We start from the raw sequence: 57219 nt of genomic DNA on the forward strand, positions 1-57219 counted from the left end.
TGGAAGAACGTACCGTTGGCCCTAGCATGGGTAAAGAAAATATCGAAAAGGGCTTTAACTCCAATCTGTGGGGGTTTGCAGCAGTGGTGTTATTCATGGTGGTTTACTACCGTGTTTTTGGCGTTATTTCCAGCGTGGCGTTGGCTATTAACGGCTTTTTCCTGTTTGCACTGCTTTCCATGATTCAGGCAACCCTGACATTACCAGGGTTGGCGGGTATCGCTTTGACACTCGGTATGGCGATTGATGCCAACGTATTGATTAACGAACGTATCCGTGAGGAATTACGTGCGGGTGCTTCGCCACAAGTCGCTATCAATATCGGCTATGAGCGTGCTTGGGGTACGATTATTGACTCTAACTTGACGACGTTGATTGCCGGTATTGCGCTATTTTTATTGGGTTCCGGCCCGATTAAAGGCTTTGCCGTGGTGCTGTGTTTGGGGATTCTGACCTCCATGTTCAGTGCGGTAACCGTGTCACGGGCGATGGTTAACCTCGTCTACGGTTACAAACCACGTCTGCAAAAATTGGCGATTTAAGGGGCTACACCATGATTGAGTTATTTCCATTTAAAAAAGCCATTCCGTTTATGCGGTACGGCAAAACCACGACGGCTATTTCACTGGCAACGTTTGTGTTCTCGGTATTCGCACTGTTTTTCTACGGTCTGAATCTGGGGGTCGACTTCACTGGCGGTACGGTGATGGAGGTGCGCTACGCACAGGCTGCGCCTATCGACACCATTCGTGAAGCCATCAAAGCCACCGGCTATCATGAGGTAGCGGTGCAAAACTTTGGCTCGACACAGGATGTGTTGATCCGTTTGCCATTGAAAGAAGGCGTTTCCAGTGCTCAAGTCAGTGAGCAAATCATGAGCGTGCTGAAAACCGGAACACCCGATGTCACGCTCAGTAAGGTCGATTTCGTCGGTGGGCAAGTCGGGCAGGAACTGTATGAAAACGGTGGTTTAGCCCTGATTTTAGTCGCGGCTGGCATTATTATTTACTTGGCATTTCGCTTTGAATGGCGCTTTGCAGTTTCCGCTGCGATTGCCAACCTGCATGACGTGGTAATCATTCTTGGCTTATTTGCGTTCTTCCAATGGCAGTTTGACTTGACGGTTCTGGCGGGTATTTTGGCGGTACTGGGCTATTCAGTGAACGAATCGGTGGTGGTATTTGACCGAATTCGGGAAAACATCCGCACCATGCGCGATGAAACCATCCCGGACATTATCGACAGTGCGATTACCAGTACTATGTCACGTACCATTATTACGCACGTATCGACCCAGATCATGGTGTTGGCGATGCTGTGGTTTGGCGGCGAAGCCTTGCATAACTTTGCGCTGGCATTGACTATCGGGATTATGTTTGGGATTTACTCATCAGTATTGGTGGCCTCCCCGCTACTGCTACTATTCGGCCTCAAACGCGAACACATGATCCCACCAGAGAAAGAAAAAATCGAAGGCATGAACGCGGATGGCTCCGTGGTCTAACCTTTGCCTTTATCCTTGGGGGATAACTCAGTAGAGTTGCCCCCAAGTTCCTAAACGAAGGTCATCTATAAATCAGACAAATAAACTGTCCCAGACTGTACGTTCATGACGGTAATGCATTAACGCATGAATAATCTGCTGCTTACGCCCCTTTCGGTGTGTCAGCGATTGTATTTGCTGCCAAGCAATGGCTTCATCCCCGAAATTGTGCTCGATATTGTACAGAAACTGTTCGATATGACGTAAAGCGGGCATTTCTTCCCAATAATGCTGCTCCTTGAGCCAAGCAACAAGCGCATGGCAACGCTGGTTCACTGCTACGTGTTTTGTTTGGTACAAAGCTAATAGCTCAGCCTCTACTTTATCAACGACTGTTTGCAAGCATTCTTTATTGCTTAATTGTTCCAAGTCATACTGCTTCAGCCATTCCACGACCGAAAATAACATTAAGTCACCAAAAAACTGACGCTCAAATTCATTAGAAATGTCAATCAGTGCATCGTGCTGCTGTTCCACACCGGGGCGAAAATCATCCTGTAAATCCGTCTCAGAAGTACGCCTGTGTAACATAGGCAGATTGGCTGAAACAAAACGCGCACCAATTTCAGCCTGAATCAAACGCCCCGCCGTTGGTCCCGACATCCGTAAACGTAAGTGCCCGAAAGGAATGATGTATTTCAACCCATCGAAATTCACAATGTAATTACCCGGATAAATCGTGCGTGCCGGGACTAGTGCAAGCGGTTCTTCAGTCAGTTGGAAAGCAGTTTTACGTGTCAGGTGCTCACCAAAGAAAAATGCCTGCAAACGCGCCGCAAACGTATCAAGACACGCATGATGGTCATGCTCCCCTGCAAGCGGGCAACGGTACTCGAAAACAGTCGCCTGCTGCTCAAGCCCGAACAGTTTCGCCAAATCGTGGTAAGCAGCATCCCCAGGTAACGGCGTATCGCGATGAAACCGGCACGCCTCGCGTATTTCATAGGTAGCAATTTCATGCAAAAATGCGGTGACATCCTCCAAAAAATTCGCCGCCATGACCGCTGGTGATACCGGTGGATCACCCACCAGCTTACCCGTCAGCATCAGGGTATCCGTGGTTCGGAAAATACGGTCGATAGCATGAAAATAATCAATTTCTGGCAGAAATGACTGGTCGCTATCCACCAAATAATACAAAGTACGGGCTTTATCCTGCGTCATCGACAGCATTTTCAGATAACTGAGGTTGCGGTTGGCAGCTTGCCCTTTCAGGTAAAAACGTTCGGCAGGCTGGGTAGTCAGCAAATGTCCCAAGTGTTGGCGTTGCGCATCGGGAATCGCTTGCAGCATTTGATACTGTTCGGCTTGGTCGAAATGGATGACCGTTAACCCTTTCTCCGCATACGCTGCCACCAATGCCTTATGCTGTGCAATATGATGGGGTTCACGGCTGTCCTCAGCCACCACAATGCTAATACTGCCAGCATAGCCATAGCGGGCAATTTGCTGGTAAATACTCTCTAAACAGTTGCGTAAATGTGCAGGGCGACCCGCCACCGGGATACTGAGAACAAAGGCATGATTTGCCGACATGACAACCTCAACGGCGCGAAGAATAATTGGGGTAAGCATCCTGATCGATGAATAACTCGATCAGGTTAATACCGCGATGGAAATCGACTTGCGCAAAAACACTCTCACAATCTACTGATGTTTTAACACTGAAGTGATTGATACCAAAAGATTTTGCCAATAAGGAATAATCCGGGTTCTGAAAGTCACAATCCAGAAAACGCTGTGCATATTGCTGGTGCTGATTTTTACGGATCAACCCCAAAGTCTGATTATTGAACAGAATAATAGTGAGAGGGATGTGGTAGTTCACGGCAGTCATGATTTCCATGCAACACATTTGGAAGCCACCATCTCCCAAAATCGCAAAAATGGGTTTATTCAAGGTAAAACGTGCCCCAATCGCAGCAGGAATGGCATGACCCAATGACGATACGCCCGTATTCGGTACAAATAAATCACACGCTTTTACCCGATAAAAATTTTGCGCGAATATAATATTGTCATCGACCAATACAATACCTTCATCGAACTGCTGTTCTAGCCGTGCAAACAGTGCTTTAACCAAGGCGAATTTATGACCGAATATAACCGTACCTTCTGCTTCATTTTTAGCGTCAATACGGCGTTTGAAAGCAGCAATATCAGGGCAGGGTTTTGGCTCAAGCCCCTGTGGCACGCAATAGGCATTCAGTGCCGCCAGAAAATCCCCCAGATCAGACTGAATCGCTAAATCGGCCTTAAAGACTTTTTCAAGTTGTGCCACGTTACGGTCAACCTGAATAATTTTGCTGGGATTTAATACACCCTGCTTCCAGACATAACTGGTGCGTTCGTTGAAACTAGCCCCTAACAGGATAATCAAATCAGCTTCCTGCATGAAGTAATGCATGGCATGACCGCTAGAGGTGACACCCAGACTGCCTAGTGACAGCGCAGAACGTTCATCCATAGCGCCCTTGCCTTTCAAGCTGGTGGCGACGGGAATATTGAGATGCTCACTGAATTTATGTAACTCAGCACGGGCTTGAGCAGATTGCAAACAACCATAACCAGCAAGAATCACCGGGCATCGGGCTTGACGGATCATCTCAGCACATTGTTCCAGCACAGAAGGGATTATGTGCAGCTTAGGGAGCGGTTTAAGTGTCGGTAATTGTTCCAGAATCGTAGCATCCACCCATTCTTTTTGCACATTGACGGGGATGCTTAGCACCACAGGGCCAGGTACATCAGAAACCAGTTGCCTTGCGGCTTGATTCAATACATTGGTGAGGTAGTCGGTGCGCTCGATTAACTTATGGTAACGGGTTACACCAGAAAACAAGGCAGTTTGGTCAATACTGCCCCCCTCCCCTGAACTTTCCTGCAAACCGCCACGCCCGAAAATATGGGTAGGCGCTTCGCCGGTAATCACAATCATCGGCAATTTATCAGCGTAGGCATTGGCAATACCGGTAATCAAATTACTGGCTCCGGGGCCTGCGGTCGTGATGCAAGCACCAATACGCCCGCTCACCCGCGCATAACCGCCCGCCATAAAAGCAGCACCTTGCTCATGCTTGACCAGCACCGTCTGAATACCGGAGCCATAAAGATCATCGTATACGGGAAGGATGTGTGCACCGGGCATCCCGAAAATCGTTTCCACACCTAACTGTTGCAGGAACTTAACGATAAGTTGACTAACCTGAATTTGCATGAAAACTACCTGTGCCGATGGATATAGAACAAAACATCATCATTGTCGAATATGCCCATCCCCCAACACCACATACTTCTGCGACGTTAAGCCCTCCAAACCCACCGGCCCCCGCGCATGAATCTTATCGGTGCTAATCCCAATCTCCGCCCCCAGCCCATATTCAAAGCCATCGGCAAAACGTGTTGACGCATTCACCATCACCGAACTCGAATCCACCTGCCGCAAAAACGCCCGCGCCCGCGTGTAATTCTCAGTAATAATCGCGTCGGTATGTTGCGACCCATAAGTATTAATGTGCGTAATCGCCTCAGCCATACCCGCCACCACCTTGATGGACAAAATTGGTGCTAAGTATTCCGCCCCCCAATCTTCTTCGGTCGCCGCCACACACGCAGGCAACAGCGCCCGCGTCTGCTCACAACCGCGCAATTCCACGCCCTTCGCCGCGTATTCTTCCGCCAAGATTGGCAACACTTGCGCCGCCACACCCTCTGCTACCAGCAAGGTTTCCATCGCATTGCACACGCCGTAACGGTGCGTCTTCGCATTCACTGCCACCTTCACCGCTTTCTCAAGATCGGCCTGATCATCAATGTACACATGGCAAATCCCGTCCAAGTGCTTGATTACCGGAATGCGCGATTCGGCACTCACCCGCTCAATCAAGCCCTTGCCACCACGCGGCACAATCACATCGACGTATTGCGCCATGCGTAGCAATTCGCCCACCGCAGCCCGATCCGTGGTTTCCACCACTTGCACACAGGCGGATGGCAAACCGACCGCTTCCAAGCCTGCCCGCACACACGCTGCAATCGCCTGATTTGAATGAATCGCCTCCGACCCACCGCGCAAAATCGTGGCATTACCGGATTTCAGGCACAGAGCCGCCGCATCCACCGTCACATTCGGGCGCGATTCGTAAATAATGCCCACCACACCCAACGGCACACGCATTTTGCCCACCTGAATCCCCGACGGGCGGTAGCTCATATCGGTAATCGTGCCAATCGGATCAGCCAGCGTCGCCACTTGGCGCACACCTTCCGCCATGCCTGCAATCGTTTTATCGGTCAGCGTCAAGCGATCCAGCATCGCCGCATCCAAGCCTTTGTCGCGCCCTGCCGCCAAATCTTTGGCATTTTCAGCCTTCAGCCAGTCCGCACGTTCCAACATCACTTCAGCAATACGCAGCAATGCATTGTTTTTAGTGCTAATCTCAGTATTCGCAAGGATCTGAGCAGCCTGCTTTGCTTGCTGACCAACGCCTTGCATGTAAGTGGTAATCGTCGTGTTAGTATCCAAATCCAAATCCTCACGGTATGCAATCTAGCGATATTATCACGAAAATAGCGCTACGATCTTTCTGACAATTATCATGGGCAGCCGCTTTGCTGTAGGTTATAACTCGCCAATATGGCAAAATACGCCGCTCAGTTATTCACTGGAAACCATTCCCAAAGCCTGAATTTATGACAGATTACTTACTTATTATTGTTGGTACGGTGTGGGTCAATAACTTTGTCCTGTCACACTTCTTGGGATTATGCCCGTTCATGGGCGTTTCCAGAAAGCTGGAAACCGCGATGGGCATGGGTTTGGCAACCACGTTTGTGCTGACGCTTTCATCAGTTGCCAGTTATTTGGTGAACAATTACCTGCTCGAACCGTTTCACTTGGAATATTTGCGCACCATCAGCTTTATTCTGGTGATTGCCGCGATTGTGGGCTTTACCGAAATGGTGATTCGCAAAAGCAGCCCGGTGTTGTACAACGTATTGGGTATCTATTTGCCGTTGATTACCACCAATTGCGCCGTGTTGGGGGTGGCATTGTTGAATGTGCAGGAAACCCACGACTTCATTGAATCCGCGCTGTACGGCATGGGTGCGGCACTGGGTTTCACCTTGGTCTTGGTCTTGTTTGCGGGTATTCGTGAACGCCTTGCGGTGGCGGATGTGCCGGAAACCTTCCAAGGCAACGCAATTGGCTTGATTACGGCTGGGCTAATGGCGCTGGCATTCATGGGCTTTTCTGGATTGGTGAAACACTGATGTTGGCAGCCATACTTATCATTAGCGGGCTGGCAGCCATCTTCGGGTTGCTGCTGGGTTACGCCGCGATTCGTTACAAAGTCGAAGGCGACCCGATTGCAGACAAAGTGGATGCGATTCTGCCGCAAACCCAATGCGGGCAATGCGGTTTCCCCGGTTGCCGCCCTTACGCCGAAGCCATCGCCAAAGGTGAAGCCGACATCAACCATTGCCCGCCCGGTGGTGAAGCCACAATTAAAGCCCTCGCCGAATTGCTGGGCGTGGAAGCCAAACCGCTCAACGATGAAAACGGCGAACATTCCAGCGTGCCATTGGTCGCGGTGATCGACGAAAATACCTGCATCGGCTGCACCTTGTGCATTCAAGCCTGCCCCGTCGATGCGATTGTCGGCGCGGCAAAACACATGCACACCATTATTGAAAGCGAATGCACCGGCTGCAAACTGTGCCTGCCGCCGTGTCCGGTGGATTGCATCGCGATGGTTCCCGTTAAGGTCGAGCCTGCTAATTGGAAATGGCCGTATCCGGTTTACACGCTGATGCAACAATCCTCGCCTTCCAATGATGCCAACGCGCAAGCACCAAAGGTGGCCTCATGATACAAACCTTGCATAAACTCTGGCGTAATCACGGCGGTCTGCATCTGGATTACCACAAGGAAGATTCCAACGCTGCCCCAGTGCGGCATTTGCCAATGGCGGAGGAATTAATCATTCCCCTCCAGCAACACAGCGGTTACAAGCCCACGCTCACGGTCAAAGCGGGTGATTACGTTTACAAGGGGCAAGAAATTGCCTCGCACACCGGCTTTATGAAAGTGCCGTTACACGCCAGCACTTCCGGTACAATTACCGCGATTGAAGAACGCCCGATTGCCCACCCCTCCGGTCTCAGTGATTTGTGTGTCATCCTCAAACCCGACGGCAAAGACGATTGGGGCAATGCCCGAATGCCCACCTACCCCGACCCCAACCAAGTGGATGGCGAAATCTTACGCCAACGCATTTGTGCAGCGGGAATTGTTGGCATGGGCGGCGCGGTATTCCCTGCCGCGATTAAACTCAATGTGCATGACAATATTCCCATCGAAGCTCTGGTAATCAACGGCGCAGAATGCGAACCGTACATCACCTGCGACGACCGCCTGATGCGTGAAAAGCCGCTGGAAATCTTACGCGGGGTGCAAATCATGATGCACATTATCGCCACCCAACGCTGCTTGATCGGCATTGAAGACAATAAGCCCGAAGCGATTGCTGCCATGCAAGCCGCGCGTGAGGAACTCGGTGATCAACGCATTGCGATTATCCCCATCCCCACGCTTTACCCCAGCGGCAGCGAAAAGCAGCTCATTAAAATCCTCACCGGCAAGGAAGTCCCCAGCGGCGGCAGACCATCCACGATTGGCATTGTTTGCCACAACCCCGCAACTGCCCGTGCCATTTACCGTGCCGTGGTCTTGGGTGAACCGCTGATTGACCGTTACCTCACCATCACCGGCAAAGGTGTAGCGCAACCTTGCAATGTCGAAGTCCCGTTAGGTACACCGATTCAACACCTGATTGCACACAGCGGTGGCTACACGCCAGCAGCAAAGCGTTTGGCAATGGGCGGCCCGATGATGGGTATTTCCTTGCACAGCGACCAAATCCCTGTCGTCAAAGCGACCAACTGCATTTTGGTCAGCGATATTCCTGAGAACGAACAGCAGCCCGCCCTGCCCTGTATCCGCTGCGGACGTTGTGCCGAAGCCTGCCCCGCCAATTTACTGCCACAACAGCTTTACTGGCACAGCCGCGCCCGCGATTTCGACAAAGCCGAACAATACCACTTGTTTGACTGCATCGAATGCGGCTGCTGTGCCTACGTCTGCCCCAGCCACATTCGTTTGGTGGATTATTACCGCTTTGCCAAGGCGGAAATTCGCACCCAACGCGACGCCAAAACCAAGGCAAACATTGCCCGCGAACGTCACGATTTCCATCAGGAACGCCTCGAACGCGCCAAACGTGAAAAAGCCGAAAAGCTAGCCAAACACAAAGAACAGGCGCAAGCCACTACCGATGACGGCAAAAAAGCCGCTATTCAAGCCGCACTGGAACGCGCTAAAGCCAAAAAAGCAGAAGCTGCCGCCCAAGCCACTACTGGGGAAACCACGGAATGATTTTCAGCAAACGCACGTCCCCTTACGTGAGCGGCAAACAAGATGTCAGCAGCATTATGCGCCAAGTGCTGTACGCCCTGATTCCCGGCACAGCCGTACTGATCTGGTACTTTGGTTGGGGGATACTCAGTAATTTAGTGCTGGCTATTGTCTTGGCGGAGTTGCTGGAATGGGGCATGTTGAAATTGCGCCAACGCCCGGTACGCCCGTTTCTGAGCGATTACAGTGCGGTGGTCACGGCGTGGTTGTTAGCGGTGGCAATGCCTGCGTTTTCGCCTTGGTGGTTGATTGCGATTGCGATGATTTTTGCGATTGTGATTGCTAAGCATTTGTATGGTGGCTTGGGTTACAACCCGTTCAACCCCGCGATGATTGGTTATGCCGCCGTGTTAGTGTCTTATCCGGTGCAAATGACGATTTGGCCTGCACCAGTGGATTTCAGCTTTGTGCATATTGGTTTGGGGCAAACCTTGCAACACGTATTTGCCGGGAGCATCCAAGGCTGGGATGCACTGAGCGCGGCTACCCCGCTCGATGCGGTCAAAATCAGCTTGAGTTTGCATAAACCTTTAAGCGAAATTTACGCCACGGGGCAATTCGGCCTGTTGGCGGGGCAAGCGTGGGAGTGGGTAAGTCTGGCATGGCTCCTCGGCGGCTTGTGGTTGCTGTGGCAACGCATTATCGGCTGGCAGATTCCGGTCGCATTGCTGGGAACATTGGCGCTGATAGCCAGTGTGTTTTGGCTGATTGACTCGCAAGCGTATGCGTCGCCGCTGTTTCATTTGTTTAGCGGGGCTGCGATGTTGGGGGCATTTTTCATTGCTACTGACCCCGTATCTGCAAGCACTACCCCCACCGGTAAATTGTTTTACGCGGCGGGCATTGGGCTGTTCACCTACATTATTCGCACGTGGGGCGGATACCCAGATGCGATTGCGTTTTCCGTCATCATTATGAATATGGCCGTGCCATTGCTGGATTATTACACCCAGCCGCGTGTGTACGGCACTAAACAGGGATTACAGGGATGACTGAGCCGCTAATCAAACAAATTATCAAACCGGGCGCATTCCTTGCCGGATTTGCATTACTTGGCACTTTAGCCCTGGCCTCGGTGTACGACCTGACACTGCCCACGGTTGAAGCCAACGAACGCGCCGCCACCCTGAAGCAACTGAATGTGCTGGTGGATAAACAAACCTACGATAACGATTTACTCGCCAGCAAACAGACATTACCCGCTGCGGATTTCGGTAGCGCTGAAGACGTAACCGTGTACCGTGCCAGCAAACAAGGTGCGCCCGTTGCCGCGCTTTTCATCGTCAGTGCGCCGGATGGCTACAGCGGCAAAATTCGCCTTGCCGTCGGTATCCGTGCGAATCAAACGCTGGCAGGTGTGCGGGTATTGGCTCACAAAGAAACACCGGGCTTAGGCGACAAAATCGACGCGGACAAACACCCGTGGATTTTGAGCTTTGCCGATAAATCCTTGCAAAACCCAACTGCCGCAGGCTGGGCAGTGCGCAAAGACGGCGGCGAATTTGACCAGTTTACTGGCGCAACCATTACGCCACGAGCGGTTGTCGGCGCAATCAAACGCACCTTGGAATGGTCACAACACCATTTTGCCAATTTGTTTCCCCTCAAAGCGCCTGCACAAGGAACACAGCCATGAATGCAACTTACCGTGAACTGACCGTCGCAGGCTTGTGGCACAATAACCCCGGCTTGGTGCAACTGTTGGGTTTATGCCCTCTGATGGCGGTCACAACCAACTTTGTCAACGGCTTGGGGTTGGGATTAGCCACGTTACTGGCACTGGTGGCATCGAATCTCGCCATTTCCACCGTGAGGGATTACATTCGCCCCGAAATCCGCATCCCTGCTTTCGTCTTGATCATTGCGGGCAATGTCACCCTGATTGAAATGCTGATGCAGGCGTATTTCCACGACCTTTACAATATTCTCGGCATTTTCATTCCGCTGATTGTGACCAACTGCATTGTGATCGGGCGTTCGGAAGCCTATGCCTCCAAAAACCCGCCGCTACACGCGGGCTATGACAGCCTGATGATGGGCATCGGCTTCATGCTGGTACTGATGGTATTGGGCGGAATGCGTGAACTGGTCGGCAATGGAACATTATTTGCACAAGCTCACCTCATGTTTGGTGAAGCCGCACGAGGCTTGACTCTGACCCTAGGGGATGATTTCAAAGGTTTATTACTGGCTGCCCTGCCCCCCGGTGCATTTATTGGTTTGGGTTTTTTAGTAGCACTAAAAAATTACATCGACAAACGCATGGCGCAAACGGCTAAATCTGCTAAAACCATGCCCATTAATAATCTCGGTGAAACCGCATGAATAAAGCCAAGCGGGAGGAAATCTTCCGCCGCCTGCGCGATGCGAATCCCAACCCTACCACTGAATTGGTTTATAACAGCACCTTTGAATTGCTGATTGCGGTTATTCTTTCGGCGCAAGCCACCGATAAAGGGGTAAACAAAGCCACTGCGCATTTATTCCCCGCTGCCAATACCCCAGAAGCGATTTACGCGCTCGGCGTGGACGGCTTAAAGGATTACATTAAAACCATTGGTTTATTTAATAGCAAAGCCGCCAATATTATCGAAACCTGCCGTATTCTTATCGAAAAACATAACTCACAAGTGCCGCAAGATCGCGCCGCTTTAGAAGCCTTACCCGGTGTTGGGCGTAAAACCGCGAATGTGATTTTGAATACTGCGTTTCATCAACCGACCATGGCAGTGGATACGCATATTTTCCGCGTCGCCAACCGTACCGGCATTGCCCCCGGCAAAAATGTGTTAGAAGTTGAAAAAGGCTTGCTCAAACACATTCCCAAGGAATATTTGCTGGATGCGCACCACTGGCTGATTTTGCACGGGCGTTATACCTGCGTGGCACGCAGCCCCAAATGCGGGCAATGCCTGATTGCCGACCTGTGTGATTTCAAGGAGAAAACCGTCTAATGTTTGGCAATGACCGCGATGCCATGCGCCGCTATTACGCGCAATGCTGGCAGAAGTTTCAACAAAAACAACCGCTGGATGCGTTAGAAACCCAAATCACCAGCGTAATTGCGGAACACCCCGAATACCATCACGTCTTTGCCGCCCCCGATGGCGCGATACAACGCGACTACCTGCCCGACAATGGCGAAACCAACCCGTTTTTGCACATGGGCTTGCACCTTGGGATTCGCGAACAGGTTGCCACTGACCGCCCGACCGGAATTCGCGAACTTTACCGGCAATTGGTGATCAAATACGGCAATAACGCGGCGGAACACCGCATGATGGATTGTTTGGCAGAAAGCATCTGGCTGGCACAACGCCACCAAACCATCCCGGATGAAGCCGCTTATCTTGAGTGCTTAAAGAAACAATGAGGTAAAACACATGAAATTGGGCGTTTATGCAGGCATCTTACTGCTACCGTTGGCATTAGGAGCTTGCTCTATCATGCCATCCAGTAATACTTATACCACTGCCCAAGCAGGTACGCTGCAAGAGGTGAAATTTGGCACGATTATCGGTTTACGCAATGTCATGATCCGTGAAGACAATGCTGAAACGGGCAAAGTTGCCGGTGGCGTGATTGGTGGCGTGGCAGGCAATGATATAGGCCAAGGAAAAGGCCAAATAATTGGCAGCGTTGCAGGCGCAGTCATCGGCGGCACTGTGGGAATTGCACTTGACCGGAGCATTCAATCAAAACCGGGTATCGAAATTACCATGCGCTTAGAAGATGGTCGCACTATTGCGATAGCTCAATTAGCAGATGAGCGTTTTATGATGGGTGAGCAAGTTAAAATATTAACCAGCCAAGATGGAAAAGCACGTGTAACACATTAAAAATAAGTGGGCGTATTGATCACAATGCGCCCACTTAATAACCATTATTCATGTTCAGTCCATCGCGACAATAACATTACTACTACTAACATTACTCAAATCGAAAATACGTGAACGGCTAACACTTCCATCATCAAGTGTTACATCAGCCCGATAAAAACCAGGTTCCAGTTCAATATTAGCGGAATGGCGATTAATTGATCTATTATAAATCTCTTTACCATTCTCTAAACGGTAAACTGTCCATGTTACCGGTTGCATGGCTGGCCCATTATTTAACGTAGCCATTAATAATACTTTTGATTTAGGTATATCACCTACCACACCATAAATAGGAGCACTTTGAACTTGAGCTGCTGTTGCTGACAAAAAAACTAGCGAAGCTGTTGCTAATTGATGACAAACTTTTTTAATTACCATTTTACACACCTTCTTGCTTGCTTTAGTTATGATTAAATAATCTTAAACATTTACACATCTAAGATTAATTCACTTAAGTGAAAATACAATTCGATTTTTTTTCTGACGCAAATAAAAAAACTGTTGGAACTTTCTTTCCTGCTAGTAACACGGTGCAGAAACACGCCTGCTTGTGCTATCCTGACGCCCCGTAATATCCCCTGTACCGGAGTTTGCTGATGCACCCAATGCTCAGAAAAGCAATAGAAGCCGCACGCGAAGCAGGCGAAGGCATTCGCCACTACGCCAACAAAGTGCATAAGCTGGATGTCGAAAACAAGGCACACAATGATTTTGTCAGTCAGGTTGACCGCCAAGCCGAACAAGGTATCGTGCGCTTGCTACAACGTGCCTACCCTGACCACGCCTTCCTAGGTGAAGAAAGCGGTAAACAAGGTGCTGACAGCGATTATGAGTGGATCATTGACCCATTGGATGGCACAACCAACTTCCTTTACGGCATCCCTCATTATTCGGTTTCAGTTGCCTTAAAACACAAAGGGCGTTTAATGGTTGGCGTGGTGTATGACCCGCTACGAGATGAAACCTTTGCCGCAGCGCGTGGTGAAGGCGCTACCTTGAATGGGCGGCGTATCCGTGTATCCGAACGCAGCACCCTGCAAAGTGCGTTGTTAGGTACCGGCATTCCCTTCCGTGCCAATCAGAATCTCGATCTGTACCTGCAAACCATGAAAGCCTTGTTGCCGGATACCGCTGGTGTGCGCCGCCCCGGTTCGGCGGCGCTTGATCTGGCCTATGTTGCCAGTGGGCGATTTGATGGTTTTTGGGAATTTGGCCTGAATGAATGGGACATCGCGGCGGGTGTATTGCTGGTGCAAGAAGCCGGTGGCCTAATCGGTGACATGAAAGGCGACAACACTTTCCTGAAAACCGGTGATGTTGTCGCCGCTAACCCAAAAGTCTTCAAAGAAATGATCAAACGCCTGCATCCGGTCATGGCGAGATGAACTAAAATCAGGGGATGAAACAAGCTAACTTCATCCCCTCTGCTTACTGCCTGCTATTACTCTCGCTGCTGCCATTAAGTGGCTGCGAACAACGTGATTCCGCCCCACCGCCAGCGCCCCCGGTCGAAGCAATCGCAGAACCCGTCATTATCCCCGACGCTGACAAGTTGCAACCCGATAATTCCACTGCCATTGTTACATCGGAGCCGGAAACCATGCCAACGCCTCCTGAAAAATCCAATACCTTGAAAATTCCCAAGCTTGCTCAACAAACGCTGCCGAACAACGAGTTCTCGCTACGCTTCCGCGCCACAGGTGAAAGTTTCTACACCGAAATAAACTTGGAAAATGGCATCCTCAATTACACCTATTTTGAAGATACCGATGGACGTTGTGCTCAATGGGTAAAAAGCACCCCTTGCTGGCAAGAGGAGGATCTCAAAACCATCAGCCTCGCCTTACGCCCCGAAGATCTCGACAATCTGTATGCCGTCATCAAAGAGAGTGGCGCACTCGCCCTCAAACGCGATACCTTTGGGGGCGCAAAAGCCGGTCAACGCCATTACACCCAAATCCTTGAAATCATGCTTGACGGTAAGGAAAAGACATTGGTCTACCAAAGTTTTCCGGGGGCTAGTCCAAAACCTGAAGCCTTCGCTCGCTTAGAAACGGCATTGCTCGAATACGCCCGCGACTTGCCTCATTGATTAATAGCCCATTAATTGATCCAACGCATCAATCAACTCTAATGCCGGTTTGTGGAAAAATACACCTGATCCTGCCTGTTCTGGTGTCATGCCGCGCAAAAATAAATACAGCGCCCCCCCAACATGCTGTTCCCATTCGTACCCCCGCAAACGTTGTTGCAAATAGCGATGCAACGCTAAACAATAGATCAGGTATTGCAGGTAATAATGGTGTTCCGCCATCGCTTCTTGCATGGCTAACGGGGTGTAATCAGCCAAAGTTCCACCCAGTTCATTTGACTTGTAATCCACCACAAAATATTGCCCCTCCGCCACAAACACCAGATCAATAAAGCCCTTCATATAACCCGTAAGCTCATTAAATTTTAGCTTGTCGATAGCATGGTGAATGACCTCCCATTCAAGGGGAAGGTGTTGGTGCAGCAAAGCTTGTAATGGTTTCAGACGTAACCGTTCTACCGGAAAATAGAATTCGAGTTCATCAAGGCGTTGAGATTTCGGCAGGTCGCAAAGACGCTGCTGGGTAAACGACAAGGGGGTATGTAAGGTGTTTTCGAGTAGCTGTGCACCTGCTGCCAACCAGCGTTCTGGCAAACCATGCCGTTTTAGTGCAGGACGCAATACAGTGTCATGCTGTGCTGAAAGCGGTTGGGTAAAATCCAGTTCTTCCAGCATTTTATGCAAACAGCTTCCAGCTTTTGCACCACGTGGAAATACATCGCCACGACCCCGGTCGCTGAGCGCAGTCGAAGCGAATACCAGCGTGTCATAGTCCGGGCGCTCATCTTCTTTGCCTGCCGCTAAACCGCTGAAACTACCGACTTTGGGTATCGGTGCATAACGTTGCTGGTAACGGCGGATACTGGGTTGCCATTGCCGATTGTCTGGCTGATAACGTAGCGGCGTTTCATTCACCGGCAATGTCTCATGGCTGATACGGCCTGCGGACTGCTCCACGAGATGCGCTAATTGGGTATGCATCAAACGCTGACGTTCATCAGGTTGCATTCCTTCTTTACGCAATTTACCGAGAATTTCCTTACTCTGCGGCAATGTGCCGAACAGCAGCCAACCCAATGCTGAATAGTAGTCGAAATGGTTAAGGCGTCCGCTCACCAAAGTGACGGTGCAATGGTATTTGGCACGGGTCAGCGCCACATACAATAAGCGCAGGCTTTCAGCCTGTTCAGCCTCCCGGAAACAGCGCCGCGCAGCATCACCCGCTAGAGCATCGGCTTGCAGACGCGAAACGCCTCCGGCTGAACCCGCATCATACCAACTGAACCAAGTGCTGGCTTTGGCATCACGTTCCACCCACAAATAAGGGCAATACACAATACCGTACTCTAGCCCTTTACTTTTGTGGATGGTGGTAATTTGCACCAAATCCTCATCACTTTCTAAGCGCAACTCATGGGCTTCGTCTTTCTCACCTGCCTCCGCTTTTTGCTGCAACCAGCGAACCAAGGCGTGCATTCCATGACCTTGCAAACGACTCTCGGTATGGATGAGTTCTGCTAAATGCAATAAATTGGTAAGGCGGCGTTCACCATCCGCTAACGCTAATAAGTGTGTATAGCGCTGGCGTTGCAACATCCACTGTCGAAACATCGGCATAAAGCCTTGAGTGTGCCATGTTTTATGCCAACGGTGGAAGGCTTCGAGTTCGGCTTCCAGTGACGCAGGATTATCGTCCAACACCAACAAGTCTTGTGCAGTAAAACCACACAGTTCAGTCACCAGTGCTTGTTTAAGCGCCGTTTCATTACCCGGCTCGGCAATGGCACGTAATATCGCCCGGAAATCAGCCGCTTCACGGGTGCAAAAAATACTGTCACGTGATTTTTGTACACTGGCAATGCCACGTGCCAACAACGCCTGCTTAATCTGCTCACCCTGCTGGTTTTCTCGCACCAATACCGCAATATCGCTGCTTTCCACCGGGCGGTCGCCAATCTTAGCTGCCCCCATACGGGCAGCATTCAACAAACGGGCAATGTCATCAGCAACCGCTTCAGCCATTGCAGCCTGTACGCTGGTGCTATTAAAATCCTCCTCCAGCGAATCCCAATCCCACAAACGGATAGGCGACAATGGCGGCTCTACCCGCAAACTGTCTTGAGCTTTACCTGCACTAACCATTTCATAAGCAATATCACTGCGGAATGGATTGGCAGATTGATCAAATAGGTGGTTCAACCCTTGCAACAAATCGGGGTGCGAACGAAAATTATGTTGCAGCGTGTAGTGGTGCTGAGTGCTGTTGGCGGCTTTCAGGTAGGTATAAATATCCGCCCCCCGAAAACCGTAAATCGCTTGTTTGGGGTCACCTACGTAAAATACCGGTTGTTCCGGCTTATCGCGGTAGATGCGCTCGAAAATCTCGTACTGAATCGGGTCAGTATCTTGAAACTCATCAATTAATGCCGCTTGGTATTTCAGCGCCAAACGCGGTGCAAAATCGGGATGTTGTTCCAAGGCATCGCGCAAATGCAGCAGTAAATCATCAAAAGTAAGAATCCCTAATTGCTGTTTCCGCAGTGGCAATTCAGCACGCAGGTGGTGCAGTAATTGCCAACGCAAGTGTTCCAACGCGGCTTGTTCACCTTCCTGCTGGGCGTAATCTGCCGCGATTAATGCCTCTACTTGCGCAAAAAACGTATGCTCTGGGGTGGCTTTACCGTCTTTGGTTTTGTCTGTCAGCACGTTTGGCGTGAAACGCTCAAGCACCTCATGGGGCAACGCCAACGGTTGCGCAAAATAGGTATCCAGCTTGCCCGCCCAGTTCGGCACATGGCGTTTATTGTAAGTGCTGCCATTGAGCGCCCCGCCTAGCAATAAGCTGACAATAGCGTCACGTTCACTTACCCACGTCTGCTGACAGGTTTGCAAGGCTTGGGCAAATGCCGTCTGTAACTGCGCAAATGACTCATTCGTCACCTGCGGCATATCGGTGCGCAAATACGGCTTGCCAATAAAGTTACGCACATCGGCAAGCAAACTGTCCGGGGTCAGGCTGCGTTTTTGCAATAACCGCAAATGCAGCGCATCGGGTTTCAGGAAATGTTGATACCAAAACTTGTCAGTGAGTTCAGTCAATAAGCTGTCTTCATTAGTCACCAATTCGGTTTCAAACGGCATTCGTGCTTCAAAAGCATTTTCGGATAATACCCGCTTACAAAAACCATGAATGGTAAATACCGCCGCTTCGTCGAAACTTACCAATGCCAATTGCAAGCGCTGAATGCAGTCATGCAACGGAGTTTCTGTCAGCAATACTTCATACGTTTCCTCATGTGGGCGCTCTTCCAGAAAGGCCAAGGCATCTGCCAAACGCTTACGGATACGGTCACGTAACTCAGCGGTTGCCGCTTCGGTATAAGTCACTACCAAAACCTTGTCGACGGTTAGGCCATAGACAGCAATGAGGCGCAGGTAGAGCCAGGAAATTGTCCAGGTTTTACCGGTTCCGGCGCTGGCTTCGATCAGGTTGGTTCCCACTAAGGATACTGTTTGGGCATTCAGTGTTTGCATGGCAGTGTTCAACAATATTTCATTTAAGTGTCAACCGAATCTGAGCTTAATCGTTATTCATATTGAACAAAGCCCATAGAGTCCCCTAAATAGTTCATTATAAAAATTTCAATAGCCCTTAATACCTTAACCCCTCCTGCGCCGGAGGGTTTTTATTTTAATGCCGTTTCATCAAGCGTTCTTTTTCACGACCCCAGTCACGTTCTTTTTCGGAATCGCGCTTGTCGTGTTGTTGTTTACCTTTTGCCAAACCGATTTCAACTTTGACACGGTTATTTTTCCAATACATCGCCAAGGGTACAACGGTATAACCCTTGCGATCGACCGCGTTATTGAGCTTGACGATTTCGGTATCGTGCAGTAACAGTTTGCGGGTGCGCAAGGAATCAGGAATGATGTGGGTGGAGGCGGATAATAAGGCGCTGATGTGTGCGCCAAACAAAAACACTTCGCCTTTTTCGAGAATCACATAACTTTCTTTGAGCTGGATGCGCCCTGCCCTAAGGCTTTTCACTTCCCAGCCTTGCAGCACCAAACCCGCCTCGAAGGTTTGCTCGATGTAATAGTCGTGGCGTGCCTGCCTGTTCACGGCAATGCTTTTGCTGCCGGGAGCACTTTTCTTCTTGGTCGTCGCTTTTGCCATGAGGGTAATAATCGCCATGCAAGTTAAGGAAACATGAAATGATACGCGGGTTTGCCGTATCATCAAGCGCTTTGTGACAATACTACAGGATTCCCCATGCGCCCAGCTTCACTCAGTTCCATTCTCGACAAAGAGTTTCTCGGCACGTTAGAAGGTCATCATACCCCCGTAATGTTGTGGGGGCCGCCGGGTGTAGGCAAGTCGCAAATTGTGGCGCAAGTCGGGGTTCGCCACACAGTTCCCGTGATTGACGTGCGTTTATCGCAAATGGAACCCAGCGATTTACGCGGCATTCCTTTCCGTGATAAGGAATTGGTGGAATGGGCGATTCCCTCCATGTTGCCGGATGAAGAGCGCCACGGGGCAATGGGTATTTTGTTTCTGGATGAAATCACCTCCGCCGTGCCAAGCGTATCTGCCGCTGCGTATCAGTTGATTCTGGATCGACGCTTGGGTGATTACCGCGTACCGGATGGCTGGGCAATCTTTGCTGCGGGCAACCGCCAAGGCGATCGGGGCGTGACTTACACCATGCCCGCCCCTTTAGCCAACCGCTTTTCACACTTTGAAGTGGATTTGAATTTGGATGACTGGGTAGCGTGGGCATACAAGCACCATATCGACGAACGCATTATCGGCTTTTTGCGCTTCCGCCCTGAACAATTGTTTAACTTTGATCCGGCACACAATCCGGTCGCCTTCCCTACCCCGCGTTCGTGGGAATTTGCGCACCGCGCCTTGCAGAAATTTGGCAATTCCCCCAATTTATTGCTGGGAACTTTGCAAGCCTGTGTCGGGCCAGCGGCGGGTATTGAGCTGAAAGCGTTTGTGGATAGCCTCGATCAAATGCCAGACTTGGATGCGATTTTGCGCGGTGAAGATGTCAAATCGCCCAAAGAAGTGGATTTGCAATACGCGGTGGCTTCGTCACTGGTAGGGCGGGCAATTCGTGCAAAGGGTACGCCAGAAGCAGCGGAAACTTACGGGCATATTCTCAATTACGCCAAGGCATTTCCGCTGAAAGAAATGGGCGTGATGTTGGTGTCGGACATGCTCCGCGCGGTGGGAGATGAGATTTTTGGAATTCCGGCGTTTGCGCAGTGGGCGCAGTCGATTGGCGATATTATGTTGTACGATTAAACCCTAGCGGAGGGAGACTTAATCACATGACCCAATACTCCAACATCGTCATCCTCACCGGCGCTGGCATCTCCGCCGAATCCGGCATTCAGACATTCCGTGCCAGTGACGGCTTGTGGCACAACCACCGCATCGAAGACGTTGCCACCCCGCAAGGTTTCGCCAACAACCCCGCGCTGGTACACGAGTTTTACAATACGCGCCGTCAGCAATTACGCGACCCCGCTGTGCAACCCAACGCTGCCCACCTCGCCCTCGCACAACTGGAACGTGAACATTCCGGCAACATGCTACTCATCACCCAAAACGTCGATGATCTGCACGAACGCGCTGGCAGCGAAAACTTGCTGCACATGCACGGCGAATTGAACAAAATTCGCTGCAACCATTGCGGCATGGGTTACGGTTGCATGGAAGACATCGGCACACACACACACTGCAAAAGCTGTGGCAAAACCGGCGGAATGCGACCACATATCGTCTGGTTTGGTGAAATGCCTTTTCACATGCGCAATATAGAACAGGCATTGAACGACTGCGATTTATTCATCTCTATTGGCACATCAGGGCAAGTTTACCCCGCTGCGGGTTTTGTTGAGTTCGCCCGTCAACAAGGCGCTCACACGGTAGAACTAAACCTCGACCCCAGCAGCAATAGCGAAATGTTTCACCAGTCCATCAATGGCTTAGCCAGCCAAATTGTACCAACGTTTGTCGAAACACTATTGGCTTCACGGCTTAGCCTATTCCCAACTGTAATGAGATGTTTTTAACCAAAATTGCACGTAGGCATAAAAAAACCCGCTGAGATGCGGGTTTCAGGATGTTTTAGAACGTCACCGTTCTTTAATATGGCGGAGAGCGAGGGATTCGAACCCCCGGAGGTTTAACCCTCAACGGTTTTCAAGACCGCCGCCTTCGACCACTCGACCAGCTCTCCGAAGGATGCGTATACTACTTAAAATGCGGCTGGATTTCTAGTACTTTTTCTAGGAAAGGTTTGGTTTTCTGTCTGTCAGCCATGGGGTGGCTATGTTAGAATCCACCTTTTATGACTGCCCTAATCGAGACAGGCTTAATGGATTCAAGCAAACCCTCTCTAACTTACCGTGATGCTGGCGTTGATATTGATGCAGGCAATAATCTGGTAGAACGTATTAAACCCCTCGCACAACGCACTAAACGTCCTGAAATGTTGGGAGGCTTAGGTGGTTTTGGCGCACTAATGTCGATTCCCTCCCACTACAAGCACCCCGTACTGGTTTCCGGCACAGATGGTGTGGGCACAAAACTTAGATTGGCGATAGACACTGGCATTTACGATACCATCGGCATCGACTTAGTGGCCATGTGTGTCAACGATATTATTGTTAGTGGCGCAGAACCGCTGTTTTTCCTCGACTACTATGCCACTGGCAAGCTTGATGTGGATGTCGCGGAAAAAGTCATTGGCGGCATTGCAGAAGGTTGCTCTCAAGCAGGTGCTGCACTTGCAGGTGGCGAAACCGCCGAAATGCCGGGCATGTATCACGGCGATGATTTCGACCTTGCTGGCTTCTGCGTCGGCGTCGTCGAGCGTGACAATATTCTGGATAACTCCCGCGTCCACCGTAACGACGTCTTGATTGGCCTTGCATCCAGCGGCCCACACTCCAACGGCTATTCCCTCATCCGTAAAATTCTCGAAGTCAGTGGTGCATCGCTGGATGACCCCTTTGGTGACAGCACGTTAGGACGTACTTTATTAGAGCCGACGCGCATTTACGTCAAAGCTATCCTCGGTTTGATGCGGCGTTATGACCTGCACGCAGTTGCGCACATCACCGGCGGTGGCTTGACTGAAAACTTGCCGCGTGTTCTGCCTGCCCGCACCAAAGCCAAAATCAGCTTAAGCAGTTGGCAACGGCCGGAGATTTTTAACTGGTTGCAAGCACAAGGCGGTGTTTCTGAGGAAGAAATGCTGCGTACCTTCAATTGTGGCATTGGTATGATTCTAGTCATTCCAGCCGACAAATCCGAAGAAATCATCAGTACCTGCCGCCTCGAAAACATCAAGGCATGGCAAATTGGTGCAATGGATACCTCAGACAGCGATACCCCCTTTGTTGAATATGTCGCTTAATAACACAACAGCACTACCGAATCTGGTCGTGCTGATTTCTGGCAGCGGCAGTAATCTGCAAGCACTCATCAAGGCGATCCACACGGGTCGCTTGGCAGCGCGGATTACGGCTGTCATCAGCAACCGTGCGGATGCTTATGGATTACAACGGGCAGCAGAGGCTGATATTCCGACGGCAGTATTAAGTCATCAAGACTTTGCCAGTCGCGAAGCATTTGACCAAGCCTTACAACAGCGCATTGACGCTTACCAACCTGATTTGGTGGTATTGGCAGGTTTTATGCGCATTCTCACGCCCGGTTTTGTACGCCACTATGAAGGACGGATGCTCAACATCCACCCCTCTCTCTTGCCCTTGTACAAAGGCATCCACACCCATCGGCGCGTACTGGAAGATGGCGGTCATGAACACGGTGTGAGTGTGCATTTTGTCACCCCAGAATTGGATGGCGGCCCTGTGATTATGCAGGCCAAAGTTCCGGTATTACCAAGCGATACAGAAGCAAGTCTGGCGCAACGCATTCAAACGCAAGAACACGTTATTTACCCACAAGTGGTGAAATGGTTCGTGGAAGGCAGGCTTAAACTAGCAGACAATCAGGCAACATTGGATGGAAACGCGCTAACACGTCCCATCCAACATCTCAGCGTTTAATCAACCAAAATGGCATACGTAGTGCAGGTCTTCTAAAGTTTCAATATCGAACGATGAGTTCGCACCCACCTCGAACGATTGACCACCTGCATACGCTGTCCATGTTTCAGTGCCAGCCAAACGGACGTTACAACGACCTTGCAGCAACTCCATGATTTCCGGCGCACCGGTATTGAAGGTCAGCGTAGATGGTAAAATAACGCCAACGCTTTTACGCGTACCATCCGCCAACGTTACCGTGTGGCTGACACACTTACCATCAAAATACACATTAGCGGTTTTGTTAACGCTGACATTCTCAAACTGACTCATAAACTTCCTTTGTAGATGAAGGGGTAAATTACTGACCTGCAATGGTCATCTTATCAATCAAAATCGAACCGGTACGGATACTACCACGCTCATCCACATCATCACCGATCGCGACAATGCCTTTGAACATATCCTTTAGATTGCCCGCAATGGTTACTTCCTCAACAGGGTGCACAATCATGCCATTTTCAACCCAGTAACCCACTGCACCCCGCGAATAGTCACCGGTAATGCCGTTAATACCATTACCGATTAACTCCGTGACCATCAGGCCAGTACCCATTTCTGCCAACAGATCAGGAAAGCTCTTGCCTGTATCCGCCAACAATAAATTGCTGGCACCACTCGCACTACCGGTACTTTGCATTCCCAATTTGCGAGCGCTGTAGCTGCCAAGGAAATAGCCCTGAATAACGCCATCTTTCACAATGTCACGCGCTTGCGTTGCCACCCCTTCCGCATCGTAAGAACGGCTACCCAGTGCTTGACGAATAAAGGGATCTTCATGCAATTGCACGAAATCGGGGAAGGCTTGTTGTCCCATGGAATTCAGCAAAAAGCTGGCCTTGCGGTATTGCGAACTACCACTGATGGCTGATACCAATTGCCCAATCAAGCCACGCGCCATTTGCGGCACAAATAATATAGGCGCTTCACGGGTGGACAATGAACGTGCATTCAAACGCCGCACTGTGCGTTGCGCCGCTTCTGCCCCCACGCTATCCGCAGACTCCAATAAGCTTGGTACACGCGACACGCTGTACCAATAATCGCGCTGCATGGACTCACCTTCTTGCGCCACCACCGAACAACTCAGGGAATGCCGCGTGCTATGGTTGATCCCCATGAAACCGTGTGAATTGGCGTACAAGCTCATACCCGCGTAGCTATCCACACTCGCGCCTTCGCTATTGGTGATGCGGGCATCGTGCTCACGCGCTACCGCTTCGGTTTGCAGCGCCATGTCAATCGCCATGTCTGCGTCCAGTTCCCACGGGTGGTACAAGTCCAGCTTAGGAAATTCCGTTGCCATGCGTTCCGCATCAGCCAAACCATTGAAAGCATCTTCCGAGGTATAACGTGCAATCCGGCAGGCCGCATCCAAGGTATCCGCCAACGCTTGCGGCGAAAAATCCCCCGTAGAGGCATAGCCTTTGCGATGCCCAAAGTAAACCGTGAGATTAATGCCCTGATCGCGGTGGTACTGCAACTTATCAACCTGCCCCATGCGTACTTCGACGGAAAGCCCCGTCCCCTTGTCAAGGTCAAGTTCGGCAGCCGTCGCACCTTTGGCTTTAGCCGCAGCCAGCACATGCTCCGCCATCGCCTGAAATTCGGTCGCAATGTCGAAACGGTTTTCGAGTTCAATCATGGTGGTTATCCTTATGCTGTCGCTGTGCCGCCGACGGTTAAACCGTCAACCCGAAGTGTTGGTTGACCCACGCCCACGGGTACGCTTTGCCCATCTTTACCGCACACGCCGATGCCGGTATCCAGTTGCAAATCATTGCCGACCATGCTGACACGGGTTAATACATCCGGGCCATTGCCAATCAGCGTGGCATTTTTCAACGGCTTGCCAAGCTTGCCGTTTTCGATTTGATAAGCTTCAGAGGCAGAAAACACGAACTTACCCGACGTAATGTCGACTTGCCCGCCAGAGAAATTGACGGCGTAAATGCCTTTATCGACTGAAGCAATGATTTCAGCAGGGTCATACTCACCCGCCCGCATGTAAGTATTGGTCATGCGCGGCATTGGCAAGTTGGCGTAAGACTGACGGCGACCATTGCCGGTGGATTGCGTCCCCATCAACGCCGCATTCTGACGGTCAAATAAATAACCTTTGAGAATGCCGTCTTCAATCAGCGTCGTGCATTGGGTTTGTGTACCCTCATCATCCACGCTTAAGGAACCACGACGCTGTTCGAGCGTACCATCATCCACCACCGTAATCCCTTTAGCGGCGACTTGTTCACCGATACGCCCCGCAAACGCTGATGTCCCTTTGCGGTTGAAATCGCCCTCTAAACCGTGACCGATCGCTTCGTGTAGCAATACACCCGGCCAGCCATTGCCTAACACAACGGTCATATTCCCAGCCGGGGCTGCTTCTGCATCCAAATTGATTAACGCCTTACGTACAGCCTCTTCGGCATATTCTTGCGCTTTATTCCCATTGAGGAAAAAATCGAGGTTGAAACGCCCGCCACCACCTGCGGTTGCACTTTCGGTTTGCCCGTTACGCTCCACAATCACGGAAACGTTAGCTCGGACTAAGGGGCGGACGTCGGCGGTCATGCGTCCGGTTTCATCGACCACCAGAATGATTTCATGCACGGCAACCATATTTGCCATCACTTGTTGCACATACGGGCTAGTAGCGCGGGCAATGCTGTCAATCTGACGCAGAAAACTGATTTTATCGTCTTCTGATAATGAATTTAGTGGGTCATCCATACCATAAAGTGGACGTTGTGGCGTGCGCACTGTCCACGCATTAACGGAACCCGATTGCCCCGCACGGCTGATCGCTCGCGCGGCTTTCGCTGACTCCAATAAAGCAGGTAGCGTAATTTCACCGCTATAAGCAAAGCCGGTTTGCTCACCACACACGGAGCGCACGCCAACACCTTGCTCAATGCTGTAGCTACCGCTTTTGATAATGCCTTCTTCCAAGCCCCACGATTCATAGCGGGCAGACTGGAAATACAAATCAGCCAAGGTCGTGTCTTTGGTTAAAAGCTGACTAAACACCTGTTCCAGATGCTGTTCACTCAGACCCGTCGGGGCAAAAAAAGCCTCGCGGGCAAAATCGTATGCCTGTTTCATGATGTTCCTTGATTGATATTGTCTTTAGGGCAGCGGTGCGAGAGTACCGGGAACGTTTTGCGCGTTTGTTCCAACGCCTCAAGGTCGATGTCTGCTAACACCACCCCAGCACCTTTTTCGCACACACCACGCACTCGCCCCCAGTAATCCACAATCATGCTGTGACCATAGGTGGTACGTCCGCTAACATGATAACCACCTTGTCCGGGGGCAACCACATAGCAGAGGTTTTCAATCGCACGGGCACGCAATAATACTTCCCAATGCGCTTTACCTGTCAATTCGGTAAACGCGGAGGGAATCACCAAAATTTGCGCCCCCTGCTCAGATAAGCGTCGATACAGTTCCGGGAAACGCAAGTCGTAACACACCGACATGCCAACTTTGCCAAACGGTGTATCCACAACCACTGGGGTGCTACCTGGTACTGTGGTATCACTCTCGGTATACACTTCTTGGTTTTCACTGAGCATGACATCGAAGAGGTGAATTTTATCGTAACGCGCTACTACCTTGCCTTTATCATCATACATCAGCGAGGCGGCATACGAACGCGCCGGATCGTCGGAACGAATCGGAATAGTACCCGCGACAATCCAAACACCGTACTTGCGTGCTTGCTGGCTAAGAAATGTCTGGATAGGCCCATTACCAAAGGTTTCTGCCACTTTCACCTTGTCAGCTTCATCTGCACCCATCATGGCAAAGGTTTCAGGCAACACCACCATACCTGCGCCACGTGCTGCTGCTTCCTTAATCAACCGCCCGGCCTCCATCAAGTTAGCCTGAACTTGAGGGCCTGCTGCCATTTGTAGTGCTGCGATTAACGCCATGCTTATTCTCCACTTACTTGTATGCTTGACTTCATTGTCTGTTCAATGCGCTAAAACATCAACATCCGTCTTTTTGAATGGTGGTTTTAATTCGACGACTTCTGGTTTTTTCCATGAACCGGTGACCTGATAGCGCAGCCCACCTGCCGTTTGCAATTGATGTTCAGCACTTTTTTCGGTGAGTGAATTGAACAGCAGCATCACAGCACCTCCCCCTAAACCACCGACCGCAGCCCCCACCACCGGCAAGGCAGAACGCAAGTTTGGTATCACCGTGACCGTGTGATGCAAGGTTTTGCGGTTAAGATCAAGGCTCCCCTCAATACCCGCCACCAACGCAGCGGCTTCGATGCGTGTGTCGTGTGTTTTCAGAATGCCATTTTCCAACTGAAAACTGCCATTGATAGCATCAAAGGCTACCCCTTTGGCAGTCATATCCCGAAAATCCAAGGCCAAACGGTTCGGCAAGCGTTGCGTATTCAGCAAACCTAGCAAGCGTCCCAAACCGGGGTCGACATCCGCCAGACTACCCTTACCAAGCGTGGCATCAATCTCACCCGTCAAGTTGGCTAAAGCAAAACTAAAGGGTGCACCTTGCCACTGTAAACGCGCATTGGCGTGTAACGAACCACCTTGCAGTGCAGCTTCCTTACCCGGTTCAGCCAAGAGCTTCCCAGGCTCAGCGATAGTTGCGGTAGCGGTCAGTTCAGTACGGGCAGTACCATCCGCATCCTTATACCAACGCCCATTGGAAGCTGATAAGTTCATCAGAGGGTGACGGATATTCAACGTCTCAATCAACAGTTCGTCACGCGATTTATTCAAGTTGAGAATCAAGTGCTGAAGTGGAAAATCCCCCTTCCGGCAATCCGTGCAAGTGAAACGCATGGAGGGGAAGTCCGTCGGAGACAGCCCCGTTCCCGCCGTCGATTTGTTACCCGGCAGGTGTTCGCCCAGTTGATCAAGATCAACACCCTGCAAATCAATATTCACACGCCCACTTGCCAACGCGTTGAACGGCAGGTGAACATTGGCTTGTAATTTATCCGCACGTATATGGGCTTTGAGAATATCGGAACCACTCACCCGCACATCCGCTTTGCCCAACGACTGCTTGCCCAACAGTAGACGACCAACACTCAGGTCGGCTTGCAGCTCAAGTGGTGGTGCAGCCGAGGCAGTGCCTCCTCCCGTTATCAGCCCCAAACCTTGCCATGCCAGTAAATCGAATTCTGCCAATGCCCCACCAAGCTGAATACCACGAGTCGGCAGACTGACAGGTTTATCATCGAAACGAATGCCGATAGCGGGAAGCTGCTCACCCTTATGTGGCAAACGTGCGTTTATCCCCAACTGTTTACCCAATGCGACCGCTGCTTTCCAAGGTTGCGCGGAATCAAACGGTAATTCAACGTCTACCGCTAACTCACGCGAATCAGACGCTACTTTCCCAAAAGGCGACGGCAGAGTAATCCCGACCCCTTGCAACTGACTGCGAGCCGACACTGTCAAACGATTGAGTGCTTTACCTACTTTGACATTAAACGCAGGCAATTCCAAATGGGTATCCACTAGAGCAAAACCATGCAGGTACTGGCGTAAGCTGGCTAAACTTTCAGGCAGAAATACACCGGGCTGCTGTTGCTGTTGTAAATCAACGCGAATAATTCCTTTAGCTTTATCGGTACTCGCCGCTAGTTTGAGCGGTTGTTGCCGGTATTGCCCTGTTGCGCCGGTGGCATCCACGCCATGCTGATCAAAATGCACATTACCCTTTAGTTGGGTAAAGGTCTGTTGGTATTCGGGGATCGAAAAACTGTTCCCCAACAAGCTAACCACGCCATCCACCGCCACGCCTTGTTGGTCTAACGTAGTCTTTTTCAGTGGCACATCCAGTTTCAGGCGCAAGGCTGAATCACCCGAAAAACGTGCGACTTGCATAAAATCACGCAACTGACGCCCAATCGATGCCTCTTGCAGATAATTCATGTGCGCCTGCAAATTGCCTTGTGTCTGCAAATCGAGTAACAGATGATTATCGTGCGTATGCATATTCGGAATAGCGACATTCCCCCCTGTCACCCCCAATTCCATAATCCGCGCACTGTAGACGGTGGCATTCATATCAGCGTTATGAAAATGCAACTCCCCCTTTACCTCATGTGCAGCAGGCCATTCGGGTAAATACGCCAGTACCCCATTTTCAATGTCAAAACGAATGTCAAATACACCCGGCTTCTGCTGAAATGGAAAGTCAGCCGGATTTCCACGCAACACAAACTCACCTTTAGGCACATAACCGTTCACAATCGCGGTTTTCAACCACTCTTCGGTGTTATCGGGAATAATCGCCGGAATATAATCACGCACATTATCCAAAATGCGACGTGTGGCAAAGGTCATGTTCAAGTCAATGTTTGGAGGCTGAGTAGTCGGCAGTGCCAGACTGCCCTGACCTTGCAGCGTAATATCCGGGTTTTCAGCTTTTAAATGACTCAGTTGCCAATGCCAACCATCCGCTTTGACTTGCCACTCCAGCTCCGCTGCTAACGTATCCAAGCGTAACGTTTTTTCAAACCACTGCGGGTAACTCAACTTGCTATCGTTAATATTGACCTTAACGCTTCCACCTTCGTTTGCTGCGGTAAACGTTGCATTAATACCTTGCATCGCAGGAGCACGTGCATTGCCAGCCCAGCCCAAATGCTGAACCTCACCTTCACCACGAATATGCAACGGCTTACCCACTTCTGACTGGATAGTCGCATCCAACTTCAAACCACCCGCGTTTACCCCGTATTGTTGCAGTACGGGTGATGGCAGTGCCGCAAGATTAAAAATATGAGTACGGGTATGCAAATTGCCAGCCCATTGCGTTGTACCATCGGCTTTATCCACTTGATGCAACACCGCATCAACCCCCAAGGTTTCACCAATCGTGGGAGGAAACAAGGCATCGGCCTGCAAGGTGATTTCATTCGGTAAAATTTCACCCATGAATTGCAGGTCACTGAGGGTTAACGTGCGATGATTCGTCACATCCATCCAATGGACAAAACCGCTGTTAATGCTAATACGTATGGGGGATTGGCGTTCAATATTCAGTACGGTATTTTTTTGCCCCGGCAACGGAAAAGTTAGACCCTGAATATCCGGCAATTCGTTAGCCTGCTGCCGTAGGATAAACTCCACTCCCTCCAACCGAATCTCAGCCGGTTGCAGCCGTAACGTCCGCAGACTTTCACGCCAATCCACCGTCAACGCCAGTTGGCGAATTTGGATGGGCGATTGCCCAGAACGTTCCGTCAATTGCAGATTTTCTAATACCCACAGCATATCGTCGCCGTCACTATCGACACGAATTTGCCCGATGCTGATCGGGTTGCCGATAAAACTCGACAACTCTTCTTCTAGTATGCCTTTATAGTTGCCAACAAGCGGCAACCAGAGCTGCGCCAGCCCCACCAGCGCCACCAGAAAAATAGCCCAATGAAAAAAGAAAGTCAGTAGCAGGTAGGTGAGGCGTAATACAAAACCGCCCTGCCTCCTAGAGAAGTACAACGTCGAAATGCTCCTGCGTATAAAGTGATTCTACCTGCAAGCGAATCGGAATCCCCACGAATTGCTGCAACTCTGCCAAACTGTCGGATTCTTCATCCAGCAATAAATCCACCACCTCCTGCGAGGCCAGCACCAACAATTCACGCGCATCAAACTGGCGCACTGCCCGCAAGATCTCACGGAACACTTCGTAACACACCGTTTCCGCGCTTTTGACAAACCCATTGCCGTTACAACATGGACAAGGTTGACACAGAATATGTTCCAAACTTTCGCGGGTACGTTTGCGGGTCATCTCTACTAAACCGAGTGGTGAAACATCACACACATAGGTTTTGGCATAATCGCGTTCCAACGACTTTTCCAGCAACTTCAACACCTGTTGGCGGTGATCGTGTTGCAGCATGTCGATGAAGTCAATGATGATAATGCCGCCCAGATTACGCAACCGTAATTGGCGGGCAATGGTTTGTGCCGCTTCCAGATTGGTGCGAAAAATAGTTTCTTCCAGATTGCGACTGCCAACAAAACCACCGGTATTCACGTCAATGGTCGTCATCGCTTCGGTTTGGTCGATGATCAAATAACCACCCGATTTGAGCGGCACTTTGCGTTGCAAGGCTTTCTGAATTTCTTCCTCCACGCCATGCAAATCAAAAATCGGGCGTTCACCGGGGTAATGATCAATGACACTCGCGAGATCAGGAATATATTTTTGGCTAAATTCAATCACTTTAGTCGCTGTTTCTCGCGAATCAATTAATACTTTGCTGATTTTCTCCCCCACCATGTCACGCAAAACACGCAATACGAGTGGCAGGTCGGAATAGACCAAGGTTGGCGCGGCTGACTCTAGTGATATTTTTGTAATACTTTCCCAGAGTTTGCGTAAAAACTTCATGTCACGCCGCAGGTCATCCTCGCTGATACCTTCGGCGGCAGTGCGCACGATATAACCGTGCTCATCACCAAATTCGGTTCTTAGCTGCTCAATGATTCCCCGCAAGCGTTCACGCTCGCTACCCTCTTCAATTTTGCCGGAAACACCCACATTATTGTTATCCGGCATCAACACCAAAAAACGCGAGGGAATGGTAACATGCGTGGTCAAACGCGCTCCCTTTGTGCCTAATGGGTCTTTAATGACTTGCACTAATAGCTTTTTGCCTTCGTACAAAAGTTCGCTGATTTGCAGCGTAGGACGAGGGATAGTGCTTTGAAATTCTTCGAGGGAAGGATGTGTCAAATCCGACGCATGTAAAAAAGCCGATTTTTCCAAGCCAATGTCGATGAAAGCCGCTTCCATCCCCGGTAATACCCGGCAAACTTTGCCTTTGTAAATGTTACCGACAATCCCTTTGCGGGTAGTACGCTCAATCAAAACTTCTTGTAAACAGCCATTTTCGAGTAAGGCAACCCGTGATTCTTGCGGGGTAACATTGATTAATAATTCTGCGCTCATGAGTGTGCCTTTGTTGGTAATGATTGTTATAAGGTCTGGATGCCTGCTGTTGTCAGCAGTTGCGCCGTTTCAAACAGAGGTAACCCCATCACCCCAGAGTAGGAACCCTCTAAGCGTTCAACGAATACTGCACCAAGTCCTTGAATCGCATAGGCTCCTGCTTTGTCGCGTGGTTCACCACTTGCCCAGTATGCCAGAATTTCGGAGTCTGTGATGGTACGGAACTTAACCATACTGCGACTCAGCGCTACTTGTGTGCCTGTTACAGTCGTTAGTGCAACAGCGGTAAGAATCTCGTGCACTTGCCCCGACATTTGCCGCAGCATTTGTTGCGCGTGGGGGAAATCACGGGGTTTAACCAACAATTCGCCATTAAGAATGCCTAGCGTGTCCGAACCGAGTACCGGTAAGTTCCCTGAGCGCAGTCGAAGGGAAACCGTTTCCGCTTTCAGAATTGCTAAACGTTCCACCAACGCTTCGGGTGTTTCTCCCAACAGCGGCGTTTCATCCACATCAGCCGTTTGCACCACAAAACGAATGCCAATTTGTGCCAATAATTCACTGCGACGGGGCGAAGCAGATGCAAGAATAAGCTGCGGGGCTTGCATTTAATCCCCCCGATGGTAAGGGTGGTTGGTTAAAATACTCCAAGCACGAAACAATTGCTCCGCCACCACAATTCGTACCAGCGGATGCGGAAACGTCAGCGGTGACAGCGACCAGCTCTGTTCAGCACGTTGCAAACACGCGGGTGACAAACCTTCCGGCCCCCCCACCAACAGGCTGACATCACGACCAGACATCATCCAGCTATCCAGTTGTTGGGCAAGCTGTTCGGTTGACCAAGGCTTGCCTTTTACATCGAGCGTGATCACCAGATTGCCGTCGGGGATCGCTGCCAGCAACTTTTCACCTTCACTCTGACGAATACGGTTCAAATCGCTGTTTTTGGTGCGTTTCTCAGCAGCAATTTCGCGGATCAACAACTGGCATTGCGGCGGCATCCGTCCGGCGTATTCGTCCGTGCCGCTGTTGACCCAACCCGGCATTTTCGTGCCAATCGCTAACAGGTGGATACGCATTTAGTCAGGAGTACCCGGCATACTAGGGCGCGACTGTGGCAAGCCCTCGCCCACCTCCCAGAGTTTTTCCAGATTGTAGTAGTCGCGGGTGCTGGCAAGCATAACGTGCAAGATGATGTCATTAAGGTCAAGCAATACCCAATCGGACTGCCCATCCCCTTCGATACCCAGCGGTTGCACACCGGCTTCTTTCACTGCCAGCTCAACCGCATCCGCAAGGGATTTAACGTGACGATTGGAGTTACCCGTCACGATCACCATCATATCCGTGATGGCAGATTTGCCACGCACATCAATCGTCTTGATGTCTTGGCCTTTCATGTCGTCCAGTGTTTTAACCACTAATTGTTTAAGTGTTTCGAGTTCCATTAATTATTCACAGTAAAGTTGATGTCGTTGAATATAGTCCAGAACGCTGTCTGGCAACAAATACCGGGGGGTTTTACCCTGTTTCAATAGCCCGCGCACCTGTGTAGCGGAAATATCCAGTGCGGTGACGGGTAATAGGTAAATCCTGCCTGCGGGTGTGGTGCGTAAATCATCGGGGTTTGTACTGAGGTAAGGTTCATACCAACCGTTAGGGGGCAGACTATACGCTGGACGCTGCACCACGACCAGATGCGTGAGAGTTAAAATTTCATTCCAACGGTGCCAACGCTGAAAATGCAGGAAAGCATCGAAGCCAAGGGTGAACAAGAGTGGGCGTTCGCGACCAACTTCCGTTCGGAAAGTTTGCAGGGTGTCGAAGCTGTAGGAATACCCATCACGGCGTAGTTCGCGACTATCGGCTTGTAAACGCGGTTCGGAGGCAATAGCGGCTTGCAGCATAGTCAAACGCTGTGCCGGAGTGGCAAGTGGTTGAGGACGGTGTGGTGGTACGTTGCCAGGGATTAGGCGCATGTCGGAAATACCAAAATATTCCGCCACTTCCAATGCGGTACGTAGATGCGCGTGGTGGATGGGGTCGAACGTACCGCCGAAAATACCGATCATGTGAACATACCTTATTGAAACAATTAGAATAGCAAGATGATTGTAACCTCATGCCCTAGCACCTACCACAACAGGGTTATTGGCATCGCACCACCCTACCCCGATAATCTTGACTCATTATCTGGGAAATAGGTACACGCCCCTTGCAGCTTTCCAACGAAGACAACCTGCGGCTCAACGTCCTGCTTGCCCAACCGCTGCAAGCTGTGCGCATCAACGAGTCCACCATGACCGTCCACGCCCTCACTGAGCGGGGCGAAGCGAAAGTGCGCCTCAACCCCACCGCGCGGGATGATCAATACCTGCGCTGGGTACGCGAATTGCTCTCCATGAAAGTCACCGGCTCACCCGGCGGCTACCCCATTTTCCTGAAACGCTGGACGCGCATGGGTCACGCCCGCAATAACCTCGACCAAATGCTGCTCCTTGGCGAACCCGAAGCCGTCGCCGCCGTGGTCTACACTCCCGGTCTGACCCATGACATTGCAAAACGCGCATGGTGGGCAAGCCCCAGTGCCACCAACGCCCGCTGCCTCTTAGAAAACCCCGAAGTCGTCGCAGGCGAACTCGGCAAAGAACTCACCGCCTACCTGCTCGAATTCCTGCCCTTCGAGGAAACCCAACTCGACGTAGTAGACACCGTGCGCCTCTGCCTGCAAGGTGAACTCATTACCCCTGCCGAACGCACCAAACTCTGGGAACGCGCCAAACGCAAAAACCCGTTCTACATCGGTTTCCTGCACGCTGACCCGACGTACATCCCCTTGCCCGCCAAGCCGCATCGCCACCATGCCGATCTTACCGCACAACTAGCTATGCAACTTGAAGCAGGTAATCCCTACGCTCAAGCCTTCAGTCAAACGCTTGATAGTTCAGGACAAAACTGGCTACGCGCCCTGCAACTCGCACTCGAAAAGCCGGTCGATCAAGAAGTCGTCATCTCTTTATTCATCGCCATCGACAAACGCTTCCCGCTACCCTTGCCGGAATCGCGCGGAGTACGCGACCTGAATACCGCCCTGCAACGCGCTGAACAATTCTGCCACGCCGCTGATGATTGCCCAGCCGACGCAAAAGCCGTGCGCGACACCTTGAATCCCGACACATTGCCCCTATTTAAGGCTATGTTAATATTGGCGCAAATGGGGGAAGATTCCCTCATTCCGTATTTTGGCGGCAACGATTCGGTCGGTTCAGTGATGCGCAAACGCCTCGAACCCTTGATCAAACCCTTGCTGGCGCAAACCACCCTTTTACTCAAATAGGTACACCCATGCCCTACTACGTGTTCAAAATCACCCAACCCAACCCGATGATCAAAAATCTGGATTTGCAAGAAGCGTGCGAAACATACCCCGCAGCTCGTGAACTGGCACGTAACCTACGTGCACAACAAGAACCCGGCGACAAAGCCATCGTCAAAATCGTCTTCGCTGCCAGCCAACTCGAAGCCGAAGAAAACCTACACGAAACCCGCGAAAAACCCATCCTAATGGAATGGGAAAAGTAAGCCGCGCATGGATGAAGACCAATACCGCAGTGTTTACCGCGAAGTTAACGCCAACCGCTGCGTATTCGAGAAAGCGTTAAACAATCGCCGTTGCGATTGCAGCCGCCACGAGCGTTTCCTGCTGGCAACCCGCGAAGCCGTCGGCTGTAAATCGGAAGCCAGCCTCGCCAATTGCACGGTTTTTTTGGACACATTGCGTGAAAAATCCCGCTTTGCCCTGCGTGAAACCCTGATTGATGGCCCATTGCCGCACAATAAGGAACTCAAAGTGCAAGCAGGCGGCACCTTAGCCCTGCAACAGCACCTTTTTCCTGAGCAAATAGCGGCAAAAACCACGCAAGACATCTACGAATTGGTCAACATCGCGCTGTCAAAATACGTTAATATTGCCGATTTCCCGTATGGCGAACTCGTCAAAGGTGTCGTCCACTACGAAAGCCGCCCCAAACGTGGCAAATAACCCAGTTTTTAGGTGATAAATGGATCGTTTTCCCGTCTTTCTCGACCTGCATAACCGTCAGTGCCTCGTTGTTGGTGGTGGCAAAGTAGCCGAACGTAAAGTCGATAGCCTGCTAAAAGCGGGCGCTGTCGTCACGTTAATTGCCCCTGACATCACCACGGAAATGGGCATTATCATTGGCGGGCAAAACGTCCAGCACCATGCACGTCCGTTTGCCGACGGCGACATTGAGGGACAATTCCTTGTCATTGCTGCCACTAATAATCCCAGCGTCAATGCGCACATTGCCAGCCTTGCCGATGCGCGAAATATGCTGGTGAATGTGGTCGATGATGCCTCGGTTGGCAATTTCATTATCCCCTCTGTCGTTGACCGCTCCCCCGTCACTATTGCTATTTCTACCGGCGGCGCGTCCCCCGTGTTAGCGCGGCAATTGCGGATGAAGCTAGAAACCATGATTCCGCCCCAATGCGGCGAACTCGCTGGCATCACCGAAGAATACCGCGACATTGTGAAAAAACACCTGCCCGAAGCACAGCGCAAAACCTTCTGGGAACAAGCCCTGAAAGGCCCGTTTGCCGAACTGGTGTACGCAGGTCACGTCGAGGATGCGCGGCGTTTGCTGGATGAAATGCTGGCAAGCTACCCCAACGGGCAAACGATGGGCGAAGTGTATTTGGTCGGTGCAGGCCCCGGCGACCCCGATTTGCTGACCTTCAAAGCCTTGCGCCTAATGCAACAAGCCGACGTGATGGTTTACGACCGTCTCGTCTCCAAGTCGATTTTGGACATGGCAAACCAACGCGCCGAACGCATTTACGTCGGCAAAGAAAAAGCCAGCCATGCCGTGCCACAAGATCAAATCAACGACTTGCTGGTAAAACTAGCCAAGCAAGGCAAGCGCGTGTTGCGTCTGAAAGGCGGCGACCCCTTCATCTTCGGGCGCGGCGGCGAAGAAATCGAAACGCTGGCAGAAAACGGTGTACCGTTCCAAGTTGTTCCCGGCATTACCGCCGCCTCCGGCTGCTCGTCTTACGCAGGGATTCCGCTCACGCATCGCGATTACGCGCAATCCTGCACTTTTGCCACCGGGCATTTAAAAGACGGCAGCATCGACCTGAATTGGGCGCAATTATCGCAACCGAATCAAACCGTGGTGTTCTACATGGGTTTGACCGGCATCGAAGTGATCAGCCAACAATTACAAGCCTTCGGACGTTCCGGCGATACGCCTGCGGCATTGGTCGAGCAAGGCACAACCCGCAACCAGCGCGTCCACATCGGCACGATTGCTACCTTGCCGCAATTGGTGAAAGACAGCGGGGTTCGCGCCCCCACCCTCACCATCGTTGGCGAAGTGGTGCAGTTGCATAGCAAATTGCATTGGTACGAACCGCAACGCCACGTTATTGCCAGCGAATTCAGCCTCGATCACCCTGTCGCCCCTGTGGAGGTATAAACCATGTCCGAAACCCGCATCAGCGTTGAAACCTTCAAGCAAAACTTGAATGCCGTCGCGCAACCCGATTTCAAACACAATATGAGTTCCGAGGGGAATTGTTCCGAAAACGAACCCTATGCCATGCAAGTCATCGACGACAGCATGGAGCCGGAATTCGCCAAAGGTTGCGTGATCGTGATCGACCCGACCGGCATTGTGCGGGATGGCGCGTATGTGTTCGCGATTGACGACAAAGACGAATACATTTTCCGCCAATTGCGCATTGTCGAAGGCAAATACATCCTCGTGGCCCTCAACGACGACTACGAAGCCATCGAAATCAGCGGCATGAACCGCATCGAAGGCGTGATTACCCAACGGTCGGCAGGCAGTTATCGACCACCCAATGGCAAACGCCGCACTTACCACAAGTGGTACGACAAATGACGATTATGTACGGCATCCCCAATTGCGATACCGTGAAAAAAGCCCGTGCTTGGCTGGGTGAACGCAGCATTGAATACACCTTCCACGATTTTCGTAAGGATGGCGTGAATCCGGTGTGGTTACGTGCATGGGTAGCAGAATTCGGCTGGGAAACGCTGGTCAACCGCAAAGGCACAACTTGGCGCAAACTGCCGGAAGAAACCCGCGAAAACATGGATGAGGCGATTGCGTTAGTGGTGATGGAAGAATTGCCGTCGATCATTAAACGTCCGTTACTCGATACGGGGACGCGGCACGTGGTGGGGTTTTCGCCGGATACTTACCGCGAGCTTTTTCAAAACTAAAACAGAGATTCTTTGATGTCCGCTACTCTCGATCTTGCTATCGACCTGATTTCACGCCCCTCCGTCACGCCATTGGATGAAGGTTGCCAGCAATTGCTGGCGGATCACCTTGCGCCGTTGGGCTTTGTGGCTGAACATCTGCGCTTTGGTGACGTGGATAATATCTGGCTACGCCGTGGCACGACCTCTCCCGTGTTTTGCTTTGCAGGGCATACCGATGTTGTTCCCACCGGGCCGTTAGAGGCGTGGGATAGCCACCCGTTTCAGCCGGAAATTCGTGACGGGATGTTGTACGGGCGTGGCGCTGCGGATATGAAAGGCAGCATTGCCGCATTCACAATTGCCTGCGAAACCTTCGTGCGCGAAAACCCTAATCATCAAGGTTCGATTGCATTCCTGATCACCAGCGACGAAGAAGGCCCTTCCATCAATGGCACGGTCAAGGTCGTGGAAGTGCTGGAACAGCGCAACGAGAAAATCGACTGGTGCTTGGTCGGCGAACCATCGAGTACTTGCTGCGTGGGTGACGTGGTGAAAAACGGGCGGCGCGGTTCACTCAATGGCGTACTCACCGTGATCGGACAGCAAGGGCATGTGGCGTACCCGCATTTGGCAGACAACCCCATTCACCGTGCCGCACCTGCTTTGGCGGAACTGGTGAGCATTGAATGGGATAAGGGTAACGAGTTTTTCCCGCCGACCAGCTTCCAGATTTCCAATATCAAGGGCGGGACGGGTGCGAATAATGTGATTCCGGGAACGCTGACAGTGGAGTTCAACTTCCGTTTCTCAACAGAACAGACCGAAGCAGGTTTACGCGAGCAAGTGGAAGCAATTTTCAAGCGTCATAGTTTCACGCATGAATTGAAGTGGACACTATCAGGAAACCCCTTCTTAACGCCACGCGGGGATTTGGTTGATGCGAGTCTCGCAGCGATTCAAGCCGTGAGCGGGCAAACCACAGCGTTATCGACCGCAGGTGGAACATCTGACGGACGTTTCATTGCACCTACCGGTGCTCAGGTAATGGAATTAGGGCCTGTCAATAAAACTATTCACAAAGTAAATGAATGCGTTGCTGTAGCCGATTTGGATGCATTAACGATTATTTACCAAAAAATTCTAGAGCATTTACTTGTGAAAGATGTGTCGGGATAAGCCCCGACACCCTCTTTAACTAGGCTTTTACTTCAACATTATTTGAAGGTTTTGCGAGGCCGCCCACGTTTCCGCTGGGTGATCTGGCCTTCTTCTAACTCTGCGGTTGCCCACTCCGTTAGACTTTTGTGAATGTGTTCAGCCACTACCTGTAAGCGATCTTCTAAAGCTGTGCGAAAAAATGCTTCACGCTGCTCACTGGCACGTAAGGCTTCACGCAACTCACGAACCTCTTCTTTATAATTCATATCCAGCTCTTCAAGCTGGCTGCGTAATTGATTAATTTTATGCGTCAGTTCGTCCCGAATTTTGCGCTTTTCTTCCGCTGCTTGCGTTCTCACCTCAGCAAGCGTACTGGATGTAGCGCCTTTTGGGCGTCCTCTGCCACGTTTATTAGGCAAATCGTCTGTCTGCATGGATGTCTGACCTATTTCATTGTCTTGGCTATTGTTTGGTAGCGTCGTCATGCTGGGCATTCCGTTCATATAATCCGCAGTTCTCACTGTTTCTCCCTCACAAGAACATATAAGTTGTTACTTGATACTGACTGTCGATGAATTATTATCTGAATAAATATTCAACATTTCAAGATGATATTGGAAACTTATTCAAAAATAAATAAAATTATCCAATCAAATTCTTTATTAATGACATTAACAGCAACAGGTGCTGCTAATGCTATAAATTGATCTGTCGCAAGTATGAATAGGTTACACTTTTTTTTGTTACGGTTTCAATTAAAAAGCATATCCCTACAGAATATTTCTCATTGAGTCTGGAGACAGAGTATGCGATGTTAGGGCGCTTTAAATGCTGCATGGAAAGCATGAGAATCAAATTACCCCAGCGTTTCTTGCTTAGCACACTCACAGGCGTAGCGTGTAGTAGTCCTGCCATTGCACTTGCGCAAACAGGATGGATGGCTTGCCCTGTACCCACAGCGGATGCTGCGCATGAAATTCAGCGCCCTAAGCATTTGCCTCCTCAAGCGGTTTACATTGAGGCGAACTCTGCATTGTTTCGCAGCCAAGGCATTTCCACCATGAGCGGAAATGTACATATTTCTCAAGAAAACAAAATCTTACAAGCCGATCAAGCAAGTTATGAACAGCCAGCGGGTATTATCACGGGTTCCGGTGGCGTCAGTTTTAGCAGTGACAATATGCAAGTCCGTAGTCGGGAACTCCGCTACAACCTGCCCCAAAATACAGGTGAAATGTTAGCGGCGGAATACTATTTACCACAAGCTAATGGTCAGGGCATCAGCAAGCGCGTCGTACAAGAATCACCCAAACTAACCCGGCTAGACGACTCCACCTATACAACGTGTCCAGTGAACCAAGCAGATTGGAGCTTGAATGCCAGCACGATCAAACTGGATCATACTCAGGAACGTGGTACAGCCCGTAATGCCACTCTAAAAATCAGAAACTTACCGGTTTTATACTTACCGTATTTCTCTTTCCCATTAACCGATGCGCGTAAATCTGGCTTTCTTTGGCCTACCATTAGCACCAACGAACGTTCTGGGCTACAACTCAGTGCACCTTACTATTGGAATCTTGCGCCTAACTACGACCTGACGCTAACCCCTACGCTATTAGGCAGGCGTGGTTTACAACTAGGAACCGAAGTACGTTATCTAACAGAAAAACATCACGGTGAAGTCAATTACGTCCTTTTACCTAATGACAACGCCAGTGACAAAAACAATCGTTACTACTTTAATGTCCATAACGACGCCCGCCTAGGCGCAACTTCTAGTTTACAATTAAAAGCAGAAGGGGTTTCTGATGACCAATATTTCGTGGATCTGGGCAACTCCCTAGAAGCCACCAGTGTGGTCAATCTAGAACGACGCCTAGAATACCGAACTGCCAGCGATAATTGGTCATTTTCCAGCCTATTACAAGATTATCAAGTGCTGGATGGCGGCATCGCACCTCACGCAAAACTACCGCAATTGCTACTACGCTATCACCCACCCCGTAAAGGTAACGGCTTAAATCTGGATGCAGAAACCGAATACACCCAATTTAGCGGCAGCACCACCGAAACCAATGGCACACGCTGGGATTTTGTGACACGTGCCAGCAAACCCTTTGTCACCGAGTCTGCCTACATCAAACCATCACTGACATTGCGACATACCGAATACCACCTTGATGATGCCGACAACACGCACATTAGCCGCTCGTTGCCCAGTGCCAGTCTCGATACTGGATTGTTTTTTGAACGTAATATCAAGCAAGGGCGCTATATCCAAACGCTGGAACCACGTTTGTTCTACACCTACACCCCCTATCGTGATCAAAGCAATATCCCCGTATTTGACTCCTCGGCACGCAGTTTGAGCTACAATCAATTGTTTGCCGAAAACCGCTTTACAGGTAAGGATCGCATCGGGGATGCCAACCGTCTTACAGCATCCGTTTCCACCCGCATCCAATCACCCGAAGATGGGCGCGAATTGTTCCGTGCTAGCATTGGTCAGATGTACCATTTTGATGAGCGCAAAGTCACCCTCCCTGACGAAGCCCCCCTACAAGGCAATCGTTCTGAACTCATTTTGGAAGCGGCGGGAGAGATCAACCCACGCACACGTCTAAATACCACTGCTTATTGGGATAGCAAGGAAAACACCGTTAATGCCGGGGAAGTGCGTATTAACTATAAAGATGATAAGAAACGCCTACTTAACGTCGGTTATGCGCAACGTAAAGACAATTTTGAGTCCGTCAACCTATCTTTCGCAGTACCCGTCAACCAAAATTGGAAAGCTGTCGGCGCATGGGAACATGACCTGCAAAATGATCGTGACCTCGAAACCGTAATCGGTGCAGAATATGAAAGTTGCTGCTGGAAAACCCGCGTCGCCAGCCGCAATTACCTGCTCCCGGACAACACTACCCGTGACAATGCCGTGTTTGTCGAATTTGAGCTGAAAGGACTGGGCAACTTCGGCAGTGGTACTCGTGACCTGCTGCAAAATCGTGTGCATGGATATGAATAAACTAACGCTTTCCCCCTTACTTAGCGCGACGGCCTTGGCTTTGCTACTCACCGTCCACCCCGTCCAAGCTGATAACACCGCAACCCCACTTGACCAAATTGCGGCAGTCGTCAACAGTGATGTCGTCATGATGAGCGAAGCCCAGCAACGCGCCCAAATCCTGCGCTCTTCCAGTCAAGCGGCGGCAAGCCTTGCAGCACCCGTCCTCCTGAAACAAGCAGTCGACAACCTGATCCTTGAAAAACTGCAACTTCAGCAAGCCGATGCGGCTGGTATCCAGATTGATGATGTCACCCTGAACAAAACCATTGCCGGTATAGCCCAACGTAACCAACTGAGTCTGCCCGCTTTTCAACAAGCTCTGCAACAAGAAGGCATCGACTATGCAGAATTCCGGGAACAAACACGTCGCAAATTGATGGCAGACGCTTTACGTAAACGTGAAGTAGAACGTCGGGTACAAGCCACGTCCGCCGAAGCCGCTGGCACGCAAGCAGAGGAGCAATTTCAGGCATGGTTACAAGAATTGCGCAACGAAGCTTACGTGGAATACCGCATTCCAGTGGAACGTAGTGGCCTGACGCTACAATAGGCAAACACGATGACAACCAACAAGCTACGTATCGCGATCACTGCTGGTGAACCGGCGGGCATCGGCCCTGACATTATTCTGACGCTCTTGCAACAACAGCAGTGGACGGCTGATTTAATTGTCATTGCCGACCCGGCGGTATTACGCGAACGCGCTCAACAACTGGGAATTCAACTACGTCTACGCCCTTATGCACCTGATGAAATACAACGCCCTTGCGTAGCGGGTGAGTGTTTCATTTTACCTGTTGCCTGTGCAGCACCTGTCACGACTGGTGTTCTCAATCCTGCGAATGCAGAGTACGTGCTGCAAACCCTGCGACGGGCGGTTACGGGTTGTCTGACGGGTGAGTTTGCTGCAATGGTCACTGCTCCCTTACACAAAGGTGTGATTAATGATGCAGGAATCCCCTTTACAGGACATACCGAGTTCTTAGCGGAACTGACTGATGCTGCGTTACCGGTCATGATGCTAACCGCTGGCACATTGCGGGTAGCCTTGGCAACGACACATGTTCCGCTGAGCATGGTGAGTTTCTTGATTACGCAAGCATTACTGGAAGAAGTACTAACTATCCTGCATCACGATTTGCAAACGCAATTCGGCATTGCCAACCCACATATTCTTGTTTGTGGCTTAAACCCTCATGCGGGTGAAGGCGGGCATTTAGGCATGGAAGAAATTGAAGTGATCACGCCTGCCATCCAACGCTTGCAGCAACAAGGCATGAAATTGACCGGGCCATTACCGGCTGACACCTTATTCACCCCTCGGCACTTACAAGGAGCCGATGCCGTACTCGCTATGTATCACGATCAAGGCTTACCGGTGCTCAAATACGCTGGTTTTGGGAAAGCTATCAATATTACCTTAGGATTGCCGATTATTCGCACCTCTGTCGATCATGGTACTGCACTGGATTTGGCAGGCACAGGCAAAGCTGAAACGGGCAGTTTACGTGAAGCTATTGAACTTGCTGTACAGTTAGGCATGAGTCGGGCATAAAAAAGGGCATCCCGAAGGATGCCCAACCGCTAGGAGGATATAACCATCACCTGTTTAAGAAATAAAGTGCTGCTTATATCATTCTGACGAGGTAACTAGTTAGTCGCTATTGAAGGAATATTGGTTCATAATAATATTCATATATTTTAATGATTAGAATATAACTAAATACTAATACACATATCACAACAAAGCAAGGTAATTGTCAAGAGGTTTTTATTGAATGTCTAACAAACAACAACTTGTTATCGTTATCGCCCTACTCTGTGGGTTAGTTTTACTCTGGTTTCTCAAGCAAGACCCCGCTTTAAACCATCTCAATGCTGCTCTGAAAAGCGACACAGTTTTGCAAACCTACCCTTATACGTTCCGCACCATCAAAATTGAAAACGGTGTTGCTACCCTGACTAGCCCACGCTCGCCACAAGTCTCAGTATTGCAATTCTTACAGATAGTCAAACCACATCTGGATACCAACAACCCTGATAGCCCAACAATGATTGCTGCACAAAAAGAACTGGCACAAGTGCAGGAAAAAGCTGCGGAAATTGCCAAATCACAACCCGGAATCAAAGACGTTGAATGGGAAATTGACCGGAGTTGGTATGCCAGTCACGGAGTGACCGTGGAATGATACCCCCGTATCAGACTGATAATTCCCGCCCCCCTAACAATAAAGCGAATTCCAGCATTTCATCCCACAGCCGTTGCGGGTGACGCGATACATCTTGCCCTACCCCTTTGCTATGCTGGTCTAGTCGCGCAGCCAATGCAAACAAACGCTGCCAATCTGCGGCTAACATGCGCCGCAATGCCGTTTGAAATAAGCCTTGGCGAGCTTTAGGCATTCGCAGCAACAAGGCTTGGTTAGAGACATTATTGCGGATGTTTTCGCACCCCGCATAAAGCTGGCGCAGTAGATCGGCTAACGCCCAAACCAATAACGGGGTTGCTGTGTCCTCTTCCTGCAATACCAACATAATATGACGAATGCGGCGGGCATCTTGGGAAAGTATTGCCTCAGCAAGATCAAATACGCTAAACCGGGAGTTGTCTTCCACGACTGCCATGATGCTCGCAGCCGTCATGGGGCGGCTACCGTAAAGTAACACCAACTTGCCAATTTCCTGCACTGCTGCTAATAAATTACCTTCTACCCGTTCGGTCAGGTAACGTACTGCCTCATTATCGGGCTGCAATCCAGCCTGCTTCATACGCCGGGCGATCCACGCTAAGGTTTGTGCTGGGGATAAATCCCACACTTGCACACTCACCCCCAATTGCTCAACTTTTTTGACCCATGCGGTACTTTTACACGCCTTATCTAAGCGCCCGGTCTGAAGCAGCAATACTTTGTCAGCAGGCAGGTAATCAAGGTAATGCTGTAAGGCTTTAGTACCTGACTGCCCTGCTTTACAGGTAGACATCCTCACATCCAACAATTTTTTATCCGCAAACAATGACAGCGCTCCTGCGGCATCGTATAACGCCCCCCAATCAAATTGCGCATCTACCATCAGCACATCACGTTCACTAAACCCTCTTCCTGCCGCCGCTTTACGGATAGCATCAGCGGTTTCCATCACTTGCAGCGGTTCATCCCCGCTAATCAAGTAAACGGGGGCGAGCGTATGGCGAAGATGATCTTCAATCTGTTCAGCGCGAACTTGCATAGGTATTATTCAGTAGAGCCAAAAGCAAAATACTAGCATATCAGGCTTTTTAGGTGATTTTTGTTTAGAATCGCCGTTTAAATTAACCCAAGTGCTTGCTCACACACAAACTAAACCCATGAAAATCACTTATTGTTCTCATTTTTTGGCGGTATTGACCTTGTCAGTGGGCGTCATCACGCAGACAGCCGCCGCCCAAACAGATGCTGTTTGCCAGTCACAAGTATTGTCACCGGCACAATTTCGCCCTAGTAGTGAAAATGTTACCGTTCACGAACCCAGTACCCGCTATGCCACTACACCCATACAAATGGGCTATGGGGAAAACAAAGTAAAAGTAGCGGATGCTTACGTGGAATACACCATCATTCCCGCTAAATTCGGTGAAATCACCGAAACTATTGAAGTTGAACGTGAACGGGTCGAAATTGAAACGCTGCCAGCCACTTACCGCACTGAAACCAAGCGTCTCAAAGTAAAAGAGGCCACCAAGCGCTGGAACCCTGCCTGCCCAGCCGTCTTAGCTGAACAAGGTAATTTACCAGAAAATTGCTTGCTAGAAGTCCCTGCGGAATACACTAATGTTACCCGCGAGGTCATTGATACACCTGCTCGCACGGTTAAAAAAGTTATTCCTGCACGTACCGAAACCATCACCCGTAAAGTCTTGTTAGAACCAGCAAAAATTGTGCGTGAGGAAATTCCTGCTGTTTACACGACCATAAAAATTGCGCGAGTCGAACAGCCTGCCAAAATCACCACATCCCAACAAACCGCCAAAACACAAAGCATTCCGATACAGCAAACTATGCACCCAGAGCGCCTAGTCACTATGCCTGCACTCTGTGAGTCAGAAGTTTCCTCAGAAACTATTCAACGCTTACAGGTATCTCTGCAACAACGGGGGTATTACCCAGCCCCTCCCGATGGAGAACTTGGCATAAAAACTCGTACCGCACTAACTCGCTTTCAGGAAGATAACAATCTTGCCAGCGGTGCTATTACCTTAGAGACACTGCAAAAATTACAGCTTCAATAGAGACTTGCGCGAGTTTCCTGCTAAACTGTGGCGAATTTAAAAATACTAGAATTAAGGAGTCATCATGTCAGAACAGAGCGGAATCCTGATCGGCAAAGGCGAACATCAGGTTTTCCTGAATCCGCGTTTTGCTAACCGCCACGGTCTTATTGCGGGTGCTACCGGCACGGGTAAAACCATTTCCCTGCAAGTGTTAGCGGAAGGATTCTCCCGAATTGGCGTGCCTGTCTTCATGGCGGACATCAAAGGTGATCTGACCGGTATCAGCACCCCCGGCAAACCTCACCCTAAAGTAGACGAGCGGGTTGCCAAGATCGGCATCGACAATTTCCAGTTTGAAGGTTGCCCGACGGTTATCTGGGACTTATCCGGTGAACGTGGGCATCCAGTGCGTGCTACCATTTCTGACATGGGGCCACTATTGCTGGCGCGTCTGCTGGATCTGAATGATACCCAGGAAGGCGTGTTGAATATTGCCTTCAAGTTTGCGGATGATCAAGGCATGTTATTGCTTGATCTCAAAGACTTACGCTCGATACTTCAATACTTGGGTGAAAATAGCAAGGAATTTAGCAATGCTTACGGCAATGTCAGCTCCGCCTCTATCGGTGCGATTCAGCGGCAATTACTGGTATTGGAACAACAAGGTGCTGACCAGTTTTTCGGTGAACCAGCGCTGGATTTATGGGACTTCATGCGCACCGGTACAGGTGGCTACGGTAACGTCAACATTCTCGCCGCAGACCGCCTGATCAATACCCCGCGCCTGTATTCTACTTTCCTACTGTGGCTGCTCTCTGAACTGTTTGAAGATCTGCCTGAAGTCGGCGACCTCGACAAACCCCGCCTCGTCTTTTTCTTTGACGAAGCCCACTTATTATTCAATGGCGCACCTAAAGCCCTAGTTGAAAAAGTTGAACAAGTCGTCAAATTGATTCGCTCCAAAGGTGTAGGCATTTACTTCATCACCCAAACCCCGCTGGATGTACCCGAATCCGTGTTGGGGCAACTCGGCAACCGCATTCAACACGCCTTACGCGCCTTTACCCCGCGTGATCAAAAAGCCGTGCGTACCGCTGCTGAAACCTTCCGGCAAAACCCTACGATCAATACTGCTGAAACCATCATGCACATGGGCGTGGGTGAAGCGTTAGTATCGGTACTTGATGACAAAGGTACGCCGACTATTGTACAACACACCTTAATTCGCCCCCCACAATCACGTATTGGCCCACTCACTGACGCTGAACGCACCGAACTGTTACGCACCAGCCCCTTTGCAGGTCGTTACGATACGACAATTGACCGCGAATCGGCTTACGAGATGCTACAAAAACGTGCGGAAACCGCTGCTGAGGAAGCTGCGGCTATGGAAGCAGAAGCTGCCGCACAAAAAGCCGCTCGCCGCACTAGCAGTTCCAGCCGACGTGCTAACCCAGAACCTGAAAGCTTACTCGGCGGGCTTGGAGAAGCGTTTGTGAAAAATGCGGTGAAAGCCGCTACTTCCAGTGCAGGGCGACGCATAGGGACGCAAATCGTGCGCGGCCTACTCGGCTCCTTGTTTAAAGGGCGCTGAGTAATCGTAGGTAAAACGCTGGCATTTTCACACCGGATTGCTGCATATCGGCACATTTCGGTGTAGAATGCCGTACTTTTACGGTATTTGAGAGCAAAGGCAGATTTCAATGGCAAGCATTCTTCTGCTCAATGGACCAAACTTAAACCTGCTAGGCAAACGTGAACCAGGACACTATGGCAGCATGAGCTTGCCCGATATTGAAGCACGCCTAACTGCACTGGCTAATCAGCAACAACAAACCTTGCTGTGCTACCAACATAATGCTGAAGGGGCTTTGGTTGACCGTATTCACCAAGCATTGGATGAACAGATTGATTTCATTCTAATCAACCCCGGCGCTTACACCCATACCAGCATAGCCCTACGGGATGCCTTGCTGGGTGTTGCCATTCCCTTTATCGAAATACACTTATCCAATGTGCATCGCCGTGAACCTTTTCGCCATCACTCTTATCTGTCTGATATAGCCGAAGGCGTCATTTTAGGTTTGGGTACATTGGGCTATGAACTCGCACTGTATGCCGCTATACAGAAACTCAACAAACACGACAGAGCATTAACCCATGATGGACGTTCGTAAAATACAAAAACTAATCAGCTTGCTGGAAGGCAGCGATGTCGCCGAAATCGAAATCAAAGAAGGCGAAGACTCGGTACGCATCAGCCGTGTCAATTCTGGCATGACCTTAGCCAGTGCACCACTGCAACACTATGCACCGCATCCAGCACAGATGATGACAGCACCGGTTGCTGCACCTGCACTGGCAGCGGCTGAGCCTGTTGCTGCCTCAACACCTTCAGGCCATGTTGTCGAATCACCGATGGTGGGTACGTTCTACCGTGCCTCTTCACCAACGGCTAAAGCCTTTGCCGAAGTCGGGCAAAGTGTCAAAGTCGGTGACACTTTGTGCATTATCGAAGCCATGAAAATGCTTAACCAGATTCAATCCGACGCATCTGGTGTCATCAAAGCCATTCTGGTTGAGAATGAACAACCTGTCGAATTCGGGCAGCCGCTGTTCATCGTTGAATAATCGTTGCGATTGGCTAACACCTTCGAGGTGACAACATGTTAAATAAAGTACTGATCGCAAACCGGGGCGAAATTGCTCTGCGTATTTTGCGTGCCTGCCGTGAACTTGGCATAAAAACCGTTGCGGTACATTCCACTGCTGACCGTGACCTTAAACACGTGCGTTTAGCCGATGAATCGGTGTGCATTGGCCCGCCGCGCTCTACTGATAGCTACCTAAATGTCCCTGCCATCATCAGTGCAGCAGAAGTGACCGGCGCCGATGCCATTCACCCCGGCTACGGCTTTTTGTCAGAAAATGCGGATTTTGCCGAACGGGTTGAATCCAGTGGTTTCATCTTCATCGGCCCTCGCGCTGAAACCATCCGCTTGATGGGTGACAAAATTTCAGCGAAGGATGCCATGATTGCAGCAGGCGTCCCTTGCGTACCCGGCTCAGAAGGCGGCACACCCGAAGATCCCGAAGAAATTCTCAAAATGGGCACACGCATTGGCTATCCCCTGATTGTCAAAGCAACCGGCGGTGGCGGTGGACGCGGGATGCGTGTGGTTCACTCTGCTGACGAACTGGTTGCAGCCGTGACCCTCACCCGTGCCGAAGCCAGAGCAGCCTTTGGCAATGATGTGGTGTTCATGGAAAAATTTCTGCAACACCCGCGCCATATTGAACTGCAAGTACTCGCCGATTCGCACGGCAATGCCATACACCTGTGTGAACGTGATTGCTCGATGCAACGCCGCAACCAAAAAGTGGTGGAAGAAGCCCCTGCACCCTTTATCACTGCGGAACAACGCGCCCGTATCGGCAACCGCGTCGCCGAAGCCTGCCGTAAAATCGGCTACCGTGGTGCAGGTACATTTGAATTTCTCTACGAAGACGGCGAATTCTATTTCATCGAAATGAATACCCGCTTACAGGTCGAACACCCTGTTACCGAACTGATTACCGGTGTTGATCTGGTCAAACAGCAATTGCTGATTGCTTCCGGTGAAGTGCTTGCCTTGCGTCAGGAAGACATCAAACCGAATGGTCACGCCATTGAATGCCGTATCAATGCAGAAGATCCACAAACATTTGCACCATCGCCCGGCAAAATCACCCGCTACCATGTACCGGGGGGCTTAGGTGTGCGCGTGGATTCGCATATTTACGCAGATTACAGCGTGCCACCGTACTACGATTCCATGATTGGCAAGCTGATTGTGCACGGGCAAGACCGTGCAACCGCGATCAACCGGATGCACGGCGCACTCAGTGAAATGGTCATCGAAGGCATTAAAACCAATATCCCGCTGCAAACCCGCATTATGGAAGATCCTGCCTTCCGGGCTGGTGGTGCTGATATTCACTACCTTGAAAAAATGTTGGGAATGCACCAATGAGCTGGCAACAACTGCTTTGCCAAACGACGTCACAACATCAAGAAGCAGTTGTCGAGTCGATGGAAGCTGCTGATGCCGTTTCCATCACTTGGCAAGATGCAGAGGATGACCCGATCCTTGAACCACGCCCCGGCGAGATGCGCCTGTGGAACAATCTGGTTGTCACTGCGCTGTACAATGAAGAAACTGATCTCAGTGCGCTACTGTTGTTGCTGGAAACACAAAAGAACGCTTGGGATATTGTATCGGTACAACTGGAAATCGTTGAGGATCAACCGTGGGAACGGGCGTGGATGGATAGTTTCCAACCCATGTGCTTCGGAAAACGCCTATGGATTTACCCAAGCTGGTTTGAAATTCCCAATGATGACAGCGTGAAATTACTGCTCGACCCCGGTCTTGCGTTTGGAACAGGCACACACCCTACCACTGCTCTTTGTCTGGAATGGCTGGATAGTCAGGATATGGTTGGCAAAGAAGTATTGGATTACGGTTGTGGTTCTGGCGTGTTGGCCATTGCTGCGCTCAAACTAGGCGCAAAGCAGGCTGTGGGTACGGATATAGATCCGCAAGCGTTGCAAGCAACGCACGATAATGCCGAACGTAACAGCATTAATCCTGCACAATTACAAACTTGTTACCCGGAAAAACTCCCACAGCAAACATGGAATGTTGTTATGGCAAATATCCTTGCAGGCCCTTTGGTAGAGCTTGCACCAGCATTGTTAAGTGCCTTACGCCCCGGTGGTCAATTAGTTCTATCAGGCATTCTTGCTGAACAGGCAGAGGCTATCAAAAGCGCTTACCAACCCAGCCTCACGGATTTTTCCATTGTACAAAAAGATGACTGGATTCGTGTCAGCGGTATTTACCGTTAATCTGTACTTTTTTGTGCAGCAGCGTGCTAAATGTTATTTTTCAGAGCCTAAGCTAAACATTTTTGTCCGATAACAACTAGAATAAAGCGATTATTCAAATGGCGTGGAGTCATGTATACACAGTGTAACCACTGCAACGCGATTTTTCGCGTCACCATGAAAGAATTGACAGCAGCACAAGGTCTGCTGCGCTGTGGTGAGTGCGACAATATTTTCGATGCCATGAAAAGTCTAAGCCAAACGCTCCCTGAAGAGCGGCGCTTTGCCAAATTAGGCACAGCAGTACCCTTGGATTTAACTGATGTTGTGAGTAGAACGTCAAACCAATCTACCAACCACCCCACACTCCGCTTACCACACCTAACGTTACGGCATCCGCTAGGATATTATTTGTTACGCCTTAGTCTAGCCGTTTTGGCACTCTTATTATTATTGCAAGTGCTCTATAGCAGCCGTCATTGGTTGGCAAGACAACCGGTGACAACCACCCTAACTCACCAAATCTGTGAACTATTGGGTTGCAACATCATTCCACCCCGTGATATACGCAAAATTAACCTGTTGAGCCGGAATATCTACTCACACCCCAATACCCCTAAAGTACTCACGATCAGTGCTGCCATCCAGAATGATGCCGCGTTCCCACAACCGTACCCGCTAATTGAAATCAGTTTCTTAGATCAAAATAACGTGGTGTTAGCCTTGCGCCGTTTTCCACCAGAAGAATACATTCAACATTTTAATGGAGAACTCATGCAAATGGGTGTTCCTGATGAATTACTGCTAAATATTGCTGACCCCGGTGAAGCAGCAGTACGTTTCCAATTTCGCTTCATGTGAATAAAAAAGAGGAAAATAAACATAAATTTTTTTAATAAAAGACTAAACGATCAACGAAAGTTCTGTTTATTCTGATCAATTCCGCTATAATCCGCCCCGCGTAAATTGCAGGTTAGTGTTAGAACGACAAGAGCTACAACAAAAACCACTAACCATCGCCACTCACTGTTGGAGATAACAATGGCAACTGATAATGTAACCTATCTAACAAGAAAAGCTGCGCTGCCCGTTGATGGCATCGAGCCTTATATCCCTGAACCGGGCGAAGAGTACATGAACGAAAAGCAACTCGCGCATTTTCGTAACATTCTCGTCGCGTGGAAAAAATCCCTGATGGAAGAAGTCGATCGCACCGTCGATCACATGAAAGAAGACGCCACTAACTTTTCTGACCCAGCCGATCGTGCTACTCAGGAAGAAGAGTTCGCCTTAGAACTGCGTGCGCGTGATCGAGAACGTAAACTGATCCGTAAAATCGAAAAGACCATTGCACGTCTGGACGATGATGATTACGGCTACTGTGATGCGTGCGGGGTTGAAATTGGTTTGCAGCGTCTGGAAGTTCGCCCGACGGCTGAACTTTGCATCGACTGCAAAACCACCCAGGAAATCAAAGAGAAGCAGATGGCGGTCTAAAGGCACTGCAAACCTTGCTGACGATTGGTCGATTCGCCCCCTCACCCACTGGGCCATTGCATTTTGGCTCACTGGTCGCCGCCACCGCCAGTTATCTGGCGGCACGGCAGGCGCAAGGAAAATGGATACTGCGTATCGAAGACCTTGATAAACCCCGCGAACAACCCGGTGCGGCGAATGCCATTATCCAAACCTTAGCCGACTACAGTTTTGAGTGGGATGGTGACATCCTTTACCAAAGTCAGCGCCAAGATGCTTACCATGCCGCACTGGCTACCCTGCACGAACACACTTATGCCTGCACCCGTTCCCGCAAGGGCTTACCAACCTTGCCAGCCATACGCTTGCGCACCCACGATGCTCCCATTTGTTTCAACGATGCCATACACGGGGAATATTGCCAGCGCTTAGCAAGCGAAGTAGGCGACTTTGTGCTACTACGTGCCGATGGCTTATTTGCTTACCAACTCGCAGTCGTGGTGGATGATGCGTTTCAAGGTGTCAATCAAGTGGTACGTGGTGCTGACTTGCTGGACAACACGCCGCGTCAAATCTGGCTGCAACAATTGCTGGGATTACCACAGCCGCATTACGCGCATGTGCCATTAGTGCTGAATGAATTCGGGCAAAAACTGAGTAAACAAAACCTTGCCCCCGCCCTTAATACCAGCGAACGCTTGCAAACCTTGGTGGCTGCCCTGCGTTTTCTCAAGCAACCTTGCCCTGATGCTTGCGAATTTTCCAGCATCAATGCGTGTTGGGATTGGGCAATCAGGCATTGGGATATAAATAACCTCCAACCTTCACAGGCATAAACATGGCAAACAATCACTGGCGCACCTTCCCCCGCTGGATGCTCGAAGAGCATGAAATCGACCTGCTATTTAACGCGCAACTCGCAACCGGACGTGCCGCAGAAGTTACTGCCCGCATCCAGCGCGAACCCGCAACGCTGCAAGCAGTGCTGGCATTGCTAGGAAACCCTAACACAGCACTGAGTACCCGCATCGGCATTGGCGTAGTGATGGAAGATCTTGCAGGGTCTGATTTGCTCAAAAGCACCATCGCAACACTGGGAAAACTAAGTCAGCACCCCAATGTCACGGTTCGTTCGGATGCTTGTCATTACTTGGGCTTGAGTGGCGATGCTCGTGCGCTTCCTTTTTTGCAAGCCTGCTTACATGATAAGGAAGCCGAAGTGCGTGAAGTGGCGGCTGATGCCTTGGCGACACTTACACCGGATAGCCCGCCAAACGGTTAATCGCTTGTGCCAGCTCAATATCCTTGTGAGAAATACCGCCTGCATCGTGTGTGATCAGGCTAATTGCCAAGGTTTTGTACACATTGCACCATTCGGGGTGATGGTTCATGCGTTCCGCCACTAATGCGACTTGCGCCATAAAGCCGAAAGCTTCGACAAAATCGGCAAACGTCAGTACGCGATGCAATTTATTATCACGCAATACCCAACCGGGTAAGCCTTCCAAGATAACCGCCAGCGCTTCATCGTTTAATTTTTCAATCATGGTTTACTCCTAATAACACCACCGCATGGGCTGCTACACCCTCTTTGCGCCCGGTGAAACCTAATTTCTCAGTCGTGGTTGCTTTCACATTGACCTGCCCTAACTCACAGCCCAAATCAGCCGCAAGGTGTTCGCGCATGGTCAAAATATGCGGTGCCATTTTAGGTGATTGCGCAATGATCGTGCTATCCAGATTGATAACCCCATAACCATGACTGCGCACCAACCCAACGACGTGCCGCAATAAAATTCGGCTGTCAATATTTTCATACGCTGCGGCAGTATCAGGGAAATGTTGCCCAATATCCCCCAGTGCCAGCGCCCCTAATAAGGCATCGCAAATGGCGTGTAACAACACATCGCCATCAGAATGCGCCTTAAATGCATGAGTATGCGGAATTTTTACCCCGCCCAGCACCAGATGATCACCTGTGGTAAAAGCGTGTACGTCGTAACCATGCCCAATCCGCATCATGCGGCATCCCCTTTATTGCGCTTACCAAGAATTTTAGCGGTCATGAATGCACCCGCGTATAGACCCACACTGAGGAAAATCATCGCATAACCGTATAAGCGTTCCTGTGGGTCTAGCACCACCCAAATCCCCAGCATCAGGTAAAGTAACGACATTAACACCGCGAACACATGGGTTTGCGAGTTTCCCAGCCAAATACCCCGCACCAGTAGCAACAACGGGGCAAGCAATAGCGGAATTTCCAGCCACAGTGGCACGTGTTGCGTACTGGCAAGCAGGCTATTCCAAACAATAATCAGACCGATCAACCCCAATAGGCTGAATAAGGTCAGGTTACGCCACAGCGGGAGTTTATTCATAGTTGATGCGCCAGTTGTGCCAACCGTTTGCCTAGGGCAAAACACAGGCGTTTTTCCTCATCTGTTAGCGGGCGGTTGCTATCACTGCCGGAAACGTGGGTCGGACCATACGGTGTACCGCCGCTTTGCGTACTGATCAAATCCGCTTCCGCATACGGCAAACCGGTAATGAGCATTCCGTGATGCAATAGCGGCAACATCATCGACAACAACGTGCTTTCCTGACCGCCGTGCAAGCTGGAGGTGGACGTAAAAACCCCCGCAGGCTTGCCCGTGAGTGTGCCAGACAACCACAGACTGCTGGTTTTTTCGAGGAAATATTTCAACGGAGCCGCCATATTGCCAAAACGACCGGGGCTACCGAGCGCGAGTGCATCGCACTGCTTCAAATCCTCCAGCGTCACGTAAGGTGCGCCGCTAGCGGGGATGGTGTCTGCAACCGCTTCGCACACTTCGGAGACTTCCGGCACGGTGCGCAATAGCGCTTGAGTGGCGGTGATACTTTCAACGCCACGCGCCAGTTGTTGCGCCATGCTGGAAACGCCACCGTGACGGCTGTAATACAAAATCAGGACAGTTTTCATCGGGTTTCAAATACCTTTTTGAGTTGCTGTGCAATCTAGCGGGATGCTGGCTTGGGTGCAAGTGGGGATGCAACAAACGCGGAAGACCTAAAGATGCATCATATGCTACCATCATTATTGATTAAAACTATGATGGTGTTACAATAAGTATAAATAATAATAAAAACTGCATGGGCAAAACCAATTAAAGCCGAAAAATCATAATGATAACGGAACTAGAATAATGAACATTTCAATGCCTAAACGTCGCTATGCCAATGGATCGCTTGGTTTTTCCTTACAAATCTTGTTCGCATTATTGTTACTGACTGTGCTGACAGGGCAAGCATTTGCTGCCAACTGCACGGCGACTTACACACAAACCAGCACGGGCGGCAGCAACAATTACACCCTAACGTCGGGGCAATCACTCAAAATCGCCAGCGGTACGTATACCGGCACGGTAGAATTCGGCAGTGGTGCCAGCATTTGCGTGGAAACAGGGGCGACGTTCACGCCCGGCAATCTCAACAATGTGGCAGGCACCTTAACCAACTACGGCACGGCAAATTTACAGACATTTTCCTATAACAGCGGCACGGTTATCGACAACTACGGCACGCTCAGTTTTATTGGCGGCCTGAATACCAACGGCGCAATGACATTCCGCAACCGCGCCAATGCCACCATGACGATGGCAAACAGTTTTCAACTGGGCAATAACTCCACGTTTATTAACGACGGATTAGTCATTGCGGCACAAGATTTCAATACCCAAAATGGCACAACACTGACCAATAATTACCGCTTGGAGATGGAGGGGAATTTCAACCCGGATGGTACATTCAATAATTACGGACGGGTCTACGCTAAAAAGTTCATCAATATGAATTCTAATTCGACCATTACGAATTACTGCACATTTGTTTCGTATGATGGATATAACAATAACAGCCCACGAACCGCCAACTTTGGTACAATTCTGATCACACAAGCGAATGGCACACCGGGTGGTCCTTGGCAAAATAACCAAGAGTTTTACAATGCCCCTAATGCCAAAATTGCAGGTGGTAATTTCACCAATAACAGCACATTTACCGGCG

General features: G+C 50.3%; 61 protein-coding genes and 1 tRNA gene (2 of these 62 only partly in view). 39 read left to right on the forward strand and 23 right to left on the reverse strand.

Annotated elements, in window-relative coordinates; genetic code table 11:
* Nucleotides 1-542, forward strand: the 3' end of a protein-coding gene (secD, locus tag QJT81_15830) for a protein translocase subunit SecD (protein WGZ93267.1). It extends 1312 nt beyond the left edge of the window; the window shows 542 of its 1854 coding nt (coding positions 1313-1854); its start codon lies beyond the left edge, outside the window; it ends in the stop codon at nt 540-542.
* 11 nt (nt 543-553) lie between these two features.
* Nucleotides 554-1504, forward strand: a complete 951-nt coding sequence (secF, locus tag QJT81_15835; protein ID WGZ93268.1) for a protein translocase subunit SecF — start codon at nt 554-556, stop codon at nt 1502-1504.
* Between the two features lie 72 nt (nt 1505-1576).
* Here secF and QJT81_15840 read toward each other — a convergent pair whose 3' ends face one another.
* The 3 genes from QJT81_15840 to QJT81_15850 are packed head-to-tail and all read right to left on the reverse strand — an operon-like array spanning nt 1577 to nt 6038.
* Nucleotides 1577-3079, reverse strand: coding sequence for a hypothetical protein (locus QJT81_15840; protein WGZ93269.1), 1503 nt, complete (start codon nt 3077-3079; stop codon nt 1577-1579).
* Nucleotides 3080-3086: 7 nt separating this feature from the next.
* A complete protein-coding gene (locus tag QJT81_15845) occupies nt 3087-4760 on the reverse strand; it encodes a thiamine pyrophosphate-binding protein (protein ID WGZ93270.1) in 1674 nt (557 codons plus the stop codon).
* Nucleotides 4761-4799: 39 nt separating this feature from the next.
* Entirely contained in the window at nt 4800-6038 is a 1239-nt protein-coding gene (locus tag QJT81_15850; protein ID WGZ96503.1) for a glutamate-5-semialdehyde dehydrogenase, read from the reverse strand.
* 197 nt (nt 6039-6235) lie between these two features.
* Here QJT81_15850 and rsxA point away from each other — a divergent pair, with 197 nt between their 5' ends.
* The 9 genes from rsxA to QJT81_15895 are packed head-to-tail and all read left to right on the forward strand — an operon-like array spanning nt 6236 to nt 12859.
* Entirely contained in the window at nt 6236-6817 is a 582-nt protein-coding gene (gene rsxA / locus QJT81_15855) for an electron transport complex subunit RsxA (protein WGZ93271.1), read from the forward strand.
* On the forward strand, nt 6817-7416 hold the full coding sequence (gene rsxB / locus QJT81_15860; GenBank protein ID WGZ93272.1) for an electron transport complex subunit RsxB: 600 nt from the start codon (nt 6817-6819) through the stop codon (nt 7414-7416). Before rsxA ends, rsxB begins: the two co-directional genes overlap by 1 nt.
* Nucleotides 7413-8981 (forward strand): electron transport complex subunit RsxC, encoded by a 1569-nt coding sequence (rsxC, locus tag QJT81_15865; GenBank protein WGZ93273.1) that lies wholly within the window; start codon nt 7413-7415, stop codon nt 8979-8981. Before rsxB ends, rsxC begins: the two co-directional genes overlap by 4 nt.
* Complete coding sequence (gene rsxD, locus QJT81_15870) at nt 8978-10012, forward strand: electron transport complex subunit RsxD (protein WGZ93274.1); 1035 nt, start codon at nt 8978-8980, stop codon at nt 10010-10012. The genes rsxC and rsxD overlap by 4 nt, the downstream gene beginning before the upstream one ends.
* A complete protein-coding gene (gene rsxG / locus QJT81_15875; protein WGZ93275.1) occupies nt 10009-10656 on the forward strand; it encodes an electron transport complex subunit RsxG in 648 nt (215 codons plus the stop codon). Before rsxD ends, rsxG begins: the two co-directional genes overlap by 4 nt.
* Nucleotides 10653-11345 (forward strand): electron transport complex subunit E, encoded by a 693-nt coding sequence (locus QJT81_15880; protein ID WGZ93276.1) that lies wholly within the window; start codon nt 10653-10655, stop codon nt 11343-11345. Before rsxG ends, QJT81_15880 begins: the two co-directional genes overlap by 4 nt.
* Nucleotides 11342-11974: an endonuclease III gene (nth, locus tag QJT81_15885; protein WGZ93277.1), complete on the forward strand. Its 633-nt coding sequence runs from the start codon at nt 11342-11344 to the stop codon at nt 11972-11974. Before QJT81_15880 ends, nth begins: the two co-directional genes overlap by 4 nt.
* On the forward strand, nt 11974-12393 hold the full coding sequence (locus QJT81_15890; GenBank protein WGZ93278.1) for a DUF1841 family protein: 420 nt from the start codon (nt 11974-11976) through the stop codon (nt 12391-12393). The genes nth and QJT81_15890 overlap by 1 nt, the downstream gene beginning before the upstream one ends.
* Nucleotides 12394-12403: 10 nt before the next feature.
* Nucleotides 12404-12859, forward strand: coding sequence for a hypothetical protein (locus QJT81_15895; protein ID WGZ93279.1), 456 nt, complete (start codon nt 12404-12406; stop codon nt 12857-12859).
* A gap of 54 nt (nt 12860-12913) precedes the next feature.
* Here QJT81_15895 and QJT81_15900 read toward each other — a convergent pair whose 3' ends face one another.
* On the reverse strand, nt 12914-13279 hold the full coding sequence (locus QJT81_15900; protein WGZ93280.1) for a hypothetical protein: 366 nt from the start codon (nt 13277-13279) through the stop codon (nt 12914-12916).
* Nucleotides 13280-13497: 218 nt separating this feature from the next.
* On the opposite strand from QJT81_15900, the gene QJT81_15905 reads away from it, so the two are divergent.
* Nucleotides 13498-14286, forward strand: a complete 789-nt coding sequence (locus QJT81_15905) for an inositol monophosphatase family protein (GenBank protein WGZ93281.1) — start codon at nt 13498-13500, stop codon at nt 14284-14286.
* 14 nt (nt 14287-14300) lie between these two features.
* The gene (locus QJT81_15910) at nt 14301-14993 is read left to right on the forward strand and encodes a hypothetical protein (protein WGZ93282.1); all 693 of its coding nucleotides are present in this window, start codon (nt 14301-14303) and stop codon (nt 14991-14993) included.
* Here QJT81_15910 and recB read toward each other — a convergent pair whose 3' ends face one another.
* Together recB and smpB are read right to left on the reverse strand one after the other, a co-directional pair.
* Complete coding sequence (gene recB, locus QJT81_15915) at nt 14994-18527, reverse strand: exodeoxyribonuclease V subunit beta (protein WGZ93283.1); 3534 nt, start codon at nt 18525-18527, stop codon at nt 14994-14996.
* A 157-nt stretch (nt 18528-18684) separates the two neighbouring features.
* Nucleotides 18685-19170, reverse strand: coding sequence for an SsrA-binding protein SmpB (gene smpB / locus QJT81_15920; protein WGZ96504.1), 486 nt, complete (start codon nt 19168-19170; stop codon nt 18685-18687).
* 96 nt (nt 19171-19266) lie between these two features.
* On the opposite strand from smpB, the gene QJT81_15925 reads away from it, so the two are divergent.
* Together QJT81_15925 and cobB are read left to right on the forward strand one after the other, a co-directional pair.
* Nucleotides 19267-20310 carry an AAA family ATPase gene (locus QJT81_15925; GenBank protein ID WGZ93284.1) on the forward strand — a complete coding sequence of 348 codons (1044 nt, stop codon included), beginning with the start codon at nt 19267-19269 and terminating at the stop codon, nt 20308-20310.
* Between the two features lie 26 nt (nt 20311-20336).
* Nucleotides 20337-21083, forward strand: coding sequence for an NAD-dependent protein deacylase (gene cobB / locus QJT81_15930; GenBank protein WGZ93285.1), 747 nt, complete (start codon nt 20337-20339; stop codon nt 21081-21083).
* Between the two features lie 79 nt (nt 21084-21162).
* Here cobB and QJT81_15935 read toward each other — a convergent pair.
* Nucleotides 21163-21250 (reverse strand) — tRNA-Ser (locus tag QJT81_15935).
* Nucleotides 21251-21361: 111 nt separating this feature from the next.
* On the opposite strand from QJT81_15935, the gene purM reads away from it, so the two are divergent.
* Both purM and purN read left to right on the forward strand, forming a co-directional pair.
* The gene (purM, locus tag QJT81_15940; protein WGZ93286.1) at nt 21362-22432 is read left to right on the forward strand and encodes a phosphoribosylformylglycinamidine cyclo-ligase; all 1071 of its coding nucleotides are present in this window, start codon (nt 21362-21364) and stop codon (nt 22430-22432) included.
* Nucleotides 22422-23087, forward strand: coding sequence for a phosphoribosylglycinamide formyltransferase (gene purN / locus QJT81_15945; GenBank protein ID WGZ93287.1), 666 nt, complete (start codon nt 22422-22424; stop codon nt 23085-23087). Before purM ends, purN begins: the two co-directional genes overlap by 11 nt.
* Here the strand turns inward: purN and QJT81_15950 are convergent, their stop codons facing one another.
* From QJT81_15950 to nadD, 10 genes are read right to left on the reverse strand one after another with little or no spacing between them, the layout of a single operon-like run.
* Complete coding sequence (locus QJT81_15950; protein WGZ93288.1) at nt 23088-23399, reverse strand: pyrimidine/purine nucleoside phosphorylase; 312 nt, start codon at nt 23397-23399, stop codon at nt 23088-23090.
* A gap of 28 nt (nt 23400-23427) precedes the next feature.
* A complete protein-coding gene (gene pmbA, locus QJT81_15955; protein WGZ93289.1) occupies nt 23428-24771 on the reverse strand; it encodes a metalloprotease PmbA in 1344 nt (447 codons plus the stop codon).
* An 11-nt stretch (nt 24772-24782) separates the two neighbouring features.
* Nucleotides 24783-26231, reverse strand: a complete 1449-nt coding sequence (tldD, locus tag QJT81_15960; protein WGZ93290.1) for a metalloprotease TldD — start codon at nt 26229-26231, stop codon at nt 24783-24785.
* The gene (locus QJT81_15965; protein WGZ93291.1) at nt 26228-27064 is read right to left on the reverse strand and encodes a carbon-nitrogen hydrolase family protein; all 837 of its coding nucleotides are present in this window, start codon (nt 27062-27064) and stop codon (nt 26228-26230) included. The genes tldD and QJT81_15965 overlap by 4 nt, the downstream gene beginning before the upstream one ends.
* A 42-nt stretch (nt 27065-27106) precedes the next feature.
* Nucleotides 27107-30625 (reverse strand): DUF3971 domain-containing protein, encoded by a 3519-nt coding sequence (locus tag QJT81_15970; GenBank protein ID WGZ93292.1) that lies wholly within the window; start codon nt 30623-30625, stop codon nt 27107-27109.
* The gene (rng, locus tag QJT81_15975; GenBank protein ID WGZ93293.1) at nt 30612-32087 is read right to left on the reverse strand and encodes a ribonuclease G; all 1476 of its coding nucleotides are present in this window, start codon (nt 32085-32087) and stop codon (nt 30612-30614) included. The genes QJT81_15970 and rng overlap by 14 nt, the downstream gene beginning before the upstream one ends.
* Before the next feature lie 26 nt (nt 32088-32113).
* Nucleotides 32114-32695, reverse strand: a complete 582-nt coding sequence (locus QJT81_15980; protein ID WGZ93294.1) for a nucleoside triphosphate pyrophosphatase — start codon at nt 32693-32695, stop codon at nt 32114-32116.
* Nucleotides 32696-33169: a 23S rRNA (pseudouridine(1915)-N(3))-methyltransferase RlmH gene (rlmH, locus tag QJT81_15985; protein ID WGZ93295.1), complete on the reverse strand. Its 474-nt coding sequence runs from the start codon at nt 33167-33169 to the stop codon at nt 32696-32698. It lies immediately after the preceding gene.
* Nucleotides 33170-33538 carry a ribosome silencing factor gene (gene rsfS / locus QJT81_15990; protein ID WGZ93296.1) on the reverse strand — a complete coding sequence of 123 codons (369 nt, stop codon included), beginning with the start codon at nt 33536-33538 and terminating at the stop codon, nt 33170-33172. It lies immediately after the preceding gene.
* 3 nt (nt 33539-33541) lie between these two features.
* Nucleotides 33542-34162: a nicotinate-nucleotide adenylyltransferase gene (gene nadD, locus QJT81_15995; protein WGZ93297.1), complete on the reverse strand. Its 621-nt coding sequence runs from the start codon at nt 34160-34162 to the stop codon at nt 33542-33544.
* Nucleotides 34163-34305: 143 nt separating this feature from the next.
* Here nadD and QJT81_16000 point away from each other — a divergent pair, with 143 nt between their 5' ends.
* Genes QJT81_16000 through dapE form a run of 7 tightly spaced genes read left to right on the forward strand, consistent with a single transcriptional unit; the run spans nt 34306 to nt 39522 of the window.
* Nucleotides 34306-35427, forward strand: a complete 1122-nt coding sequence (locus tag QJT81_16000) for a hypothetical protein (protein ID WGZ93298.1) — start codon at nt 34306-34308, stop codon at nt 35425-35427.
* An 8-nt stretch (nt 35428-35435) separates the two neighbouring features.
* The gene (locus tag QJT81_16005; protein ID WGZ93299.1) at nt 35436-35672 is read left to right on the forward strand and encodes a hypothetical protein; all 237 of its coding nucleotides are present in this window, start codon (nt 35436-35438) and stop codon (nt 35670-35672) included.
* A 7-nt stretch (nt 35673-35679) separates the two neighbouring features.
* Nucleotides 35680-36132 carry a hypothetical protein gene (locus tag QJT81_16010; GenBank protein WGZ93300.1) on the forward strand — a complete coding sequence of 151 codons (453 nt, stop codon included), beginning with the start codon at nt 35680-35682 and terminating at the stop codon, nt 36130-36132.
* Between the two features lie 19 nt (nt 36133-36151).
* On the forward strand, nt 36152-37591 hold the full coding sequence (gene cysG, locus QJT81_16015) for a siroheme synthase CysG (GenBank protein WGZ93301.1): 1440 nt from the start codon (nt 36152-36154) through the stop codon (nt 37589-37591).
* Nucleotides 37592-37594: 3 nt separating this feature from the next.
* A complete protein-coding gene (locus QJT81_16020) occupies nt 37595-38020 on the forward strand; it encodes a S24 family peptidase (GenBank protein ID WGZ93302.1) in 426 nt (141 codons plus the stop codon).
* Nucleotides 38017-38364 (forward strand): ArsC family reductase, encoded by a 348-nt coding sequence (locus QJT81_16025; protein ID WGZ93303.1) that lies wholly within the window; start codon nt 38017-38019, stop codon nt 38362-38364. The genes QJT81_16020 and QJT81_16025 overlap by 4 nt, the downstream gene beginning before the upstream one ends.
* A 15-nt stretch (nt 38365-38379) precedes the next feature.
* Nucleotides 38380-39522: a succinyl-diaminopimelate desuccinylase gene (gene dapE / locus QJT81_16030; GenBank protein WGZ93304.1), complete on the forward strand. Its 1143-nt coding sequence runs from the start codon at nt 38380-38382 to the stop codon at nt 39520-39522.
* A 38-nt stretch (nt 39523-39560) separates the two neighbouring features.
* On the opposite strand, the gene QJT81_16035 is transcribed toward dapE, so the two are convergent.
* Entirely contained in the window at nt 39561-39989 is a 429-nt protein-coding gene (locus QJT81_16035; protein ID WGZ93305.1) for a DNA-binding protein, read from the reverse strand.
* A 359-nt stretch (nt 39990-40348) separates the two neighbouring features.
* Here QJT81_16035 and lptD point away from each other — a divergent pair, with 359 nt between their 5' ends.
* The 4 genes from lptD (at nt 40349) to QJT81_16055 (ending at nt 44766) form a co-directional block, all read left to right on the forward strand.
* Nucleotides 40349-42535 carry an LPS assembly protein LptD gene (gene lptD, locus QJT81_16040; GenBank protein WGZ93306.1) on the forward strand — a complete coding sequence of 729 codons (2187 nt, stop codon included), beginning with the start codon at nt 40349-40351 and terminating at the stop codon, nt 42533-42535.
* Nucleotides 42522-43127 carry a SurA N-terminal domain-containing protein gene (locus QJT81_16045; protein WGZ93307.1) on the forward strand — a complete coding sequence of 202 codons (606 nt, stop codon included), beginning with the start codon at nt 42522-42524 and terminating at the stop codon, nt 43125-43127. Before lptD ends, QJT81_16045 begins: the two co-directional genes overlap by 14 nt.
* 9 nt (nt 43128-43136) lie before the next feature.
* Complete coding sequence (gene pdxA, locus QJT81_16050; GenBank protein ID WGZ93308.1) at nt 43137-44132, forward strand: 4-hydroxythreonine-4-phosphate dehydrogenase PdxA; 996 nt, start codon at nt 43137-43139, stop codon at nt 44130-44132.
* Between the two features lie 223 nt (nt 44133-44355).
* Nucleotides 44356-44766: a hypothetical protein gene (locus tag QJT81_16055; GenBank protein WGZ93309.1), complete on the forward strand. Its 411-nt coding sequence runs from the start codon at nt 44356-44358 to the stop codon at nt 44764-44766.
* 10 nt (nt 44767-44776) lie between these two features.
* Here QJT81_16055 and holA read toward each other — a convergent pair whose 3' ends face one another.
* Nucleotides 44777-45805 (reverse strand): DNA polymerase III subunit delta, encoded by a 1029-nt coding sequence (holA, locus tag QJT81_16060; protein ID WGZ93310.1) that lies wholly within the window; start codon nt 45803-45805, stop codon nt 44777-44779.
* Between the two features lie 118 nt (nt 45806-45923).
* Between holA and QJT81_16065 the strand changes: the two genes are divergently transcribed.
* From QJT81_16065 to QJT81_16110, 10 genes are all read left to right on the forward strand, one after another.
* Entirely contained in the window at nt 45924-46844 is a 921-nt protein-coding gene (locus QJT81_16065; protein ID WGZ93311.1) for a peptidoglycan-binding domain-containing protein, read from the forward strand.
* A gap of 64 nt (nt 46845-46908) precedes the next feature.
* Nucleotides 46909-48420: a DUF853 family protein gene (locus QJT81_16070; GenBank protein WGZ93312.1), complete on the forward strand. Its 1512-nt coding sequence runs from the start codon at nt 46909-46911 to the stop codon at nt 48418-48420.
* A 109-nt stretch (nt 48421-48529) separates the two neighbouring features.
* Nucleotides 48530-49003: a type II 3-dehydroquinate dehydratase gene (gene aroQ, locus QJT81_16075; GenBank protein WGZ93313.1), complete on the forward strand. Its 474-nt coding sequence runs from the start codon at nt 48530-48532 to the stop codon at nt 49001-49003.
* Nucleotides 48990-49457 (forward strand): acetyl-CoA carboxylase biotin carboxyl carrier protein, encoded by a 468-nt coding sequence (gene accB / locus QJT81_16080; GenBank protein ID WGZ96505.1) that lies wholly within the window; start codon nt 48990-48992, stop codon nt 49455-49457. The genes aroQ and accB overlap by 14 nt, the downstream gene beginning before the upstream one ends.
* A gap of 35 nt (nt 49458-49492) precedes the next feature.
* Nucleotides 49493-50839, forward strand: coding sequence for an acetyl-CoA carboxylase biotin carboxylase subunit (accC, locus tag QJT81_16085; GenBank protein WGZ93314.1), 1347 nt, complete (start codon nt 49493-49495; stop codon nt 50837-50839).
* Nucleotides 50836-51717: a 50S ribosomal protein L11 methyltransferase gene (gene prmA / locus QJT81_16090; protein WGZ93315.1), complete on the forward strand. Its 882-nt coding sequence runs from the start codon at nt 50836-50838 to the stop codon at nt 51715-51717. Before accC ends, prmA begins: the two co-directional genes overlap by 4 nt.
* 111 nt (nt 51718-51828) lie before the next feature.
* Complete coding sequence (locus tag QJT81_16095) at nt 51829-52557, forward strand: zinc-ribbon and DUF3426 domain-containing protein (GenBank protein ID WGZ93316.1); 729 nt, start codon at nt 51829-51831, stop codon at nt 52555-52557.
* Between the two features lie 180 nt (nt 52558-52737).
* On the forward strand, nt 52738-53193 hold the full coding sequence (gene dksA, locus QJT81_16100; protein ID WGZ93317.1) for an RNA polymerase-binding protein DksA: 456 nt from the start codon (nt 52738-52740) through the stop codon (nt 53191-53193).
* Between the two features lie 14 nt (nt 53194-53207).
* Nucleotides 53208-54008: a glutamyl-Q tRNA(Asp) synthetase gene (locus QJT81_16105; protein ID WGZ93318.1), complete on the forward strand. Its 801-nt coding sequence runs from the start codon at nt 53208-53210 to the stop codon at nt 54006-54008.
* A 2-nt stretch (nt 54009-54010) separates the two neighbouring features.
* Complete coding sequence (locus QJT81_16110) at nt 54011-54454, forward strand: HEAT repeat domain-containing protein (protein ID WGZ93319.1); 444 nt, start codon at nt 54011-54013, stop codon at nt 54452-54454.
* Here the strand turns inward: QJT81_16110 and QJT81_16115 are convergent.
* From QJT81_16115 to wrbA, 4 genes are read right to left on the reverse strand one after another with little or no spacing between them, the layout of a single operon-like run.
* A complete protein-coding gene (locus QJT81_16115; GenBank protein ID WGZ93320.1) occupies nt 54426-54719 on the reverse strand; it encodes a 4a-hydroxytetrahydrobiopterin dehydratase in 294 nt (97 codons plus the stop codon). The two genes, QJT81_16110 and QJT81_16115, sit on opposite strands and share 29 nt — an antisense overlap.
* Nucleotides 54712-55191 carry a 2-C-methyl-D-erythritol 2,4-cyclodiphosphate synthase gene (ispF, locus tag QJT81_16120; protein WGZ96506.1) on the reverse strand — a complete coding sequence of 160 codons (480 nt, stop codon included), beginning with the start codon at nt 55189-55191 and terminating at the stop codon, nt 54712-54714. Before ispF ends, QJT81_16115 begins: the two co-directional genes overlap by 8 nt.
* Nucleotides 55191-55553, reverse strand: a complete 363-nt coding sequence (locus tag QJT81_16125) for a DUF2069 domain-containing protein (GenBank protein ID WGZ93321.1) — start codon at nt 55551-55553, stop codon at nt 55191-55193. The genes ispF and QJT81_16125 overlap by 1 nt, the downstream gene beginning before the upstream one ends.
* Nucleotides 55550-56137 carry an NAD(P)H:quinone oxidoreductase gene (gene wrbA / locus QJT81_16130; protein WGZ93322.1) on the reverse strand — a complete coding sequence of 196 codons (588 nt, stop codon included), beginning with the start codon at nt 56135-56137 and terminating at the stop codon, nt 55550-55552. Before wrbA ends, QJT81_16125 begins: the two co-directional genes overlap by 4 nt.
* Nucleotides 56138-56372: 235 nt before the next feature.
* Here wrbA and QJT81_16135 point away from each other — a divergent pair, with 235 nt between their 5' ends.
* On the forward strand, nt 56373-57219 hold the 5' end (the start) of the coding sequence (locus QJT81_16135; protein WGZ93323.1) for an SdrD B-like domain-containing protein. 12170 nt of this gene lie beyond the right edge of the window; 847 of the gene's 13017 nt are visible here — the first part of the coding sequence; its start codon is at nt 56373-56375; its stop codon lies beyond the right edge, outside the window.

Source organism: Candidatus Thiothrix putei (assembly GCA_029972225.1).
GTDB classification, from domain to species: domain Bacteria; phylum Pseudomonadota; class Gammaproteobacteria; order Thiotrichales; family Thiotrichaceae; genus Thiothrix; species Thiothrix putei.

Excerpts from the sequence above, each read along its gene's own strand:
- secF (WGZ93268.1), top strand. The coding sequence starts at position 554 with ATGATTGAGTTATTTCCATTTAAAAAAGCCATTCCGTTTATGCGGTAC.
- QJT81_15840 (WGZ93269.1), bottom strand. The coding sequence starts at position 3,079 with ATGTCGGCAAATCATGCCTTTGTTCTCAGTATCCCGGTGGCGGGTCGC.
- QJT81_15845 (WGZ93270.1), bottom strand. The coding sequence starts at position 4,760 with ATGCAAATTCAGGTTAGTCAACTTATCGTTAAGTTCCTGCAACAGTTA.
- QJT81_15850 (WGZ96503.1), bottom strand. The coding sequence starts at position 6,038 with ATGCAAGGCGTTGGTCAGCAAGCAAAGCAGGCTGCTCAGATCCTTGCG.
- rsxA (WGZ93271.1), top strand. The coding sequence starts at position 6,236 with ATGACAGATTACTTACTTATTATTGTTGGTACGGTGTGGGTCAATAAC.
- rsxB (WGZ93272.1), top strand. The coding sequence starts at position 6,817 with ATGTTGGCAGCCATACTTATCATTAGCGGGCTGGCAGCCATCTTCGGG.
- rsxC (WGZ93273.1), top strand. The coding sequence starts at position 7,413 with ATGATACAAACCTTGCATAAACTCTGGCGTAATCACGGCGGTCTGCAT.
- rsxD (WGZ93274.1), top strand. The coding sequence starts at position 8,978 with ATGATTTTCAGCAAACGCACGTCCCCTTACGTGAGCGGCAAACAAGAT.
- rsxG (WGZ93275.1), top strand. The coding sequence starts at position 10,009 with ATGACTGAGCCGCTAATCAAACAAATTATCAAACCGGGCGCATTCCTT.
- QJT81_15880 (WGZ93276.1), top strand. The coding sequence starts at position 10,653 with ATGAATGCAACTTACCGTGAACTGACCGTCGCAGGCTTGTGGCACAAT.
- nth (WGZ93277.1), top strand. The coding sequence starts at position 11,342 with ATGAATAAAGCCAAGCGGGAGGAAATCTTCCGCCGCCTGCGCGATGCG.
- QJT81_15890 (WGZ93278.1), top strand. The coding sequence starts at position 11,974 with ATGTTTGGCAATGACCGCGATGCCATGCGCCGCTATTACGCGCAATGC.
- QJT81_15895 (WGZ93279.1), top strand. The coding sequence starts at position 12,404 with ATGAAATTGGGCGTTTATGCAGGCATCTTACTGCTACCGTTGGCATTA.
- QJT81_15900 (WGZ93280.1), bottom strand. The coding sequence starts at position 13,279 with ATGGTAATTAAAAAAGTTTGTCATCAATTAGCAACAGCTTCGCTAGTT.
- QJT81_15905 (WGZ93281.1), top strand. The coding sequence starts at position 13,498 with ATGCACCCAATGCTCAGAAAAGCAATAGAAGCCGCACGCGAAGCAGGC.
- QJT81_15910 (WGZ93282.1), top strand. The coding sequence starts at position 14,301 with ATGAAACAAGCTAACTTCATCCCCTCTGCTTACTGCCTGCTATTACTC.
- recB (WGZ93283.1), bottom strand. The coding sequence starts at position 18,527 with ATGCAAACACTGAATGCCCAAACAGTATCCTTAGTGGGAACCAACCTG.
- smpB (WGZ96504.1), bottom strand. The coding sequence starts at position 19,170 with ATGGCAAAAGCGACGACCAAGAAGAAAAGTGCTCCCGGCAGCAAAAGC.
- QJT81_15925 (WGZ93284.1), top strand. The coding sequence starts at position 19,267 with ATGCGCCCAGCTTCACTCAGTTCCATTCTCGACAAAGAGTTTCTCGGC.
- cobB (WGZ93285.1), top strand. The coding sequence starts at position 20,337 with ATGACCCAATACTCCAACATCGTCATCCTCACCGGCGCTGGCATCTCC.
- purM (WGZ93286.1), top strand. The coding sequence starts at position 21,362 with ATGACTGCCCTAATCGAGACAGGCTTAATGGATTCAAGCAAACCCTCT.
- purN (WGZ93287.1), top strand. The coding sequence starts at position 22,422 with ATGTCGCTTAATAACACAACAGCACTACCGAATCTGGTCGTGCTGATT.
- QJT81_15950 (WGZ93288.1), bottom strand. The coding sequence starts at position 23,399 with ATGAGTCAGTTTGAGAATGTCAGCGTTAACAAAACCGCTAATGTGTAT.
- pmbA (WGZ93289.1), bottom strand. The coding sequence starts at position 24,771 with ATGATTGAACTCGAAAACCGTTTCGACATTGCGACCGAATTTCAGGCG.
- tldD (WGZ93290.1), bottom strand. The coding sequence starts at position 26,231 with ATGAAACAGGCATACGATTTTGCCCGCGAGGCTTTTTTTGCCCCGACG.
- QJT81_15965 (WGZ93291.1), bottom strand. The coding sequence starts at position 27,064 with ATGGCGTTAATCGCAGCACTACAAATGGCAGCAGGCCCTCAAGTTCAG.
- rng (WGZ93293.1), bottom strand. The coding sequence starts at position 32,087 with ATGAGCGCAGAATTATTAATCAATGTTACCCCGCAAGAATCACGGGTT.
- QJT81_15980 (WGZ93294.1), bottom strand. The coding sequence starts at position 32,695 with ATGCAAGCCCCGCAGCTTATTCTTGCATCTGCTTCGCCCCGTCGCAGT.
- rlmH (WGZ93295.1), bottom strand. The coding sequence starts at position 33,169 with ATGCGTATCCACCTGTTAGCGATTGGCACGAAAATGCCGGGTTGGGTC.
- rsfS (WGZ93296.1), bottom strand. The coding sequence starts at position 33,538 with ATGGAACTCGAAACACTTAAACAATTAGTGGTTAAAACACTGGACGAC.
- nadD (WGZ93297.1), bottom strand. The coding sequence starts at position 34,162 with ATGATCGGTATTTTCGGCGGTACGTTCGACCCCATCCACCACGCGCAT.
- QJT81_16005 (WGZ93299.1), top strand. The coding sequence starts at position 35,436 with ATGCCCTACTACGTGTTCAAAATCACCCAACCCAACCCGATGATCAAA.
- QJT81_16010 (WGZ93300.1), top strand. The coding sequence starts at position 35,680 with ATGGATGAAGACCAATACCGCAGTGTTTACCGCGAAGTTAACGCCAAC.
- cysG (WGZ93301.1), top strand. The coding sequence starts at position 36,152 with ATGGATCGTTTTCCCGTCTTTCTCGACCTGCATAACCGTCAGTGCCTC.
- QJT81_16020 (WGZ93302.1), top strand. The coding sequence starts at position 37,595 with ATGTCCGAAACCCGCATCAGCGTTGAAACCTTCAAGCAAAACTTGAAT.
- QJT81_16025 (WGZ93303.1), top strand. The coding sequence starts at position 38,017 with ATGACGATTATGTACGGCATCCCCAATTGCGATACCGTGAAAAAAGCC.
- dapE (WGZ93304.1), top strand. The coding sequence starts at position 38,380 with ATGTCCGCTACTCTCGATCTTGCTATCGACCTGATTTCACGCCCCTCC.
- QJT81_16035 (WGZ93305.1), bottom strand. The coding sequence starts at position 39,989 with ATGACGACGCTACCAAACAATAGCCAAGACAATGAAATAGGTCAGACA.
- lptD (WGZ93306.1), top strand. The coding sequence starts at position 40,349 with ATGAGAATCAAATTACCCCAGCGTTTCTTGCTTAGCACACTCACAGGC.
- QJT81_16045 (WGZ93307.1), top strand. The coding sequence starts at position 42,522 with ATGGATATGAATAAACTAACGCTTTCCCCCTTACTTAGCGCGACGGCC.
- pdxA (WGZ93308.1), top strand. The coding sequence starts at position 43,137 with ATGACAACCAACAAGCTACGTATCGCGATCACTGCTGGTGAACCGGCG.
- QJT81_16055 (WGZ93309.1), top strand. The coding sequence starts at position 44,356 with ATGTCTAACAAACAACAACTTGTTATCGTTATCGCCCTACTCTGTGGG.
- holA (WGZ93310.1), bottom strand. The coding sequence starts at position 45,805 with ATGCAAGTTCGCGCTGAACAGATTGAAGATCATCTTCGCCATACGCTC.
- QJT81_16065 (WGZ93311.1), top strand. The coding sequence starts at position 45,924 with ATGAAAATCACTTATTGTTCTCATTTTTTGGCGGTATTGACCTTGTCA.
- QJT81_16070 (WGZ93312.1), top strand. The coding sequence starts at position 46,909 with ATGTCAGAACAGAGCGGAATCCTGATCGGCAAAGGCGAACATCAGGTT.
- aroQ (WGZ93313.1), top strand. The coding sequence starts at position 48,530 with ATGGCAAGCATTCTTCTGCTCAATGGACCAAACTTAAACCTGCTAGGC.
- accB (WGZ96505.1), top strand. The coding sequence starts at position 48,990 with ATGGACGTTCGTAAAATACAAAAACTAATCAGCTTGCTGGAAGGCAGC.
- accC (WGZ93314.1), top strand. The coding sequence starts at position 49,493 with ATGTTAAATAAAGTACTGATCGCAAACCGGGGCGAAATTGCTCTGCGT.
- prmA (WGZ93315.1), top strand. The coding sequence starts at position 50,836 with ATGAGCTGGCAACAACTGCTTTGCCAAACGACGTCACAACATCAAGAA.
- QJT81_16095 (WGZ93316.1), top strand. The coding sequence starts at position 51,829 with ATGTATACACAGTGTAACCACTGCAACGCGATTTTTCGCGTCACCATG.
- dksA (WGZ93317.1), top strand. The coding sequence starts at position 52,738 with ATGGCAACTGATAATGTAACCTATCTAACAAGAAAAGCTGCGCTGCCC.
- QJT81_16110 (WGZ93319.1), top strand. The coding sequence starts at position 54,011 with ATGGCAAACAATCACTGGCGCACCTTCCCCCGCTGGATGCTCGAAGAG.
- QJT81_16115 (WGZ93320.1), bottom strand. The coding sequence starts at position 54,719 with ATGATTGAAAAATTAAACGATGAAGCGCTGGCGGTTATCTTGGAAGGC.
- ispF (WGZ96506.1), bottom strand. The coding sequence starts at position 55,191 with ATGCGGATTGGGCATGGTTACGACGTACACGCTTTTACCACAGGTGAT.
- QJT81_16125 (WGZ93321.1), bottom strand. The coding sequence starts at position 55,553 with ATGAATAAACTCCCGCTGTGGCGTAACCTGACCTTATTCAGCCTATTG.
- wrbA (WGZ93322.1), bottom strand. The coding sequence starts at position 56,137 with ATGAAAACTGTCCTGATTTTGTATTACAGCCGTCACGGTGGCGTTTCC.